The following is a 56178-nucleotide window of genomic DNA, read 5'->3' as shown; positions in this document are numbered from 1 at the left end:
CCGCTCGATGTTGATGGTCATCTGGTCCATCCGGTGCGGACGGGTGATCTCGAGCGTGAAGTGCGGGCTCAGCTCCGGCACCTGCAGGGCGAGCTCCTCGATCTGGGAGGGGAACAGGTTGACCCCGCGCAGGATGATCATGTCGTCGGAGCGGCCCGTGATCCGACCCATCCGCCGGTGCCCGGGCCGGTCCGTGCCGGGCAGCAGTCGGGTCAGGTCGTGGGTGCGGTAGCGGATGATCGGCAGGGCCTCCTTGGTGAGCGCCGTGAAGACGAGCTCGCCGGGCCGGCCCGTGTCCTGGACCTCGTCCGTGAACGGGTCGATGATCTCGGGGCGGAAGTGGTCCTCCCAGATGTGCGAGCCGTCCTTGGACGCGGCGGACTCGCCGGCCACGCCGGGGCCCATGACCTCGGAGAGGCCGTAGATGTCGCACGCGTCGACGTCGAAGGCCGTCTCGATCTCGCGGCGCATCTCCTCGGTCCAGGGCTCCGCCCCGAGCACCGCGGTGCGCAACGACGTCTCCCGCGGGTCCAGGCCGAGCTTCCTGAAGCCGTCGGCGATGGTCAGCAGGTAGGTGGGGGTCGAGAGGATGGCCTCGGGCTGGAAGTCCCGGATCATCTGGACCTGCTTCTCGGTCTGCCCGCCGGACATCGGGATGACGGCGCAGCCCAGGCGCTCGGCGCCGTAGTGGGCACCGAGCCCGCCCGTGAACAGACCGTAGCCGTAGGCGTTGTGCACCTTGTCCCCGGGGCGCACGCCCGAGAGCCGGAAGCAGCGGGCCACGAGGCCCGCCCAGGTGTCGATGTCGTTCTGCGTGTAGGCCACCACGGTGGGCTGCCCGGTGGTGCCGGAGGAGGCGTGGATCCGCCGGACCTCGGACATCGGCACCGCGAGGGACTTGAACGGATACGCCTTCCGCAGGAACTCCTTGTCCGTGTACGGGAAGAGCCGGAGGTCCTCGAGCTCCTTGAAGTCGCCGGGGTGCACGCCGTGCGCGTCGAAGAGCTCCGTGTAGGCGGCGACGTTCTCGTAGGCGTGGTGCAGGGTCCAGCGCAGCCGCTCGACCTGCAGGGACTCGATCTGGTCCCGGCTCATCGTCTCCTCGGGGTCCGGCTGCGACCGGTCCGCCGGGGCGGGGGCGGGGGTGTAGGGGTTCGGGACGGAGCACTCGGTCATGTCAGACTTCCTCGGGCTGCGGGGCGGACGGCTGGGCGGACTGCAGGACGGGCTGCGCGGCCGGGTCCCCGGCAGGGTCCTCGGCAGGGCGCTCCGCGGGCTTCGCCGCGCGGAGGGCGGGGTTGGGGATGGTGCGGCTGCGGCCCCGGAACTCGGCGATGAGCCGGCCGTCGGCCAGGACCTGGATGTCGTAGACGCCGCTGCGCCCCGCCTGGGCGCGCACGGTCCCCACGGCGGTGAGCTCCTGCCCGCGGTAGGCCGAGGCGAGGAAGTTGATGTCCACTCCCGCGGCCACCGTGATGGTGGTGCCGTCCCCGGCGGGGTCGTTGCAGGCGAGGGCGAAGCAGGTGTCCGCGAAGGCGAAGACCATGCCGCCGTGGGCGATGCCGAACCCGTTGAGCATCTCCTCCCGCAGGGTCATGCGGATCTGGGCGTGGCCGTACTCGGCACGGTCCACGGTGATGCCCATCCAGCGCGAGGTGCGGTCCCCCGCGAGGATCGGATGGCCCTGGGACATGTAACTCTCCTCACAGTTCACGACCGAATGTTCAGTAGACAATCCCACTCCGCCGCCCGTGTCAACCCGCACCGCCCCGGAGGAGCGCGGGAGCACACCATCGGCGTCACCTGTTGACGCCACCCCCGGGGGCTTATATTCTGAACGAACGGTCAGTTAGTCGCGTGCGGCCCTTCCGCCCCGCGGCGCCATCTCGTCGGAAGAGGGACACCATGACTACGCAGAACACGGGGCTCCACGCCGTGCCCGCCGCGGACGCGGCCGAGCAGGCGGAGCTGGACCGCGCGGGCGAGCAGCACTTCGACCGCATCATCGCCGAGGACTCCCGGATCGAGCCGCGCGACTGGATGCCCGCCGCCTACCGCAAGACCCTGGTCCGCCAGGTCTCGCAGCACGCCCACTCCGAGATCATCGGCATGCAGCCGGAGGGCAACTGGATCTCCCGGGCGCCGTCCCTCAAGCGCAAGGCCATCCTCATGGCCAAGGTGCAGGACGAGGCCGGCCACGGGCTGTACCTCTACTCCGCCGCCGAGACCCTGGGCACCCCCCGCTCCGAGCTCAACCAGCAGCTGCTGGACGGCCGGGCCAAGTACTCCTCGATCTTCAACTACCCCGCGCGCACCTGGGCCGACATGGGCGCCATCGGCTGGCTCGTGGACGGCGCGGCGATCGCCAACCAGGTCCCGCTGTGCCGGGCCTCCTACGGCCCCTACGGCCGGGCCATGGTCCGCATCTGCAAGGAGGAGTCCTTCCACCAGCGCCAGGGCTGGGAGATCCTCTACGAGCTCTCCCACGGCACGCCCGCCCAGAAGCAGATGGCCCAGGACGCCGTGAACCGCTTCTACGGCCCCTCGCTGCAGATGTTCGGCCCCCCGGACGACGACTCGCCCAACTCGAAGCAGTCCATGGCGTGGAACATCAAGCGCTTCTCCAACGACGAGCTGCGCCAGCGCTTCGTGGACATGATCGTGGAGCAGGCCGCGGCACTGGACCTGACCCTGCCGGACCCGGACCTCAAGTGGAACGAGGAGCGCGGCCACTACGACTACGGACCGCTGGACTGGGACGAGTTCAAGGCCGTCGTCGGCGGCCGGGGCCCGTGCAACCTCCAGCGCATGCAGCGCCGCCGCACGGCGCACGAGGACGGCGCCTGGGTCCGCGAGGCCGCCGCCGCCTACGCCCGCAAGACCGCCGCGGAGCGCGCCTCCGCCGAACTCATCGGAGCCTGAGCATGAGCGAGAACACCGTGAGCCCGATCGGCGCGCCCTCGGACGAGTGGCCCCTGTGGGAGGTGTTCGTGCGGTCCTCGCGCGGGCTCTCCCACGTCCACGCCGGATCCCTGCACGCCCCGGACGCCACGATGGCCGTGCGCAACGCCCGGGACCTCTACACCCGCCGCAACGAGGGGACCTCCGTGTGGGTGGTGCCCTCCGCGGCCATCACCGCCTCGGACCCCGACTCCAAGGGCGGGTTCTTCGAGTCCGCCCAGGGCAAGAGCTACCGCCACGCCACGTACTACACCAAGAGCGAAGGGGTGAAGCACCTGTGAGCTTCGCATCCCACGAGTCCGCGACCCGGCAGAGCGCGGGCGACGCCATCACCGCGGAGGACATCCGGGCCGGCGGCGCGAAGGCCCCCGAGGACGTGGCCCGCTACGCCCTGTACCTGGGCGACGACGCCCTGATGCTCGCCCAGCGCCTCGGCTGGTGGATCGCCCGGGCCCCGGAGCTCGAGGAGGACATCGCGCTGGCCAACATCGCCCTGGACCTGCTCGGGCACGCCCGCTTCCTGCTCACCTACGCGGGCACCGCGTGGGGGAAGACCGAGGACGACCTCGCCTACTTCCGCGACGAGGAGGAGTTCCGCTCCTGCCGCCTCGTGGAGCAGGAGAACGGCGACTTCGGGCAGACCATCGCCCGGCAGCTGATCTTCTCCTACTACCAGTACGAGCTCTACCGCCGCCTCGTCCGCTCCACCGACCCGACGCTCGCGGCCATCGCGGACAAGGCGCTCAAGGAGGTCGAGTACCACCAGGACCACGCGAGCCAGTGGATCCTGCGCCTGGGCCTCGGCACGGAGGAGTCCAAGCGCCGCGTCCAGGCCGGCCTCACCTACATGTGGCCCTACGTGGACGAGCTGTTCCACGACGACGAGCTCGTCAAGTCCCTCGGGGACGTCGCCGTGCTCCCGTCCTCCCTGCGCGCCGACTTCGACCGCCGGATCACCGCGATCCTCGACGAGGCGGGGCTGTCCGTCCCCGAGGTCCTGGGTGCCTGGGGCGGCGACCGCTCGGGGCAGTTCAGCGAGCAGCGCGGCCACATCCTCGCCGAGATGCAGGTGCTGGCCCGCCGGCATCCCGGCGCCACCTGGTGAGGAGGCGATGACGATGACCGGCTCCGAGCAGACGGGCGCCACGCAGGTGACCGGCCGCGAGCTGCGCCCCCGGGACGAGGCCGCCGGCCGCGTCTGGGACATCGCCGCCACGGTGAACGACCCCGAGGTCCCCGTGCTCTCCATCGCCGACCTCGGCATCCTGCGGGACGCCCGGCTGGAGGGCGCGCGCGCCGTCGTCGTCATCACCCCGACCTACTCCGGGTGCCCCGCGATGGAGACCATCACCACGGACGTCACCCGGGCGCTCAACGCCGAGGGCTACGACGACGTGCGGGTCGACCTCGTGCTGCAGCCGGCGTGGACCACGGACTGGATGAGCGACGAGGGCAGGCGCAAGCTCGACGAGTACGGCATCGCCCCGCCCAGCGGCCGGGCCGCCGCCGGCCCCGTCCGGCTGGGGCTCACCGTCAAGTGCCCGCGCTGCCACTCCCTGAACACCCGCGAGCTGACCCGCTTCGGGTCCACCGCCTGCAAGGCGCTCCACGTCTGCAACGAGTGCCTGGAACCCTTCGACTACTTCAAGGTGCACTGATGACCGAGATCACCGCCCCCGCCCGGCGCCGGGCCACGTTCAACACCCTCGAGGTCGCCCAGGTCCGCAAGCTCACCGCGGACTCCGTCGAGGTGGCCTTCACGGTGCCCCCGGAGCTCGTGGACGACTACGACTACCTGCCCGGGCAGTACGTGGCGCTGCGCGCCCACATCGACGGGCAGGAGGTCCGCCGGTCCTACTCGATCTGCGCGGAGCCGCGGCCGGGCGAGATCCGGGTGGCGATCAAGCAGGACATCGGCGGGGTCTTCTCCACCTGGGCCAACAGCTCCCTGAAGGCCGGCGACACGCTCGACGTCATGAACCCCCAGGGCGCGTTCATCTCCAAGCTCGGGCTCACCAGCATGAACGACCCCGAGCGGCTCGCCGCCGAGGAGGTCGCGAAGAACGCCTCGGTGCACCTCGTGGCCTTCGCCGCGGGCTCGGGGATCACCCCGATCATGGCGATCGCCAAGGCCGTGCTGCGCGCCTCGGAGTCCTCCACGTTCGACCTCGTCTACGCGAACCGCTCCGCGATGGAGGTCATGTTCGCCGAGGAGCTCGGGGACCTCAAGGACAAGTACCCGTCCCGCCTGGCGGTCCACCACGTGCTCTCCCGCGAGCAGCGGATCAGCCCGCTGATGTCCGGGCGGATCGACGCCGACAAGCTCCAGGACATCCTGGACGAGGTGCTCCAGGTGGACCGGACGGACGAGTGGTTCCTGTGCGGGCCGTTCGAGCTCGTCCAGCTGTGCCGGGACACCCTGGCCGAGCGCGGCGTGGCCGAGGACAAGATCCGCTTCGAGCTCTTCAGCACCGGCCGCCCCGAGAACCCCCAGGGCCAGCAGGGCCGCGTGGTCCAGGCCGACCCCTCGGGCGAGAGCTACGACATCACGTTCAACCTGGACGGCCTGTCCAGCTCGATCGAGTCCCCGAAGAACGCGCAGGAGACGGTCCTCAACGCCGCGCTCCGGGTCCGCCCCGACGTCCCGTTCGCGTGCGCCGGCGGGGTGTGCGGCACGTGCCGCGCGAAGGTCGTCTCCGGGGAGTTCGTGATGGAGGAGAACTACGCCCTCGAGAAGGACGAGATCGAGAAGGGCTACGTGCTCACCTGCCAGACCCGTCCCACCTCCAAGGAGCTCGTCGTCGACTTCGACGCCTGAGCCGCTCGCTCCGGGGGCCCGGCACCGTGCAGGTGCCGGGCCTCCGGGCCGTCCCGCCCCCAGTCCCGACCTCACCGAGGAGCAGCAGTGATCGACCTGACCATCGACGGATCCGTGGCCGAAGTGGTGCTGAACGCACCCGGCAGGATGAACGCCCTGGACGAGGCGGCACTCGCCGAGCTCGGCGACGCCTACGCCGAGGCGGCGAGGGCCGGCGTCCGGGCCCTCGTGCTGCGCGGCGAGGGCCGCGGCTTCTGCGCCGGCCGCGACATCTCCGCGGTGGACCCCGCGAGCGACGACGCCCACGGCTTCCTGGCCGGGAAGGTCACCCCGCTGCTGCGCGCCATGACCCGGTTCCCCGCCCCGACGTTCGCCGCCGTGCAGGGCGCGTGCCTGGGCGTGGGGCTCGGCCTGGCGATCGCCACGGACGTGGTCTACGTCGCGGACAGCGCCAAGATCGGCTCCCCCTTCGCGAACCTGGGCGCGACCCTCGACTCGGGCGGGCACGCCCTGTTCACCGAGCGGCTCGGCGCCCACCGGACCCTGGACCTCATCTACACGGCCGAGCTGATGAGCGGCCAGGAGGCCGTGCGCTCCGGGCTGTTCAGCCGTTCGGTACCCGCCGACGAGCTGCTCGAGCTCACCCGGGCCAAGGCGGCGGCCGTGGCCGAGGGCGCGACCGGCGCGTTCCTCGCCTCCCGCGAGCTCGTGGCCCAGATCCGCGACGAGCGCCTGGGGCTGTGGGAGTCCGTCGAGAACGAGAACCGGGTGCAGGGCGAGCTGTGCCGCAGCGCCGACTACGCCGAGGGCTTCGCCGCGTTCCAGCAGAAGCGCCCGCCGCGGTTCACCGGCGGCCGGTCCTGACCCGGGAGGACGGTCCCGCCGGGTCCGGGCCCCGGGGCGCACGCGGGCCGGACCCGGGACGAACCGGGTTAAGCGGTCGGGGAACAGCCCGCCCGCTCCGCCGGGAGCCGGTTAACGTGGTGGGCATGACATCCACGGTGACCTCTTCGGTGTTCGACCTCTCCGGCTTCGACCGCTCCGTCCGCCCCCAGGACGACCTCTACCGCCACGTCAACGGCACCTGGCAGCGCCGGACCGAGATCCCCGACGACAAGCCGTCCGTGGGCGCGTTCATCGAGCTGCGGGACCAGGCGGAGGCCGCCGTGCGCGAGCTCATCACCCGGGCCCGCGCCGGGGACCCGGAGGCCGTGGAGTCCAAGATCGCGAACCTCTACGCGTCCTTCATGGACGAGGAGCGGATCGAGGCGCTCGGCGCCTCCCCCCTCGCCCCGGACCTCGCGGAGGTCGACGCCGTGGCGGACGTCCCCGGCCTGGTGCGCCACCTGGGCCGGATGATCCGCCGCGGTGCGGGCGGCCTGGTCGGCGTGGACGTCGACGCCGACCCGGGCGACCCCGAGCGCCAGCTCGTGTTCGTGGGGCAGTCGGGGCTGGGCCTGCCCGACGAGGAGTACTACCGGGACGACCAGCACGCCGCGATCCGCGGGAAGTACCTGGAGCACGTGCGGACCATGCTGTCCCTGGCCGGGGTGGAGGACGCCGAGGAGCAGGCCCGCGCCGTGGTGGACCTCGAGACGCGGATCGCCGCCCACCACTGGGACAAGGTCACGGTCCGCGACCTCACCAAGATGTACAACCCCATGGGCTTCGAGGAGCTCGCGGCCTCCACCGCGGTCCTCGACTGGCGGCTCCTGGCCGAGGGCGCGGAGCTGCCCGGGACGGCGCTGCGCACCGTGGTCAACGCCCAGCCGAGCTTCTTCACCGGGGTCGAGGAGCTGCTCGTCGACGAGCTGCTGCCGGCCTGGCGGTCCTGGGCCCGCTGGCACCTGGTCTCCGCGCGCGCCTCCTACCTGTCGTCCGCGTTCGTCGAGGAGGACTTCGCCTTCTACGGCACCGTGCTCTCGGGGACCCCGCGGCTCAAGGACCGCTGGAAGCGCGGGGTCGAGCTCGTCAACGGGGTCCTCGGCGAGGCCGTGGGCGAGCTCTACGTCGCCGCGCACTTCTCCCCCACCGCCAAGGAGCGGATGGACGAGCTCGTGGCCAACCTCCTGGAGGCCTACCGCGTCTCGATCACGGGCCTGGACTGGATGACCGAGGAGACCCGCCAGGAGGCGCTGAAGAAGCTCTCCCAGTTCACCCCGAAGATCGGCTACCCCGAGAAGTGGAAGGACTACTCCTCCCTGCGGATCGACCCCGAGGACCTGGTGGGCAACCGGATCCGCACCACGGAGTTCCGGCTCGCCGAGCTCGTCCGCAAGGCGGGCCAGCCGGTGGAGAAGCACGAGTGGCTCATGACCCCGCAGACGGTCAACGCCTACTACCACCCGCTGCGCAACGAGATCGTCTTCCCGGCCGCGATCCTGCAGCCCCCGTTCTTCGACGAGGACGCCGACGACGCCGTGAACTACGGCGCGATCGGCTCCGTGATCGGCCACGAGATCGGCCACGGCTTCGACGACAAGGGCTCGACCTGCGACGGCGACGGCCGGCTGCGCAACTGGTGGACCGACGCCGACCGGCAGGCCTTCGAGGAGCGCACGGCGGAGCTGGTGCGCCAGTACGACCGCCTGGTCCCGGAGCAGCTCGCGGAGGAGGGCACGCACGTCAACGGCGAGCTCACCCTCGGGGAGAACATCGGGGACCTGGGCGGGCTCACGATCGCCCACCAGGCGTGGCGGATGTCCCGGGAGACCGGCAGCGCCTTCGGCCCCGGGGAGCTGATCGACGGCTACAGCCCCGAGCAGCGCCTCTTCCTGTCCTGGGCCTACGTGTGGCAGCAGAAGTCCCGCGACGAGGCGCTGCGCCACCGCATCGCCACCGACCCGCACTCCCCCAACGAGTTCCGGGCCAACCAGACGGTCCGCAACGTCCCCGCCTTCTACGAGGCGTTCGGGGTGCAGGAGACGGACGCGCTGTGGCTGCCCGAGGTGGAGCGCGTGCGCATCTGGTGACCGGGGGCCGGGATCCGTCCCGGCCTCCGGCTCAGCCGCCGGAGCTGACCAGGAACACGACGGCGACCAGCCACAGGACGAGGAACAGCACCAGGACGCCGAGCAGGACGGTGCCGACCCAGCCGAGCACCCGCCCGGGAACGGCGGGGGTGCCGAGCTTCTCGGCCTCCCGCGCCTGCCAGATCGCGAAGGGGCCCAGCAGGGGCAGCACCACCACGCTCAGGATGCCGAGGATCAGCGCGGTGTCGGCGTGGCTGCGGCCCACGGCGAAGCGCTCCGCCTGCCACGGCGGGGGTGGGCCCCACGGGGTCGTCGGGCCGCCCGGGATCGTCGGGCCGCCGCCGGCGTGCCCGGACCCGCCGGGGCCGTCCGGGCGCGGCGGGGCATCGGAGCGGTCGTCGTCCACGGGGTCCTCCAGGGGTCGTCGGTGCAGTCGGTCAGACCGGTCGGTCGGTTCAGTCGGTCGGTCGGTTCAATCGGTCGGTCGGCGGTCGCCTCAGCCCTCGTCGGAGGGCAGCAGCTCCGCCGGGCCGAACCGGCGGTTCGCGAGCACGGGCACGGTCTCGCGCACCTCGGCGATGCGCTCGCGCATGACGTCGGCGGTCAGCACGGTTTCGTCCTCCCCCGCCTCGGCGACCACCACGCCGAGCGGGTCGAGCACCGCGGAGCGGCCCACCGTGTGCTCGGAGCAGGTGTCCGCGGCCGCGACCCAGACGGTGTTCTCGATCGCGCGGGCCTTGAGCAACGCCTGCCAGTGGTCCACCTTGTGCTCGCCGGCGAACCAGGCCGCGGGCACGGTGAGCAGCTCCGCCCCGGCGTCGACCACGGCGCGGCAGATCTCGGGGAAGCGCAGGTCGTAGCAGGTGATCATGCCGACCGCGAGCTCCCCGATCCGCACCACCGTGACGCCCTTGTCGCCCGGGCGGATCCGGTCGGACTCCCGGTGGCTGAAGGCGTCGTAGAGGTGGAGCTTGCGGTACGTGCCGAGGATCGCGCCCTGCGCGTCCACGGCCACGAGCGTGTTGTAGGGGCGCCCGTCGGCGGAGCCCTCGTAGCCGCCCGCGATCACGGCGACGCCGGTCTGCGCGGCCAGGAAGGACAGCTGCTGGACGAACCCGGACCAGCCGCGCAGGACCAGCTCCTCGAAGTCCTCCCCGAGGAGCCGCTCGGAGAACATGGCCTCCTCCGGGAACACCACCAGCTGCGCCCCGCCGGCCGCGGCCTGCTCGGTGAGCCGGCGCATGGTCCCCAGGTTCTCGGCCGTGTCGGCGGTGGGTGCGAACTGTCCGACGGCGATCTTCACGGGTGTCCTCCTCGGCGGGTCGCGGCTGGAGCTCCCACTGTATCCGCGACCGGTGCATCCGCGACCGGCCCGTGCGCCTGCCTGTGCCCCCACCCGTGGCACAGCTCGCGGCACGGCCCGTGGCAGGATGGGGCCGACACGACCGTGCGAGCGAAGGGCAGGCGATGGGCGAGCAGTCCGAGACCCCGGGGCGACGCCGGCTGTCCGAGCGCGTGCTCGGCGGCGGGACCGCCCCCGACCCCCGGTTCACGCTGGCCAACGAGCGCACGTTCCTCGCCTGGATCCGGACCGCGCTCGCGTTCCTGGCCGGCGGGATCGCCATCGAGGCGTTCACCGCGGACCTGTTCGACGACGGCGTGCGGAAGTTCCTCGCGATCGTGCTGCTGGTGCTGAGCATGCTCCTCAGCGCGGGCGCCACGTTCCGCTGGATCGGGGTGGAGCGGAGCATGCGGCGCCAGGCCCCGCTGCCCCTGCCTTTGCTCGCACCGGTGCTCGCGGTGGGCGGGGCGATCGCGGCGGGAGTGCTCGTCGTCGTCGTCCTGCAGGGCTGAGATGCCCCGCCCGCAGCTCCGCCGCCCTCCGGGGCCCCCGGACCCCCCTCGGCCGCCGCACGGGGACCCCGGGCTGCAGCCGGAGCGCACCACGATGGCCTGGGGCCGGACCCTGATGTCCTTCGTGGTGGTCTCGGCGATCTTCCTGCGCTGGCTGCCGCACCACGGGCCGTTCGTGCTGGTGCTGTTCGGCCTGGCGGTCCTCACGGCGGCGGCGATCTACGTCACGCAGCGCCCCCGCTACGTCCGCAGCGCCCGCGGCATCGTCGAGGAGGGCACGGAGCCGGAGGTCGGCGCCGTGCTGGCGACCTCGGCCGCGATGCTCGCCCTCGGCGCCCTCGGCATCTGGGTGGTCCTGGTCCTCGTCTGAGCGTTTCCCTGCCTGCCCGCGAGGTCGCACGTGCCGGCGACCGGGGCGCTCGAGGTCGCCGACGCGTGCAACCGCGCGGAGGAGAGGAGGGATCAGTTGATGAGGTCGCGCACCACGATGGTGTCGTCGCGGTCCGGGCCCACGCCGATCGCGGACATCCGGGTGCCGCTCATCGACTCGAGCGCCTCGACGTAGGCCCGGGCGTTCGCCGGCAGGTCCTCCAGGGTGCGGCAGCCGGTGATGTTCTCCTCCCACCCGGCGAAGTGCTCGAAGATCGGCTTCGCGTGGTGGAACTCGGTCTGGGTCATCGGCATCTCGTCGTGCCGGACGCCGTCGACGTCGTAGGCCACGCACACCGGGATCTGCTCGATGCCGGTGAGGACGTCGAGCTTGGTGAGGAAGTAGTCGGTGAAGCCGTTGATCCGGGAGGCGTGGCGGGCCATCACGGCGTCGTACCAGCCGGTGCGGCGGGGACGGCCCGTGTTGACGCCGAACTCGCCGCCGGTGGTGCGCAGCTGCTCGCCCATCTCGTCGAAGAGCTCGGTGGGGAACGGCCCGGCGCCCACGCGGGTGGTGTAGGCCTTGATGATGCCGATCGCCCGGGTGATGCGGGTCGGCCCGATGCCCGAGCCCACGGACGCGCCGCCCGCGGTGGGGTTGGAGGACGTCACGAACGGGTAGGTGCCGTGGTCGACGTCGAGGAAGGTCGCCTGGCCGCCCTCCATGAGCACCACCTTGTCCTCGTCGAGGGCCTGGTTGAGCAGGTAGGTCGAGTCCACGATCATCGGGGCGAGCCGGTCGGCGTAGCCCAGGAAGTACTGCACGACCTCCTCGACGTCGATGTCCCGGCGGTTGTAGAGCTTCACGAGCAGCTCGTTCTTCTGCCGCAGCGCGCCCTCGATCTTCTGCCGCAGGATCGACTCGTCCAGGACGTCCTGGACGCGGATGCCGAGCCGGCCGACCTTGTCCATGTAGGCGGGTCCGATGCCGCGGCCCGTGGTGCCGATCGCCCGCTTGCCGAGGAAGCGCTCCGAGACCTGGTCCATCGTCTGGTGGTACGGGGCCACGAGGTGGGCGTTCGCGGAGACGCGCAGCCGGGAGGTGTCCGCCCCGCGCGCCTCGAGGCCGTCGATCTCCTCGAAGAGGGCCTGGGGATTGACGACGACGCCGTTGCCGATCACGGGGACGGCGTTGGGGCTCAGGATGCCCGCCGGCAGGAGCTTGAGCTCGAACTTGTCGCCGCCCACCACCACGGTGTGCCCCGCGTTGTTGCCGCCGTTGGGCTTGACCACGTAGTCCACGCGGCCTCCCAGCAGGTCGGTGGCCTTGCCCTTGCCCTCGTCGCCCCACTGGGCGCCGACGATCACGATTGCTGGCATTGAACGACTCTCCTGCCTGGATGGAACGGGACTTCTCCCGCGGGCCCCGGCGGAGGCGCGCACCGGCCGGGCACGACAACGCCCCTGCGTCGGCCCGCTCCCACCCGCGCGACCGGGACGGCGCGACGCCGGCAGGAGGAGACCCAGGGGCTCGTACCGTGCAAGTCTAGCGGGCCGTGACCCGGGACCGGCATCCGCCGCCCCGTCCGGCGGCCGCCGCGGTCCGATACCCTCGATGCTCATGAGTTCCCCTTCCACGTGGACCCCGGGCGGGTCCCCGTCCTCCGTGCCCGCGGCCGCCCCGGGCACCCACCTCAAGGCCCGGCACCTCGTGATGATGGCCCTGGGCAGCGCGATCGGCACCGGCCTGTTCATCGGCACGGGCGCCGCGATCCGCACCGCCGGGCCGGCGGTGCTGCTGTCCTTCCTGGTGGCGTGCGTGCTGCTCGTGCTCGTGATGCGGGCGCTGGGCGAGATGGCCGCCGCGGATCCGTCCCCCGGCGCGTTCTCCACCTACGCCGAGAAGGCCATGGGCCGCACCGTGGGACGCACCCTCGGCTGGCTGTGGTGGGCGCAGATCGTGGTGGTGGTCGCGGCGGAGGCCACGGCCGCGGCCCAGCTGCTCGCGGAGCTGTGGCCGGTGGCCGAGCAGTGGGTGCTGGCGCTGCTGTTCATGGTGGTGTTCACGGCGATCAACCTGGTGCGGGTGCGCACGCTCGGGGAGACCGAGTTCTGGTTCGCGCTGATGAAGGTGCTCGCGGTGCTGGCCTTCCTCGCGGTCGGGATCGCCGTGCTCCTGGGCCTGACCGAGGAGCCCTCCCCGGGGCTCGCGAACCTCACCGCTCACGGCGGCTTCCTGCCCCACGGCCCGACCGGGGTGGCCGCCGCGCTGCTCGTGGTGGTCTTCGCGTTCGGCGGCACGGAGCTCGTGACCATCGCCGCCGCGGAGACCGAGGACCCGCAGCGCAACGTGGCCCGCGCCGTGCGCACCATCCTGGTCCGGATCCTCGTCTTCTACGTGGGCGCCGTGACCGTCATGGTCCTGGTGCTGCCGTGGAACGACGAGCAGCTCTCGGTCAGCCCGTTCGTGGCCGTGCTGGAGACCGCCGGGGTGCCCGGCGCGGACGTGCTGATGGCCGTGGTCATCATCCTGGCGCTGCTCTCGGCCCTCAACGCGAACATCTACGGCGCGTCCCGGATGCTCTGGTCGCTGGCCCGCCGCGGCTCGGCGCCGCGGGCCTTCGCCGACGTCTCCGACCGCGGGGTCCCCCGGAGCGCGGTGGTCGTCTCCGTGCTCTTCGGCTTCGCCGCCGTGGTGCTGAACTACCTGTGGCCCGAGACCGTGCTGCTGTGGATGCTCAACACCGTGGGCGCGACCTGCCTGGTCGTCTGGGGGCTCGCGCTGGTCTCGCAGATCGTCCTGCGCCGCCGCGCGGACCGGGACGGCACCGAGCTGCCCCTGCGGATGTGGGCCTTCCCGTGGCTGTCGTACCTGGCGCTGGCGCTCCTCGCCGGGATCGTCCTGCTCGGGCTGCTCGACGGCGCCGTGCGGGGCCAGCTCCTGCTCACGGCCGGGCTGGTGGCGCTCATCGCCCTGGCCTCGAAGGTGCTCGGCCGCCGGGCCGAGCACGCCCCGCAGGACTGATCCGGCGGAGCCGCGGCTCCGCCGGGGCCACGGGCACAGGACATGCCGCGGTGCGCGGCCGTCGCCGGCGCCGGTGACGGTGTCAGAGGCGGTGCTCCGGCGGGATCAGCGGGCGCTCGGCGCGGACCCGCAGCTCCTGGACCGCCCACGAGTTGCCGTCGGGGTCGCTGAAGCCGAAGACGGTGCCGCCGTCCCGCTCGTCGAGCACCGTGATCCCGCTCACCTCCACGCCCCGGGACAGCAGCTCCTCGCGGGCCGCCCGGGCGTCCGCGACCACCAGCTGGAGCCCGCGCAGGGATCCGGGGGCCATCTCCCGGTGGGCGGGGAGGTTGCCCACCACGATCGAGCAGCCGGACCCGGGCGGGGTCAGCTGGGCGATGTCCATCTGCTCGGTGGTGGTGTGGTGGTCGAGGTGGAAGCCGACCTGGTCCCGGTAGAACTCCACGGCCCGGTCGACGTCGCGCACCGGCACCAGCACCACCTCGAGCGTCCAGTCCACGGTCAGGCCCCGCCCTGCGCGGTCCGCCCGCCCAGCAGCTCCTCGAGCCGCTCGTAGCCCTCGGCCATGCCCTTCTCCATGCCGGATCCGACCATCCCGTCGCGGGCCTCCTGGGACGCGTGGACGGTGTGCCCGCGCAGCCGGCACCGGCCGTCGCCCAGGTCCTCGAAATGCAGGTACTCCAGGTCCACGGCGTCGGGCCAGCCCTCGTACTCGAAGGTCTGGACCACGAGCTCGTTCTCGCGCACCGTGTGGAAGACGCCGCGGAAGGCGTACTCCTCGGTGCTGTCCTCGCCGCGCTGGACGAACCGGTAGGCGCCGCCGGGGCGGAACTCGAAGCCGTCGATCCGGGTCCGCAGCCCGCGCGGCCCGATCCACTGCCGGAACAGCTCGGGGTCGGCGTGGGCGCGGAAGACGTCGGCCACGGGGTGGTCGAACTCGCGCTCGAAGTCGATGAAGGGCAGGCCGTCGGGGACGGTCAGGTGCAGTGCGTGTCCCATGGTTCAGTCCTGGGTGTGCTCGCCGCGGTCCGCGGCTCGGGTGTCGAGCACGGCGTCGAGGCGGCGGAACTGCTCCTCCCGGACCAGCCGGTACCGGTCGATCCACGCGGTGAGCGCCTCGAGCCGTGCGGGGTCCAGGTGGACGGGCCGGCGCTGGGCGTCACGGGTGCGCGTGACGAGCTGCGCCTGCTCGAGGACCTGGATGTGCTTCGAGACCGCCTGGAGGGAGATCGCGAAGGGTTCCGCCAGTTCGGTGACCGTGGCCGGTCCGCGGCTGAGCCGGGCGACGATGCGGCGGCGGACCGGGTCGGCCAGGGCCAGGAAGGCCCTGTCGAGCTCGTCGTCGCCGGGGTCCACGGTGTTTGTCAACTGATTCCTTGATCAACCTGTTGGTTGTCAAAGACTAGGCCGCCCGCCCCGGCCCGGCAAGACCCGAGACCGGATCGTGACGGACCCGGACCTGCGCTCCGCATGGGCGTCGCCGCCGGTGCGTCGCCGCCGGTGCGTCGCCGCGCGTCCGTGTTGCGTCCTGTGACGCCGCGGTCGTCACAGTCGGCGCACCGGCGTCTTCTGGGCGCCCGCACTTGGCAGCGCGGCGGGGCAGCCGCTGGAATGGGTCCTGCATCTATCCAGAGCGGCCGAGAGACCTGGCTCGTCGACGCCGCAGCAACCATCCGCGCCCCCGCCACGGGGTGCGCGGAACGGTGCTCCCGCCAGGACCGATGGAGCTGTCGCAGCCTCCCGGGTCCACTCCGGGACGGCTGCTGCCCTCCCTCGGGGTGACCCTTGGAGGAAGAACGTGACACCACGCCCGACCGCCCGGCCGGCGCCGCCGTCCCTGTCCTACGAGCTCTATCCGCCGCGCAGCGCGGCGAGCGCCGACATGCTGCTGCGGACCATCGAGGAGCTCGAGCCCACCCGTCCCGACCACGTCTCGGTGACGTACAGCGGGGACGAGCAGCGCCGGGACAGCTCGCTCGCCCTGCTCGACCACCTCCTGGCGCGCACGAGCCTGCGGCCCCTGGCCCACCTGACGTGCGTCGGCAGCACCCGGGCCGAGCTGGAGCAGACCGTGGCCGCACTGGTCCGCCGCGGCGTCCGGGGCGTCCTGGCCCTGCGCGGCGACCTCGACCCGGGGGCCGAGCCGGGCGAGCTGCGGCACGCCGGCGAGCTCGTGGAGCTCGTGCGCGAGGTCGAGCAGCGCCACACCGCGGCCCTGGCGGCCGGCCGGCTCGCCGTGGGCGTGGCCGCCTACCCGACCCGGCACCCGGAGTCGCCGTCCTTCCGGCACGACGTCGAGGTGCTGCTGGCCAAGCAGCGCTCCGGGGCGGACTTCGCGATCACGCAGGTCTACTTCCGCCCGCAGCGCTACGAGCGCCTGGTCGCGGCGGCGCGGGCGGCCGGGGTGACGATCCCGATCGTCCCGGGGATCATGCCGGTCACCGACCCGCGGCGGCTCCGGACGCTGTGCCGGCTGGCGGGCCTGGCGCCCCACCCGGGCCTGGCCGCCGCGCTGGAGGACGCGCCCGGTCCTGCCGAGCGGCACCGCGCCGGCGTGGCCTTCGCGGCGCGGCTGGCCCGCGCCGCCCTGGACGCCGGCGCCCCCGGGCTGCACCTCTACACCTTCAACGAGCACCGGGCAGCGCTCGACCTGCTGGAGCACGTGGACCTCCCGCGCGTCCCGCACGTGCCCGTCGCGCTCGAGGACCTCCTGCTCCCCGCCTGAGCACGCGACCACCCACCGTTCCGCACAACCCCTCGACACCTCTTCAGGAGACCACCATGACCACTGTCCCGTTCCCCGCCGCCACCATCACCGGCTACCCCCGGATCGGCCGCCGCCGCGAGCTGAAGAAGGCCCTGGAGGCCTACTGGGCCGGGCGCTCGACCCGCGAGGAGCTCGAGTCGGCGGCCGCCGACCTGCAGCTGGCGACCCACCGCCGGCTCGTGGAGCTGGGCCTCGGCGCCCGGGACTCGTCCCTGCCCGCGGCGTTCCCCCTCTACGACCAGGTCCTGGACACCACCGTGGCCCTCGGGGCGGTGCCGGCCCGCTTCGCCGATCTCGCCGACGCCGAGGGCCGGCTCGGCCTCGACGCGAGCTTCGTGCTGGCCCGCGGCGACGCCGGGCGCGCTCCCCTCGAGCTGACCAAGTGGTTCGACACCAACTACCACTACCTCGTGCCCGAGATCGGCCCGGAGACCCCGCTCCGCGCCACCGCCGACCGGCTCGTGGCCGACGTCCGCCGCGCCGCCGCGCACGGCTTCACCGTCCGCCCGGTCCTCGTGGGCCCGGTGTCCTTCCTCCTCCTCGCCAAGGCCGACGACGACGCCCCCGCGGGCTTCGACCCGCTGCAGCGGCTCCCCGAGCTGCTGCCCGTGTACGCGCGGCTGCTCCAGGAGCTCGCCGCCGCCGGCGCGGACTGGGTGCAGCTGGAGGAGCCGGCCCTCGTGGCGGACCAGGACGTCACCGGCGAGCAGCTCGCCTCGTCCGTGTGGGACGCCTACACGGGCCTGACCGCCGTGACCGGGCGCCCGCAGCTGTTCGTCACCACGTCCTACGGCTCCCCCGGGCCGCTGCTGCACCCGCTGGCCTGCTCCGGGGTGGAGGCCCTGCACCTCGACCTCGTCAAGGGCGCCGCCCCCACCGCCGAGGAGCTGGAGCTCTTCCGGGGCGAGGACTCCGCCGTGCTCGTGGCCGGCGCCGTGGACGGGCACAACGTGTGGCGGGCCGACCTGGCCGGCCGGCTCGACCAGCTCGCGGAGCTGGCCCGCGGGGGCGCCCAGGTGTCCGTGGCCTCCTCCACGTCCCTGTTCCACGTCCCGCACGACGTGGCCGAGGAGACCCGGCTGGACCCGCAGCTGCGGAGCTGGCTCGCCTTCGCCGACCAGAAGGTCGGCGAGATCGTCACCCTGGCCCGCGGTCTCGCCGCCGGGACGGAGGCGGTCGCGCCGGAGCTGGCCGAGGCCGCCGAGGCCCGCCGCACCCGGCAGGACGCCGCAGGGGTCCGGGACGCGGCCGTGCGCGAGCGCGCCGGGTCGCTGACCGCCGCGGACATCGGACGGTCTGCCGCGGAGGTCCGCCGGAGCGCCCAGGACGGCCGGGCCTTCACGGCCTCCGGCCCCCTGCCCCCGCTGCCCACCACCACGATCGGATCCTTCCCCCAGACCGCCGAGGTCCGTGCCGCCCGCGCCCGGCACCGCGCCGGCGCCCTGACGGACGCGCAGTACGACGCCTTCCTGCGGGAGGAGATCGAGCGGGTCGTGCGGCTGCAGGAGGAGCTGGGCCTGGACGTGCTGGTGCACGGCGAGCCGGAGCGCAACGACATGGTCCAGTACTTCGCCGAGCACCTCGACGGCTTCGCGACCACCGTCCACGGCTGGGTCCAGTCCTACGGCTCCCGCTGCACCCGCCCGTCGATCCTGTGGGGCGACGTCAGCCGGGAGGGTCCGGGCCTGCGCGGCGAGGCGTTCACGGTGCCGTGGATCGGCCACGCCCAGTCCCTCACCGACAAGCCGGTCAAGGGCATGCTGACTGGCCCGGTGACGATCCTCGCGTGGTCCTTCGTGCGCGACGACCAGCCGCTCGGCGAGACGGCGAACCAGGTGGCGCTCGCGCTGCGGGACGAGGTCGCGGACCTCGAGGCCGCCGGGATCGGGATCATCCAGGTGGACGAGCCGGCGCTGCGGGAGCTGCTGCCGCTGCGCCGCGCGGACCAGCCCGCCTACCTCGGCTGGTCGGTGGACGCGTTCCGCCTGGCCACCTCGGGGGTGCGGGACGAGACCCAGATCCACACCCACCTGTGCTACTCGGAGTTCGGCGAGGTGGTGGGGGCGATCGACGGCCTGGACGCCGACGTCACGAGCATCGAGGCGGCCCGGTCCCGGATGGAGGTGCTGACCGACCTCGAGGCCGCCGGCTTCTCCCGGGGCATCGGGCCGGGCGTGTGGGACATCCACTCCCCGCGCGTGCCCTCCCAGGAGGAGATCGAGCAGCTGCTCGAGCGGGCCCTCGAGCACGTCCCGGCGCGGACCCTGTGGGTCAACCCGGACTGCGGCCTGAAGACCCGCGGCTACGAGGAGACGAGGGCGTCGCTGGAGCACCTCGTGGCGGCGGCCCGGACGGCGCGCGAGCGGGTGGCGCAGCCCGCCGGCCGGCCGCTGATCGTCCAGCACGGCACCCGCGGCTGACCCCGGGCGCACCGGCCGACCCGCGGGAGCCCGCGTGACCACGAACGTCCGTGGTCACGCGGGCTCCCGCGGGTCAGGAGGCGGCGCCGGGGCGCGGGCCGGCGCCGCCGGCCGGGCCGGTCCGGGCGGCCAGCCGGGCGAACGGGCCGCCGGCCGCGCGCAGCTCCCGCGGCGCGCCCCGCTCGACGATGCGTCCGCCCTCGAGCACCACGACCTGGTCGGCGTTCTCGACCGTGGAGAGCCGGTGCGCGATGGTCAGGGTCGTGCGGCCGGCGGCCAGCCGGTCGAGGGCCTCCTGGACCTGCGCCTCGGTGGTGTTGTCCAGCGCGCTGGTGGCCTCGTCGAGGACCAGCACGGGCGGGTTGCGCAGCACGGTCCGGGCGATGGCCAGGCGCTGCTGCTCCCCGCCGGAGAAGCGGTGGCCGCGCGCGCCGACCACGGTGTCCAGCCCATCCGGCAGCCCGGCGACGGTGTCGGCGACGCGCGCGGCGCCCAGGGCGGCCCACAGCTCGGCGTCGGAGGCGTCCGGATCGGCCAGCAGCAGGTTCGCGCGCACCGTGGCGTGCACCAGGTAGGTCTCCTGAGAGACGACGCCCACGATCCGGGCGAGGTCCGCCGGATCGATCTCCCGCACGTCGACGCCGTCGATCGTCACCCTGCCGCGGGCGACGTCGTTGAGCCGCGGCAGCAGGGAGCCGAGGGTGCTCTTGCCCGAGCCGGTGGGTCCGACCACCGCCGTGGTGGTGCCCGCCGGCAGCACCAGGTCGAGCTCGTGCAGGACGTCGGCCCCGTCGTCGTAGGCGTGGCGCACGCCCTCGAACCGGACCTCGCCGCGCACGGCGGCCGGGTCCAGCCGGACGGGCGCGGCGGGCGGGACGATCTGCGGCTCGAGGTCGAGGTACTCGAAGATCCTGCTGAAGAAGGCCAGCGCGGACACCCACTGCACGCCGATGTTCAGCAGACCCATGACGGGCCGGAAGATGGTCCCCTGCAGGGCGGTGAATGCCACGAGGGTGCCGATGGTCATGCCGCCGCTGGTGGCCGGGAAGCCGGCGGCCAGGTAGATCACGGCGGGGATGGCGGCGAAGACGATCTGCATGGTGGCCATCCGCCAGCGCCCGGCCAGCTGACTGCGCAGCTCCAGGCCCACGAGCCGGTCGGAGCGCTCGGTGAAGCGCTCCGCGTCCCGCGCGGTGGTGCCCAGGGTCTTGGCCAGGCGGACCCCCGAGACGGACAGCCCCTCCTCCACCTGGGTGTGGAGCGCGGCGAGCTCCCGCTGGCGCTCGTCGGTGACGTCCCGGCGGATCAGGGCCACGCGGCGGGAGAGCCAGATCGCCGGCGGCAGCACCACCAGGGAGACGAGGCTCATCGCCGGGGACAGCGCCACCATGGCCACGGCCGTCGCCACGGCGGTGGTGAGGTTGGACGCCACGCCCGTGGCGGAGCTGGTGACCACGGACTGCATCCCCGCGATGTCGTGCGTGAGCCGCGACTGCACCTCCCCGCCCCGGGTCCGGGTGAAGAACCCCAGCGACTGGGCCTGCAGGTGGGTGAAGAGCTGCACGCGCAGCGCGTGCATCACCTGCTGGCCCATGGCGGTGGCCATCCAGGTCTGGACCACGCCGATCACGGAGGTGAGCGCCGCGACCCCGACCATCGAGGCGGTGAGCAGCACCAGCAGGCGGGTGTCGCCGCCCGGCAGGGCGTCGTCGATCACGCCGCGGACCAGGAACGGCTGGGCGAGGTTGACGACCGAGGACGCGGTGATGAGCACGACGACGAGCGCGATCGTGCCCCGGTGCGGGGCGAACAGCGCCGCGATCCGGCGCGGGCTGACGGGGTGCCGGGCGAGCTGCGTCCGGTCCGCGGGGTTCCGGCGCGCAGGCCGACCTCCGCCCCCGCCGCCTCCGGGGCCGGCGCCGGGCAGGACGCCCGGGCTGTCGGCCGGGGTGCCTCCGCCGTCGTGCGCCGGGGTGCGGACGCGCGCGGGGTGCTGGGTCGTCGCCATGGGATCCTCCTCGGGAACTATCAAGGAGGTTACCTCTCTATGAGGTAACCCGCAATGGGGATAGGATGACGCCATGCCCAACGACGCTCCGGATCCGGCCCGCCTGGGGGACCTGCTGCACGCCGTCTTCCGCCGGCTGCGCCGCCGGTGGGCCGAGCAGCTGGCCCCCTTCGGACTGACCCCGCACCAGTTCCGGGCGCTCGACGCCCTCGCCGGATGTGCCGGTGAGCCGGGGCACCGGCAAGGCCCGGCCGGGACCTGCCGCCACGGCGGCGGGTCCGCCAGCCTGCGGGTGAAGGACCTCGCCGAGGCCCTGCGCATCGCCCCGCGGTCCGCCACGGAGGTGGTGGACCTGCTCGAGCAGAAGGGGCTCGTGGAACGGGTCCCGGACCCGTCCGACCGGCGGGCCACACTGGTGGCGCTGACGCCCCGGGGCACCGGTCTGCGCGAGCGGGTCCGGGAGGACCGGCGCCGGGAGTCCGAGGAGTACTTCTCGCGGCTGGCCCCGGAGGACCGGGTCGAGCTGGAGCGGCTGCTCCGCCTGCTCACGGCGGACGGCCCGGCGCCGGACTGAGCCCCGGCGGGACGTCCGCCGGGACTCAGTCCAGCTGCGCGGGCAGGTCCGCGAAGGCCTCCGCCACCCCGGCGTGCCGGATCCGCCCGGCGGCCGTGTTGAGCCCGGCCGCGAACTCCGGATCGGCGGCCAGGGCCTGCTCCGGGCCGCGGGCCAGGCGCCGCAGATAGGGCGTGGTGGCGTTGGCGAGGGCCCGGGTCGCGGTGCGCGGCACGGCGCCGGGCATGTTCGCCACGCAGTAGTGGGTGATGCCGTCCACCTCGAACGTCGGGTCGTCGTAGGTGGTCGGGTGGGAGGTCTCGAAGCACCCGCCCTGGTCGATGGCGACGTCCACGAGCAGGGCGTGGTCGTGCAGCACCGCGAGGTGCTCGCGGCGCACGAGCTTGGGCGCCGCCGCCCCCGGGACGAGCACCGCCCCGATCACCACGTCCGCCCCGGAGATCTCCTCCTCGAGCACGTGCTCGTCGCTCATCAGCACGCGGGCCCGGTGCCCGAGCAGGTCGGTGAGCTCGCGGATCCGCACGCCGTTGGCGTCGAGCACCGTGACGTCGGCCATCAGCCCCGAGGCCATCAGGGCGGCCTGCGTGCCCACGACCCCGCCGCCGACCACCACGACCTTGGCCGCGGCGACGCCGGGGACCCCGCCCATCAGGAGCCCGGGGCCGCCGGCGTTGGACTGCAGGTGGTGGGCGGCGGACTGCGCGGCGAGCCGGCCCGCGATCTCGGACATCGGCTGGAGCAGGGGCAGGGTCCGGCCGGCGCGGACGGTCTCGAAGGCCACGGCGGTGGTGCCCGCCTCCAGCAGCGCCTCGGTGAGCGGGCGGTCGGCGGCCAGGTGCAGGTACGCGAAGAGCGTGAGGTCGGGGCGCAGGAAGCCGTACTCCTCGGCCACCGGCTCCTTCACCTTGACCAGCAGCTCCGCCCGCTCCCACACGGCGGACCGGTCGACCACCTCGGCCCCCGCGGCGGTGTAGGCGTCGTCGTCGAACCCGGAGCCCTCCCCCGCGCCGGTCTCCACGAGCACCTCGTGGCCGTCCCGCACGAGCTGGGTCACCCCGGCGGGCACGAGGCCCACCCGCCGCTCGGCCGGCTTGATCTCTCTGGGAACTGCTACGCGCATGGTCCGTGCTCTCCTCTCGTCGTGGCCCGCCGGCACGGGACCCGCGGCGCCGTCGCCGGCGGTCCCGCCGCCCCCTCACCGGGAGCGGACGTAGCCGGCGTTCTTGTCCACCTGGTCGACCAGCCGCTCCCCGGCCGTCCAGCGCCGGAGGTTGTCCTCGAACTGGGCGGCGAGCTCGTCCCGCCACCCCTCCACGTCCCCGCACATGTGCGCGGACACGTGCACATTGTCCATCGCCCAGAAGGGGTGGTCCCGCGGAAGGGGCTCCGTGTCGAAGACGTCCAGGGTCGCGGCGGCCGGACGCCCCGCCCGGAGGGCCTCCAGCAGCGCGTCCTCGTCCACCAGCGCGCCCCGGCCCACGTTCACGAGGTGGGCGTGCGGGGACATCGCCGCGAGCACCCGGGGGCCCACGATCCCGTGCGTCCGCCCGGTCAGCGGGGCGGCCAGCACCACGTGGTCCGCCCACCCGGCGTGCTCGGCCAGCTCGGCGGCGGGGACGACGGTCCCGAAGTCCGGGTCCTCCGTCCGCGCCGTGCGCCCGGCGCCGCGGACCTCCACCCCCACCGCCCGCAGCAGCCTGGCGGTGGCGCGGCCGATCCCCCCGGTGCCCACGACGAGGGCCGTGGAGCCCTGGGTGCGCCGCAGCTCGCGGTGCACCCACCGGTGCTCGCGCTGCAGCCGCGCGCTCCGGTGCAGCTGCTTGTCCTGGGCCAGGACCGCGGCGAGGACGAACTCGGCGATGGGCCGGTCGAAGACGCCGTGCGCGTTGGTCACCAGCACCGCCGAGGAGCGCAGCGCCGGGAACAGCACGGCGTCCACCCCGGCGGCCGCGACGTGCACCCAGCGCAGCCCCGTCGCGGCGTCCCACGCGCCGGCGAGCGCGTCCGAGAAGAAGTCCCACAGCAGCAGCACCTCCGCCGGGCGCCGCCCGCCGGTCCCCGCGAGGGCGTCGGCGAGGCCCTCGCGCGTCACCACGGTGACGTCGGCGAGGGCCCGGAGGGCCTCCTCGTTGCCGGGCGGTGGCGTGCCCTCGGCGGTCAGCACGACGACACGGGGCGGCTCGCGCACGGTGCTCATGGGGCCACCCTACGGGGGCGGTCCGATTGTTGACAATCTGCACGGGCTGTTCCCATGATGGGCCATGACCTCACTGAGTCCGCTCCTGAAGCAGGCGACCCCGGTCGTCGTCGACTCCGCCCGGGGCTGCTGGATCTCCGGCACGGACGGGCGCGAGTACCTGGACTTCACCACCGGGATCGGGGTGACCAGCACGGGCCACTGCCACCCCCGGGTGGTCGAGGCGGCCCGCGAGCAGGTCGGCCGGGTCATCCACGCCCAGTACACGACCGTGCTGCACCCCCCGCTGCTCGAGCTCACCGAGAAGCTGGGCGAGGTCCTGCCGCCGGGCCTGGACTCCGTGTTCTACGCCAACTCCGGCTCCGAGGCGGTCGAGGCCGCGGTGCGGCTGGCCCGGATGGCCACGGGCCGGCCCAACGTGGTGGTCTTCCAGGGCGGCTTCCACGGCCGCACGGTGGCCGCGGCGACCCTCACCACAGCGGGCACCCGGTTCTCCGCCGGCTTCTCCCCGCTCATGGGCGGGGTGCACATGGCCCCGTTCCCCTACGCCCACCGCTACGGGTGGGACGAGCGGACGGCGGTCGACTTCGCCCTGCGGGAGCTGGACTACCTCCTGGTGACCCGGACGGCGCCCGAGGACACCGCGGCCCTCCTGATCGAGCCCGTGCTCGGCGACGGCGGCTACCTGCCCACCCCGCCGGCCTTCCTCGAGGGGCTGCGGGAGCGGGCGGACCGGCACGGGATCCTGCTGGTGCTGGACGAGGTGCAGGCCGGGGTGGGGCGGACCGGGCGGTTCTGGGGCCACCAGTTCGCGGACGTGGTACCGGACGTGCTGATCACCGCGAAGGGCCTCGCCTCGGGCTTCCCGATCTCCGCGATCGCGGCGCCGACCGCGCTGATGGAGCGGGGCTGGCCCGGCTCGCAGGGCGGGACCTACGGCGGCAACGCCGTGGCCGCCGCGGCGGCCTGCGCCACCCTGGACGTGGTCCGCGACGAGCACCTGGTGGAGAACGCGCGGGTCCGCGGGGACCAGCTGCAGGCGGGGCTGCGGCCCCTGCAGCAGCGCTACCCCGGGATCAGCGACGTCCGCGGCCGCGGGCTGATGCAGGGCGTCGAGTTCGCGCAGGAGGACGGCTCCCCGGACGCCGCCGCCGCGCTCGCCGTGCAGCAGGCCACCACCGGCCACGGGCTGCTCACCCTGACCTGCGGGCCGGCCGGCAACGTGGTCCGGCTGATCCCCGCACTGGTGGTCTCCGAGCAGGAGATCCGCACGGGCCTCGAGCGCTTCGAGGCCGCCCTGGCCGAGGTCCTCGCCGGGGCGGCGGCGACCGCATGAGCCCCGTCCCGTCCCGCACCGCGCCCGGACGCACCGGATCCCGCCTCGGACCCCGCGCCGCACCCCGCGCCGATCCCGACCGGAAGGACACCCCGTGACCGACTCCGCCGCCCCCACCACCGCCCCCATCACCGCCTCCGAGGACGTCCTGCGCCGGTCCCGGGAGGCCGTCGCCGGGGTCAGCACCGGGGTCTTCGTCGACGGCGAGTGGACCGAGGCCGCCTCCGGGCGCCGCTTCGACGTGGTGGACCCGGCCACCGAGGAGGTCGTCGCCACGGTGGCGGACGGCGGCCCGGAGGACGCCGTCCGGGCGATCGAGGCCGCGGGGCGGGCCCAGAAGGACTGGGCCCGGACCGCGCCCCGCGAGCGCGGCGAGATCCTGCGCCGCTCCCACGACCTCATCATGGCCCGCCGGGACGAGCTCGCGCTGGTGATGTCCACGGAGATGGGCAAGCCCCTCGCCGAGGCCCGCGGGGAGGTCGCCTACGCCGCCGAGTTCTTCCGCTGGTTCTCCGAGGAGGCCGTGCGGATCGGCGGGGACATGACCCTCTCGGGGGACGGGAGGACCCGGATCCTGGTCTCCAAGGAGCCGGTGGGACCCTGCGTGCTGGTCACCCCGTGGAACTTCCCGTTGGCCATGGGCACCCGCAAGATCGGCCCGGCCGTCGCGGCCGGCTGCACGATGGTCTTCAAGCCCGCGAACCTCACGCCGCTGTCCTCCCTGGCCCTCGTGGACGTCCTGGTGGAGGCCGGACTGCCGGCGGGGGTGCTCAACGTCGTGTGCACCTCGAGGGCCTCCTCGGTGGTCGGGCCCTGGATGTCCTCGGGGATCGCCCGCAAGATCTCCTTCACCGGCTCCACCGAGGTGGGGGTGCGGCTGCTCGAGCAGGCGGCCCAGCACGTCATGCGCTCGTCCATGGAGCTGGGCGGCAACGCCCCCTTCATCGTGTTCGAGGACGCCGACCTCGACGTGGCGGTCGAGGCCGCGATGACCGCGAAGATGCGCAACATGGGCGAGGCCTGCACGGCGGCCAACCGCCTGTTCGTCCACCGCTCCGTGGCCGGGGAGTTCTCCGCACGCCTCGCGGAGCGCATGGGCTCCCTCACCGTGGGCCACGGCGTGGCCGAGGGCACCCAGGTGGGCCCCCTCGTCGAGGAGAAGGCCCTGGCCAAGGTGGAGGAGCTCGTGGACGACGCCCTGGCCCGGGGGGCGTCCGTGCTGTGCGGGGGACGCCGGGCCGGGGGCCGGGGCTGGTTCTACGCCCCCACCGTGCTGTCCGGGGTCAGCTCCGAGGCCGCGCTCATGTCCCAGGAGATCTTCGGGCCGGTGGCGCCCGTGGTGGCGTTCGACTCCGAGGAGCAGGTGCTCGGGTGGGCCAACGACACCCCGTGGGGGCTCGTGGGCTACCTCTTCACCCGCGACGTGGACCGCAGCTTCCGCGTCAGCGAGGCCCTCGAGGTCGGCATGGTCGGGATCAACACGGGGCTGGTCTCCAACCCGGCGGCGCCCTTCGGCGGGGTCAAGGCCTCGGGCCTCGGGCGCGAGGGCGGCCGCACGGGGATCGAGGAGTTCCTCGAGACGAAGTACACGGCGGTGCCCCGTGGCCGATGACACCGCGGCCGGTCCGGACGTCCGCCCCGCGCTGTTCCCCGACGCGGAGTACGCCGCCCGGCTGCGCGCGGTGCGGGGGCGGATGGCGGAGCAGGGCCTGGATGCGCTGCTGGTGACCGACCCCGCGAACCTGTTCTACCTGACGGGCTACGACGCCTGGTCCTTCTACACCCCGCAGCTGCTGTTCGTGCCGGCGGAGGGCGAGCTGCTGCTGTTCCTGCGGGAGATGGACGCCAACGGCGCGTTCCGCACGGCCCGGCTGGACCCCGGGCAGATCGTCGGCTACCCCGAGCGCTACGTGCACCGCCCGCACCTGCACCCCTTCGACTGGGTGGCCTTCGCCCTGCGCCGCCGCGGCCGGGTCGCCCCCGCCGCCCGGGGGTGCGTGGGTCTGGAGATGGACTCCCACTTCTTCTCCCCCAAGGGCTACCGCTCGCTCGTCAACGCCCTCCCGGAGTGGACCCTCGTGGACGCCTTCGACCTCGTGAACTGGGTGCGCGCCGTGAAGTCCCCGGCGGAGATCCAGTACCTGCGCACGGCCGCCCGCGTCACGACGGCCGCGATGCAGGCCGCGATCGACACGATCGAGCCCGGGGTCCCGCAGCACCTCGTCGCGGCGCAGGTGGCCCGGGCCCAGGTCGAGGGGGTCGACGACGCGTGGGGGGACTTCCCGGCCATGGTCCCGATGCTCCCCACCGGGGCCTCCGCCGACACCCCGCACCTCACGTGGTCGGACCGGGTGCTGCGGGAGGGCGACGCCGTGGTGGTGGAGCTCGCCGGGGTGCACCGGCGCTACCACGTGCCGCTGGCCCGCACGGTGATGCTCGGCCCGCCCACGGCCGAGCTGGGCCTGCTCGAGGAGGCCGTGGCCTCGGGGCTCGAGGCCGTGCTCGACGTCACCGCCGCGGGCGTCCCGGTGCGCGAGCTCGCGAGCACCTGGAACTGGGCGCTCGCGGAGTTCGGGCTCGAGAAGCCCAGCCGGCTCGGCTACTCCGTGGGCATCGGCTATCCCCCCGACTGGGGCGAGCGCACCATCAGCATCCGCTCGGAGGACGAGAGCGTGCTCGCCGAGAACATGACGTTCCACCTCATCTGCGGCATGTGGATGACCGGGTACGGCTACGAGGTCTCCGAGTCGATCCGCATCACCGCCACCGGGACGGAGGCCCTGACCTCCTTCCCCCGAGCCCTCATCAGGAAGTGATCCCATGACCACCACCGCCGCATCCCTCACCACCGTGGCCGGCCTGCGCACCGCCCCCACCGCGGGGGTGGGCGGCGACCCCGCCCGGGGCCTGCTGCCCCTGGCCCGCCGGGCGGACGGGCTCGTGGGGTCGGTCATCGACTCCTCGACGTCCCTGCTCGCCGCCCAGACCCACGACATCGTCCGCTTCGCGATGGGCGCCCCGGCCGCCGAGGTGATCCCCACGGAGCAGTTCCGGCGGATCGCCGCCGAGGTCCTCGGCGCCGGCTCGTTCACGTACGGGGCCACGGAGGGCGAGCCCGGTCTGCTCGAGACCGTCGTGGCCCACCACTCCACGACCCCGGAGCCGACCCGGCCCGAACGGCTCGTCATCACCTCCGGCGGCATGCAGGGCCTGGACCTCGCGTTCAAGCTCTTCGTGGACCCGGGCGACCTCGTGGTGGTCGAGTCCCCCACCTACACGAACGGCTCCGGCACCGCCCTCAGCTACGGCGCGGACCTGCTCGAGGTCCCGGTCGACGAGGACGGCATGGACGTGGACGCGCTCGAGACGCTGGTCGCCGAGACGGGGCGCACCCCGCGGGCGGTCTACACGATCCCGAACTTCCAGAACCCCTCCGGCACCACGCTGAGCGAGCCGCGCCGGCGGCGCCTCCTGGACCTCGCGCACCGGTGGGGGGCCGTGATCATCGACGACGACCCGTACGGGGGCCTGCGCTTCGCCGGCGAGGACGTCCCCGGCTTCCGCGAGATCAGCCCGGACGACCCGCTCGTGTTCTCGGTGCGGACCTTCTCCAAGGTCCTCGCCCCGGGGCTGCGCGTGGGGTGGGTGGACGCCGACCCGCGGCTGCGGAGGCTGCTGATCGCCGGCAAGCAGGCCATGGACACCTGCACGAACGTCCCCGGTCAGCACATCGTGGAGCGGTTCGTGCGCCAGGGCGGCTACGACGACCACCTGGCCGGCCTGCGCACGGAGTACCGGCGGCGCAAACAGGCCATGGACGCCTCGATCGCCCGTCACCTGGGCTCCCGGGTGGTCACGACCGACCCCGAGGGCGGCTTCTTCCTGTGGGTGACCCTGCAGGGCGACGACGCGGCCGTGGCCACGCCCCGGCTGTTCGAGATCGCCCTCGCCGAGGGGGTCGCCTTCATCCCCGGTCCCGCGCTGTCCCCCTCGGGCCGGTTCCAGGACGCCTTCCGGCTGTGCTTCGCCTCCACGAGCCCGGAGCGCACGGAGGTGGGCGTGCAGCGCCTGGCCCGGGCCCTGGACCTCGCCCGGGCGGAGCTGACGGGGCGGTAGCACCGGGCCGGCCCGGGACCCGGCGGCCGGGACGACCGCGCCCCGCCCGGCCGCCGGCCTCAGTCCGCCCCGGCGTCCTCGTAGGGGTAGGCGGCGATGACCTCCCGGACGCGGTCCAGGGCCGGCCCGTCCAGGCCGTGGTCCGGCAGGACGGCGGCCCACGCGTCCACGGCGACGTCCCCGTAGTTGTGCCCGTGGCCGGCCGGGACGGCCTCGCCCAGGACCATGTCCACGGCCAGCTGGAGGTAGGTCAGGAGCGGGATCCACACCATGGCGTCGCTCACGTCCGCGGCGCGCCCGCCCTCGGCCTGCGATCCCGCCAGCCACTCCGGCCGCTGCCAGATCACGGCGGGGTCCAGCCAGGTGATGGGGTCCGTGGCGTGCTGGAGGTAGGCGATCCGCGGGCGCTCCCACGGCCCGGGCACGGCGTCGAAGTCCCCCGGGACGGAGAGCCAGCGCACGGTCCGGCCCTGGTCCAGGACCGGCTGCCACACGGGGCTGCCGGGGTCGCGGCCCTCCTGCAGGCTCCGCCAGGGCTGCGCGTTGTTCGGCGGACCGGTGAACACGGCGCCGTCCGTGCGGCGGGTCATCTCCGGGACGTCGGCGAACACGGACTGCATCCCGGAGGCGCCGAGGCTCAGCCCGTACACCACCAGCCGGGGACGGTCCCCCGCCGGCATCCGCGCCCACTCGGCGTGCACGGCGTCGAACAGCGCCCGGCTCGAGGCGCGGGGCAGCTCCGGGGCGAAGAGGAAGGAGACCCAGCTGGGCTGGTAGGAGTACTGCGTGGCCACGATCGCCGTGCGCCCCGCGTTGAGGTACTCCACGGTGTCCACGGACTGGCGCTCGAGCCAGCCCGACCCGGTGGGCGCGGCGACCACCAGCACCTCCCGCTCGAAGCCGCCGGTGCGGCGCAGCTCGTCCACGGCCAGGGCGGCGCGCTCCTCGGCCGTCGCGGCCTGGTCCAGCCCCACGTAGACCCGCACCGGCTCCGCCGCGGGACGGCCCGTCACCTCCTCGATCTGCGCCGGGGTGGGCCCGCCGCCGACGAAGGCGCGGCCCTGCATGCCGAGCGCCTCCCAGCGCACCGGCGAGCCCCCGCCCGCCGAGCGCCACCGGGAGCCGGGCTCGGCCACGCCCTCGGGGGTCGTCGCGTCCAGTGCCGCGTAGACCCGGTCCGCCGCGGCCAGCACGCCGAGCACCACGAGCAGGACGGCCAGGAGGACGGCCGTGCCCGCGGCGGCCAGGGAGACGGCCGAGGCCGCGCCCGCGCCGGCGCCGCGACGGCGGGCGAGGTCGCGGGCGCGCCGCCGCACGGCGCCCAGCGCGCCCAGGAGCCCCAGTCCCGCCGCAGAGGTCAGCGCCCAGGACAGCAGGAACGGGCCCAGCCCGGCGGCGGCCCGAGGGGGCATGTCCACGTTCGCGCGGACGTCGTTCTGCCACTCGACCACCAGGGCGGACAGGGCCAGCGAGCCCAGGACCACGAGGACGGCGGCCGCCGCCCACTCCCGCACGGCGGTCCGGCGGGAGTCGCGCCCGGAGCCCCGGGCCGGTGGGAGTCCGCCGGTGCGGCGGGCGGCAGCGGCCCGGAGCACGAGCCCCACGAGCAGGACCCCCAGGCCGTGGCCGAGCGTGAAACCGACCCCGGCGAGAAAGCCCTGGAAGACGGGTGGCCGCGGCAGCAGGGAGGGCGTCACCGCCGCCACGGAGAGGCCGAGCCCGAGCACGAGGCCGATCGAGCGCGCCACGGCGGGGGCGCTGGAACCGGGGTCCATGGCACGAGCGTAGTCGCCGCCCCTCCCGGCGCCTGCGGGGCGCCTCACCCGCGAGTGGCGGGGGCCGGACCGGTGCGCTGGGCGCGCGCGGCCAGGAGCCGATCGGCCACCAGGGACAGCACAGCGGCGAAGACCGAGATGAGCAGCGCCGCCAGCGCGGCGACGAGCAGCCCGGAGACGGCCAGCAGGCCCGTCAGGGCGGAGAAGACCCAGATGAGCACCGCGTTCACCGCCAGGGTGAGCAGCGCCAGCAGCACCACCGACCCCGGCTGGGGCAGCCGGGCGGTGACGAGCGGCACGAGCACGTTGCAGAGGCCGATGAACAGCGCCACCACCAGGTGGGAGAGCAGACCGCCCTCGATGGAGAACCCCGGGAGCAACCACGCGGTGAGCTCGACCGCCCCCGCCAGCACCGCCCACCGCACGAGAAGCGACACGACCATGGCTGTCTCCTGTCCTGCTGCGCCCCGCTGCCTGCCGGACGGTGCTCCCACTGTCGCGCCCACGGCCGGGCCCCGCATCACCCGCGACGGGTGATGCGGCGGGCCGGCCGGACACAATTCCGGCATCCGGGCTCCTGGAGTAGCCTCCAAGGATGACGGGCGAACGGAGCGGGGCTCGTCCACCGCCGCCGGAACCGCTGTCCGCCACGCGCTCCTCGATCCCCCGGGTGCCCGCCAGGACGGTGCGCCGCCCGCGTCTCGAGCGGATGCTCGACGCCGGGGTGGCCGCCGGCACCGTGGTCGTCTCCGCCCCGGCGGGGGCGGGCAAGACGCTGCTCCTGTCGGGGTGGGCCGCACCGCGCCGCCCGCCCGTGGCCTGGCTGTCGGTGGAGCCCGAGGACCGGGACCCCCAGCAGCTCTGGGCCCGCGTCCTGGCGTCCCTGCAGGCCGCGTCCGACGTCGGCCCCGGGAGCGCCCTGGCCGGTCTGCGCGCCCCGCCGACCCACGACCCCCGCTTCGTCGACCTCCTGGTGGAGGCCTGCGGGCTGCTCCCGGCGCCGCGGGTGCTCGTGCTCGACGACCTGCACCGCATCGCGGGCTCGCCCGCCGAGGAGACCCTGGCCGCGGCGGCCCGGAAGGACCTCGGCGCCCTCCGCCCGGTGATCGCCACCCGCAGCGACCCGGACCTGCCGCTGCAGCGGCTGCGGCTGAGCGGCCGGCTGACGGAGCTCCGCGCCGACGACCTCCGCTTCGACCCCGCGGAGGCCCTGGAGCTCCTCGCCGCCCAAGAGGTCGCCCCCACACCGCCGCAGCTGGCCGTGCTGCTGACGAGGACGGAGGGCTGGGCGGCAGGGCTCCGTCTCGCCGCGCTGGCCCTCGAGGGCGCCGAGGACGTGGGCGCGGCCGTCCGCGGACTGGCCGGGGACCAGCGCGGTCCCGCCGACTACTTCACCGAGGAGGTCCTCGCGCAGCAGGAGCCCGCGCTGACCCGGTTCCTGCTCGACACCTGCGTGGTCCGGCGCGTCTCGGGCGAGCTCGCCGACACCCTGACGGGCCGCAGCGACGGCCAGCGGCTGCTGGCCAGGCTCGAGCACGAGAACCTCTTCGTGGTCGCCCTCGACGACCGGCGGAAGTGGTACCGCTACCACCACCTCTTCGCCGACCTGCTGCGCCACCGGCTCAGGGCGGAGGACCCCGCGCGGCAGGCCGTCCTGCACCGGCGCGCCGCGGGCTGGTTCGCGGCCCACAGGGAGCTGCTCGAAGCGGCCCGGCACCTGCGCGCGGCGCAGGACTGGCCGGCGCTGGCCCGGTTCGTCCTGCGCAGCGCCGGCGCGGAGGTCCTGGGCACGGACCGCGCGGCCGTCGTCGCGCTGCTCAGCGGCGTGCCGGACGAGCTGGTCGCCCGGGACTGCGAGGTGGCCGCCGCGATCGCCGCCGTGCGCTACGCCGCCTACGACCCGGTGGGGGTCGCCTCCCACGCCGCGCGCGCCCGCGAGCTGCTGCCCCGGCTGTCCGCGCAGGACGCCCGGCTGACCACGGTGGTGCTCGCCACGCTCGACGCCGTTCTGGCGTGGATGCATGCGGACGCCACCGAGCAGGTCCGCCGTTCCAGGACCGCGATCCGGCAGCTGGACGAGGTGCTCCCCGAGGAGCTCCCGGCCGCCCCCGTGTACCGCATCGCCACCGCCACGGTGCTGGCCATGGGCCTCCTGTGGACCGGTGAGCTCGGCGCCGCCGAGACCACCCTCACCCGGACGGTCGCGGCCCTCGCGGACCGCTCCGCCATGACCCCGGTGCTCGCGCTGCACCTGCACGGGAACCTCGCCGCCCTGAAGGCGATGCGCGGCCGGCTGCGGGAGGCTCGCCGCGAGGTGGACGTCGCACTGGCCGTCGCGGAGGAGTCCGGCTGGACCTTCCTCCCGCTGACGGCCACGGCGTTCCTGGCGGAGGCGGTGATCCGGCTCCTGGAGCACGACGTCGGGGCCTGCGCCGCCGCCCTCGACCGCGGGAGGGCGTGCGTGGGCCGGGTGCCGGACCGCTACGCGGAGACCGGCCTGGCCCTGGTGGGCGTGCGGCTCGAGCTCTCGAAGGGGGACGTGACCGCGGCCCGGCACCTCCTGGGGCGGCTGCGCGGGAGCACGCAGGACTGGGCGATGCCGGACTTCCTCGCCCAGTGGTGCGAGCTGGTCCGGGCCGAGATCCTCCTGGCGGAGGGACGGCCCGCCGCCGTCCCGGCGCTGCTCGGCGACCCGCCCGTCACCGCCCCGTCCCGGGGGCGGCCCCACGGGCACCGGATCGTCCTGCGGGCCCGGGCCCTGCTGGAGACCAACGACCCCGCGCAGTGCCTGCGGCAGCTGCAGCACCTGTTCCGGGAGACCGAGGTGGACGGAGGACCCGCCGTCGAGGCCTGGCTGCTGGCGGCCCTCGCCCACGACCGGCTCCGCGACGAGGTGCAGGCCCATGCCTGCCTCGGGCGTTGTCTGGCCGTGGCGGCCCCCGAGCACATCGTGCGCCCCTTCCTGCTCGTGGACGGGCAGCGGGTCAGGAGACTGCTGGAGCTGCACCGGCGGGCCGTGGGCACGCACCGGGAGTTCGTCGGGACCGTCCTGGACCTCCTCGGCGGCAGCACCCCCGCCCGCGCACCGGCCGTGCTGGAGTCGCTGACCAGCCGCGAGCGCAGCGTGCTCCTGCTGCTGCCGACGATGATGAGCAACACGGAGGTCGGCGCCGAGCTGTACCTGTCGGTGAACACCGTCAAGGCGCACCTGAAGTCCCTGTACCGCAAGCTCGGCGTCAGCACCCGGCGGGAGGCCGTGCTCCGCGCCCGGACGCTCGGCCTCCTGGAGCACACGACCCTCGACGGGTCCCCCGGATCACCCGCGCCGGGTGAGGCCCGGCCCGCGGCGGAGCGGGACCCTGGAGGTGAACCCGGGGACGCCGAGAGCCCCGCCGGACCGGGGAGGACCTCATGAACTTCTGGGAGTTTCTGTGGCTGCTGGTGATCTGGACGCCGCTGGCCCTGCTCTGGGGCGTGGCGCTGGTCGACATCACCCGCCGTGAGGACATCAGGGGCGGGACGAAGGTGCTGTGGGCGCTCGTGATCGTCCTGCTGCCGTTCGTGGGACCGCTGGTCTATCTCCTCACCCGGTCCGTCGGCGCCGCCGAGGAGCAGCGCCTCGCGGCGGCCCGGTCGCGTCCGGGGCCGGGTGACGGGGGCCGTGCCCACCAGCTGACGCTCCTGGCGGACCTCCGGGACCGCGGCGCGCTGACCGCCGGGGAGTTCGAGGCCGAGAAGGCCCGGCTCCTGGGCGACGGCTCCCCGGGCGCGGACGGGCCGACCGCCGGCGGCACGACCGCAGCACCGTCGTCGTCGACGGGTGGCGGCGCGGAGGACGGTGCGGAGGACGACGCCGCGGGCCGGGCGGCGGCGCGGACGGTCTGAGGCCGCCCCGCACCGCCGGCGGCGCCCGGGTAGGCTTCGCGGATGAGAATTCCTCGTTCCTCCGGGCCCCGCCTGCTCCGTTCGTTCGCCGTCCGCTCCGCCCTGGGCATGGTGGCCGTGCAGGCGGCGGTGGTGGCCACCCTGGTGGCCACCGACGCGATCAAGCGCCGGAGCCGCTCGAGGCGCTCCGGGTTCCCCCGCCCGGGCACGTTCGAGCACACGGTCGCGGAGACCGGCACCACGATCTACACCTACGGCGAGGACCTCTACCGGGACATGCTCGCCGCGATCCGCGGCGCCCGGCACCGGGTGCTGCTGGAGACCTTCATCTGGAAGGACGACGAGGTCGGGCGCGAGTTCCTGGACGCCGTCAACGACGCCGCCGCCCGCGGTGTCGAGGTGCACGTCATGTACGACGGCTTCGGCAACCTCGTGGTGCCCCGCGGCTTCTACCGCTTCCACCCGGACGTGCACGTCTTCCGGTTCCCCGTCCTGCGCCCGCGCCTGCTGCTGAGCCCCCTGCAGGCGACCGGGCTGACCCACCGCAAGCTGCTGGTGGTCGACGACGAGGTCGGGTTCGTGGGCGGCTACAACCTCGGCTCGCTCTACGCCACGCAGTGGCGGGACACCCACGTGCGGCTCACCGGCCCCGCCGCCTTCGAGCTGGGCCACTCCTTCGCCGCGGTGTGGAACCACCCCTCGGCGCGGCGGCCGAAGCTCCCGCACGTGAACCCCGGCTCCTGGGACTCGCGGGTGCGCGCGATCAACAACATCCCGGCCAGCCTCGTGTACCCGATCCGCAGCGTCTACCTCGACGCGATCCACCGGGCCACGGACCACATCTACCTGACCACCGCCTACTTCATCCCCGACCAGCAGATCCTCTCCGCCCTGATCGAGGCGTCCCGGCGGGGCGTGGACGTGCGCGTCATCCTGCCCGAGGACTCCAACCACGTGCTCGCCGACTGGCTCTCCCGCGGCTTCTACTCGACCCTGCTGGCCGCGGACATCACCGTGCTGCTCTACCGCCACGCCATGATCCACGCCAAGACCGCGACGATCGACGGGCAGTGGTCGATCGTCGGCACCGCCAACATCGACCGGCTGAGCCTGGGCTTCAACTACGAGACGAACCTCGAGATCCACGACCGGGACGTGGCCGCGGACATGGAGGCGGTCTTCGCCGCCGACAGCGAGAACTGCCGGGAGCTGACCGCGGGCCGGTGGGACGAGCGGTCCCCCGCGGCCTGGTTCGCCGAGACCGTCCTGGTGCCGCTGCGCCCCTTCCTGTGACGCCGTGGCCCTCCGGGGCCGCTCAGGCCTGCGCTTCCGGCTCGTCCCCGGCCGGGGCGGGCCGTCGTGCGGCCGCCCGCGGGCGTCGTGCTCCGTGGCCCCGAGCCGGCCGCCGGGGCGGTGCTGGTAGCGCATCCGCTGGTACTTCCACCGCTCGGCCATGCTCGCCTTGGACCGGGCGGTGTCCTGGGGGTCGAGCGGGTCCGGTCCCAGCACCGGGTCCTCCCCCGCCTGGTACCGGCCGCTCCACACCTGGATCACGGCCCAGGCCACCGCGGTGATCGGCACGGCGAGGATGGCCCCGAAGATCCCGCCGACGATGGTGCCCACCGTGAGGGCCAGCAGCACGACGATCGCGTGCAGGCTCAGGGTCCGGCCCATCACCACGGGCTGGAGGAGGTCGCCCTCGATCTGGTTGACGACGACGACGACGCCGGCCACGATCAGGGCGGTCCACGGGCCGTTGGTCACGAGCGTGACCAGGGCGGCCAGGATCCCCGCGGCCGTGGCGCCGACGATCGGGACGAACCCGCCGATGAACACGATGACGGCCAGCGGCAGCGCCAAGGGCACCCCGAGCAGGGCCAGGGGCACCCCGATGAACACCGCGTCGACGGCGGCGACGACCGCGGTGCCGCGCACGTAGCCGCCGAGCACCTGGACCGCCCGGTCCCCGGACTCGGCGAGCCGCGCCCGGGTCCCGCCGTGGAACCAGCGCAGCGTGAAGTTCCACATCTTCGCGCCGTCCTTCAGGAAGAAGAACAGGACGACGGTCATGAGCACCACGCCGGCGAGGAACTCGGTGGCGGCCGTGAGCCCGCTGATGGCTCCCCCGGCGAACGCGCTGGACGTGAGGAAGTCGGTGGCCCGCTGGAGCAGCGCGTCCAGGGAGGCGGTGTCCACGGGCAGGGGCCCGGACATGATCACGCGCTGCAGCTCCTCCCACCCCTCCACGGCCGAGGCCGAGAGGTTGTCCCACTCGCTGCGGACCGCGAGGACGATGCCCGTCACCACCCCGCCCACCAGAGCGAGGATGCCCAGGAACGCCGCCGCGGTGGCCAGCAGGGGCGCGGGAGACGGTGCTACCCTCGGGCGTCGGCGTGACGCGGGAGAGGCGGTGGTGGTCGTGGTGGCCGTGGAGGATCTCGACCCGAGCGCGGCCTTCGACGCCGTCGACCTGCTCGGCGTGCTGACCAACGGCGTCCTGGGCGGGGTGGTGGCGCGCCAGCTGAAGATGGACCCCGTCGGCTTCGCGTTCCTGGCCGTCGTCTCCGCGCTCGGCGGGGGACTGCTGCGCGACACCCTCCTGCAGGTCGGCTTCCCCGTGGCCCTGACGAACCCCGCGTACCTGATCACGGCGATCGCCGGCGCCACCATCGCGTTCTTCCTGCAGTTCCGGGGGAAGTGGACCAACCGCGTCCTGGTGGTGGCCGACGCCCTGGCCCTGGGCTGCTGGGCGGCGACGGGCACGGGCAAGGCCCTCGACGTGGGACTGACCTGGCTGCCGGCCGTCATGATCGGGGTGATCACCGCCGTGGGCGGCGGGATGATCCGCGACATCGCGGTGGGGCGGGTGCCGATGATCTTCGGCGGCAACACCCTCTACGCGACCGGGGCGGTGATCGGCAGCGCCGAGATGGCGGTGCTGCACGGTCTGGGCTACCCCAACTGGGGCATGGCCGCGGCGATCCTCACCGCCGCCACGGTCACCGTGGTGGCCCGGCGCCGGGGGTGGCGGCTGCCCGGGGCGGGCGAGTGGAACGTGCGCCTGCCCCGCAGGGACTGGCCCCGCCCGATGTGGCGTCCGCGCCGGCCCGGCGGTCCCGGCCGCGGCGAGGAGCCCGGCGCGTCCTGACGCCCCGCCGGCCCGCGCGCGGGCAGGGGCGCAGCCCGGTCAGGCGCCCAGGACCCGCTCGAGTCCGTCCTGCATGTGGGCCCGCAGCAGCGTGTCCGCACGGTCCGCGTCCTGCGCGTCGAGCGCCTCGGCGATCTCGGTGTGCTCCCGGAGGCGGGCGTCGGCGGACCCGTAGGTCCCCTGCATGCCGGTCAGGGACATCCGGATCTGGGTGAGCAGCGTCCGGTGCATGCCGAGCAGCCGGGGGCTGCCGGCGAGCTCCACGAGCAGCTCGTGGAAGTGCAGGTCCGCCTCCGACATCGCGCGCCCGTTCGGCTCCGGGGCGGCGGCCCGCATCTCGGCCAGCGGCACGGCCAGCGCCTCGGCGGCCCGGGGCCCGGTGCCCGTGGCCACGATCCGGCGCACGGCCGCGCACTCCACGGCCTCCCGGGCGAGGTACATGTCCCGGACCGCGTCCTCGGTCAGCTCCATCACGAACAGCCCGCGGTTGCGGTGGCCCACGAGCAGGCCCTCCTGCGTGAGCCGCTGCATGGCCTCGCGCAGGGGTCCCCGGCTCACGTTGAGCTCCCTGGCCAGCTCCTGCTCCACGAGCTGGCTCCCGGGCGGGAAGCGGCCGTCGGCGATGGCCTCCCGCAGGATCCTGGCGATGAGCGCAGGGGTCGACTCCTGGACCACGGGGGGAAGGGCCGACCGGGCTGCCATGCTGCTCTCCATCTCTCGTCCGGCCCGGGGCGGGGCGCCCGGGCCGAGGATCCATCCTAGTTCGCGCCGTGCCGGCCGGCTCAGGGCTCCTCCGCGCGGGCGAACCGCAGGGTCTCGCCCCGGGCCCCGCCCATCCACACGTCCTGGCACGCGGCGGCCAGCTCGTCGAGGCCGTCCTCGATCGTGGCGAAGACGTTGCCCGGCACCCACCCAACGTCTCCATTGAGCAGCAGGTTGTTCCGGCCGTAGAAGACGGCGAGGTCGATGAGCAGGCGGTGCTCGGAGGTCCCGGAGGAGGCGTCGTAGCCGTAGGCGGGGTTCTCGAGCACCCCGTCGAAGCTGAAGTAGCAGAGGTCCCCCGGGATGGGCGTCACGGTCTGGTTCTCGGGCCCCGGCTCCTCGGGCGCGAACGCCGGGACCAGGGCGTAGATCTCGTTGCGGGCGAACTTCCCGTGGAAGACCTGGCCGGCGAGGGGCAGCGCCCGCCAGACGGCCTCGGCGGTCCGGGGCGCCTCGCGGTCCAGGAGCCGGGCGCGGGCGGTGACGGCGCGCCGCTCCAGGCCGACGGTGAGGTAGCGGGTCACGGGGTGCTCCGCACCGGCACCGCGGCGGAGGACCGGGCCGCGGCCGGTGGGCGGAGGGCGCCGTGGCCGGCCGCGGCCTCGTAGGCGGCCGCGGCGTCGAGCACCCGCTGGTCGCCGTGGCGCGGGCCCACGATCTGCAGGCCGACGGGCAGCCCCTCCGCGGAGAGCCCGCACGGGACGGTGACCGCGGGCTGCTGGGTGAGGTTGAAGGGGTAGGAGTAGGGCGTCCAGCTGGTCCAGTCCTGGCTCGGGGACCCGGCCGGGACGTCCGTGCCGGCCTCGAAGGCCGTCCGGGGCAGGGTGGGCGTCACGAGGACGTCGTAGCGCTCGTGCAGCAGGCCCATCCGGCGGCCCCAGGCCATGCGGCAGGCCGTGGCGTCGAGGTAGTCCTGGGCGGTGAAGCCGTGGTGCCGCTCGAGCGCGGCGCGCAGGGAGGGGTCGATCCGTTCGAGCGCGCCCGCCCCGCAGCCGGCCACCACGGCCGCCGCGCCGCTGAACCAGAGCACGTGGTAGGCCCACACGGGGTCCTCCTGGCCCAGCTCCACCTCCTCGACCACCGCGCCGAGCTCGGCCAGCACCCCGACGGCCGCCCGCACGGAGCGCTCCACCCCGGGGTCGTTGGCGCCGTAGCCGAGGTCCGGGCTGAAGGCCACCCGCAGGCCGGCCGCCCGCTCCGGGCCGGCCAGCCGGCCGAGGAAGCTCCCGGTGGGGGTGGGCAGCGCGGACCAGTCCCGGGGGTCGTACCCGGACAGGGCGTCGAGCATCGCGGCGGCGTCGGCCACGGTGCGGGTCAGCGGCCCGGCGTGGGCCAGCGTGCCGAAGGGGCTCGCCGGGTACAGGGGCACCAGCCCGTAGGTGGGCTTGAGCCCCACGATCCCGCAGAAGGAGGCCGGGATGCGGACGGACCCCCCGCCGTCGGTGCCCACCGACAGGGCGCCGAGCCGGGCCGCCACGGCGGCGGCCGAGCCGCCCGAGGAGCCGCCGGGGGTCCGGGCGGTGTCCCAGGGGTTGACCGTGACACCGGTGCGGGGGCTGTCCGTGACGCCCTTCCAGCCGAACTCCGGGGTGGTCGTCCTGCCGACGAGCACCGCGCCGGCCTCCTTGAGCCGGGCCACCGACGGGGCGTCCTCGTCCCACGGCCCGGCGTCGTCGACGAGCAGGGAGCCCCGCAGGGTGGGCCGGCCGCGGGCCAGGAGCAGGTCCTTGACCGTGGTGGGCACCCCGTCCAGCGGTCCGCGCCCCTCCCCGCGGGCCCAGCGCTCCTGCGAGTCCCGGGCGCCGCGCAGCGCCTCGTCGCCCTCCACGAGGCAGAAGGCGTTGAGGACCGGGTCCACGGTCTCGATCGCGCGCAGCGTCGCCTCGACGACCTCGACCGGCGACAGCTCGCCCGCGGCGTAGGCCGCCGACAGCTGCAGCGCGGACAGCTCCAGCACGTCCTGCACGGGACCCCCTCCGGCGGCTACGATTGTCGACAATCAAACTGTAAGCTCTTCGCCGATCTCGTCCAACCCTCCCGGGAGGGGGCGCCCCGACGTGCACACCGTGGTCATGCTCTATCCCGGGCACAGCGCGGAGGACGACTACGCGGTGCTGGAGCGCCTCGTGCCGGACGCCGCCTTCCCCGTGGTGCACACCTGGGAGGGCGGCACCGCGCACGACGTCGGGGCGCTGCTCGACCTCGGCGCCCGCCGGCACCTGGAGCCCGCCGCCCGCCGGGCGCGCGCCCACGCCCCGGACGCCGTGCTGTGGGCCTGCACGTCGGGCAGCTTCGTGCACGGCCGGGAGGGCGCGCTCGTCCAGGCCCGCTGGGTGGCCGAGGCCGGCGGCGCTCCCGCCTCCTCGACGTCCTGGGCGTTCTCGGCGGCGGTCCGGCACCTGGGGGCCCGCCGGGTCGCGGTGGCGGCGACCTACCCGGCGGACGTCGCGGTCCGCTTCACGGCCTTCCTGGCCGGGGACGGCATCACGGTCACGGCGCTGTCCGCCCACGGCGTCCCCAGCGGCGAGGACGCCGGGCGCCTCGACGCCGAGTGGCTGCTCGGGGCCGCGCGCGCCGCGGACGTCCGGGGCGCCGAGTGCCTGCTCGTCCCGGACACGGCCCTGCACACGGTGGCCGCCCTGCCGGAGCTCGAGCGGGCGCTCGGGCTGCCCGTGCTGACCGCGAACCAGGTGACGGCGTGGCACGGGCTGCGGCTGGCCGGGCACCCCGCCCGCGCCGACCGGCTCGGCGCCCTCTTCCGGGCGTGACCCTGGCCGGCTCAGCGCAGCTCGGCCTCGCGGGACGGCAGGGCGCACAGGCGCTGCCCCGGGCCCTCCGGGGTCAGGCCCAGCCGGCGCAGGCCCGCCCACAGCGTGACCTGGTTGGCGGTCAGCACCGGCTTGCCCAGCTCCTGCTCGAGGGGCGCGATGAGGTCGTAGGTGGGCAGGTTGGTGCAGGCCACGAAGACGGCCCGGGCCTCCTGCCGGTCCGCCCGGCGGACGAGGTCCGCCGTCACGGCGTAGGGGACGTGCCAGATGAGCCGGTCCAGCCCCAGGCCCGCGCAGGCGACGACGTCCCTGCCGTCCTCCGCGAGGAAGTCCTCCAGCCGCTGCGTGAGCCGCTCGACGTAGGGGGTGGCGATCGCGAGGGCGGTCGTGCCCAGGGCGTCGAGCGCCTCGAGCAGCGCCTCGGAGGTGGTGAGGGCCGGGACACCGGTCTCCTCGGCGATCGTCCGGGAGATCCGCCGGGCCCCCCGCCGGCCGTGCACGAAGCTGCCGGACGTGCAGGCGTAGACCACGGCCTCCGGGCCCACGGCCGCCAGGGAGCGGGCCGCCGCCCTGATCTCGGCGTCGTCGCCGATCCGCGCGGCCATGAGCTCGTCCACGACCAGGGGGTGGTACGGCGTGCGCGCCACCGCCAGGGACGTCGTCGCGGGCATCCACCGCCACATCTCGCGGTCGAGGGCCATGTCGTAGGGGTTCACCACGCCGAGCACGCGCTGGACGCCGGGGCCCTCCGGGAGGGGCGTCTGCGGGGCGGCCATGCCTCCATGCTGGCACCGCTCCGGCCGGTCGACAACGGTCGTGACCGGACACGACGAGGGCCCGGGAGCCGTCCTCCGGCGTCCCCCGGGCCCTGGCGACCGCCGGGTCAGCGCTGCAGCTGCTCCGCGGCGGTGGGGTCCGAGTCGTTGAGGAACTTCTGGATCCGCTCGGCCTCGTCGAACTCGCCGATGGCCGCGGCGGCCCGGCCCAGGGCCGCGAGCGCCCGCAGGAAGCCGCGGTTGGGCTCGTGGGAGAACGGGACGGGCCCGTGGCCCTTCCACCCGTGGCCGCGCAGGGCGTCGAGGCCGCGGTGGTAGCCCACGCGGGCGAAGGCGTAGCCCTCGAGGACGCGGCCCTCGGTGAGGGCGTCCTCGGCGCACATGGCCCACGCGAGGGAGGCCTTCGGGAAGCGCGCGGCGAGGTCCTCCGCCTCGTCGCCCGCCTCGATGCGCTCGACCAGGCCCGGGTCCTCGGTGAGGTAGGTGGGCTCGGGGCCGCCGAGCAGGTTCTTGCCGGTGAGGCTCATGAGGGACGGGGTCCTTTCGATGCGCGGGACTGCGGGGCGTGCAGGACGGGCGCGGGAACGACGGCGGCGCCCCGCTCGGGCAGGACGCCGCCGTCGTGCTCCGCGGCCGCGGAGGGGCGGCTACTTGACGGAGGTCCCGGCGGAGCCGAGGTTCTGGCAGGCCTCGACCACGCGGGCGGCCATGGACTCCTCGGCCAGGGCCCCCCACACGCGCGGGTCGTACTTCTTCTTGTTGCCGACCTCGCCGTCGATCTTCAGGACGCCGTCGTAGTTGGCGAACATGAACCCGGCGATGGGGCGGGTGAAGGCGTACTGGGTGTCGGTGTCCACGTTCATCTTGACCACGCCGTAGGAGACGGCGTCGGCGATCTCCTGCGCGGAGGAGCCGGAGCCGCCGTGGAAGACGAGGTCGAACGGGCGGTCCTGGCCGAGCTTCTTGCCGACCTCCGCCTGGATCTGCTGCAGCAGCTCGGGGCGCAGCTTGACCCCGCCGGGCTTGTACACGCCGTGCACGTTGCCGAAGGTCAGGGCGGTGAGGTAGCGGCCGTTCTCGCCGGCGCCGAGGGCCTCGACCGTGGCGAGACCGTCCTCGACGGTGGAGTACAGCTTCTCGTTGATCTCGTTCTCGACGCCGTCCTCCTCGCCGCCGACCGCGCCGATCTCGACCTCGAGGATGATCTTGGCCTTGTTCGTGCGGGCCAGCAGGTCCTGGGCGATCCTGAGGTTCTCGTCGAGCTCGATGGCGGAGCCGTCCCACATGTGGGACTGGAAGATCGGGTCCTCGCCGCGGGCCACGGCCTTCTCCGACTCCTCCAGCAGCGGCAGCACGAAGCCCTCGAGCTTGTCCTGCGGGCAGTGGTCGGTGTGCAGGGCGATGTTGACGTCGTAGTTCTTGGCGACCTCGCGGGCGAAGGCGGCCATCGCGAGCGAGCCGTTGACCATGTCCTTGACGGAGGCCCCGGACCAGTAGGCGGCGCCGCCGGTGGAGGCCTGGATGATGCCGTCCGAGCCGGCCTCGGCGAAGCCGCGGATGGCGGCGTTGAGGGTCTGGGAGGAGGTGACGTTGATCGCCGGGTAGGCGAAACCCTTCTCCTTGGCCCGGTCGATCATCTCGGCGTAGACATCAGGGGTTGCGATGGGCATGCTGGCTCCTTCGGTTCGGGTGTGGCCTGGCTCCCACTCTAGCCAAAGCCGCGCCGCGGGACGACGGGGGGACGGCGGGTGGACGCGGCGGGTCGCCCGTCAGGCGACCGGCTGGCCGAAGACGTGGCGCCGGATCCAGGCGTGCATCGCCACCGCGGCCGCCGCGGAGGCGTTGATGGAGCGGGTCGAGCCGAACTGGGCGATCGACAGGGTGGCCCCGGCCGCGGCGTGCATCTCGGGGCTCAGCCCCGGCCCCTCCTGGCCGAGCACCAGCACGCAGCGCTCGGGCAGGTCGTAGGTCTCGAGCCGCTGCGAGTCGGGGAAGTTGTCGATCCCGATCACGGGCAGGCCCTCGGCGTCCGCCCAGGCGGCGAACTCCTCGACGCTCGCGTGGTGGCGCAGGTGCTGGTACCGGTCGGTGACCATCGCTCCCCTGCGGTTCCAGCGCCGTCTGCCGACGATGTGCACCTCCCGGGCGAGAAACGCGTTGGCGGTGCGCACCACCGAGCCGATGTTCAGGTCGTGCTGCCAGTTCTCGACCGCCACGTGGAACCCGTGCCGGCGGGTGTCCAGATCGGCCACGATCGCGTCCATCGTCCAGTACCTATAGGCGTCCACGACGTTGCGCCGGTCCCCGTGCTCGAGCAGCTCCGGATCCCACTGCTCCCCCTCGGGCCACGGGCCCGCCCAGGGGCCGACGCCCACCGCGGGGCCCGGTCCCGCGGCGCCGGTCCCGTCGACGGGGTCAGTCAAGCCCGAGCTCGTCCTTCGTGAAGGCGTAGAGGCACGGCACGCCCGCCGTCTCCTCGATGCGCTCCTTGGCGCCGGTCCGCCGGTCCACGATGATCGCCACGGCCACCACGTTGGCGCCGGCCCGCTGCAGGGCCTCCACCGCGGTGAGCGCGGACCCGCCGGTCGTGGAGGTGTCCTCCACGACGACGACGTCGCGGCCCTGCACCGGGGGGCCCTCGACCTGGCGGCCCATCCCGTAGCTCTTCTGGGCCTTGCGGACCACGAACGTGTCGACGGCCCGGCCCTGGTCCCCCGCCGTGCGCATGATCGCGTGGCCCACGGGGTCCGCCCCCATGGTCAGCCCGCCCACGGCGGCGCAGGAGATCCCGGCCTCGTCGAGCAGCGCCAGCATCACCTGACCCACGTAGCGCGACGCCTCGTGGTGGAGGGTCACGCGGCGCAGGTCCACGTAGTAGTCGGCCTCGATGCCGCTGGCGAGCGTGACCCGGCCCCGCACCACGGCGAGGTCGATGATCAGCTGGCGGAGGCGGTCGCGGGCCGTCGCGAGGTCGACGGGCGAGAAGTCGGTGGTCATGGGCCCCAGTCTATGGGGCGGTCTCTCAGCGGGGCGCCATGCGCAGCGCCCCGTCCATCCGGACGGTGGTGCCGTTGAGGTAGTCGTTGTCGAGGAACGCCGCCACGAGCTGGGCGAACTCCCCGGGCCGGCCGAGCCGGCGCGGGAACGGCACACCCGCCGCGAGCGCGGCCCGGAACTCCTCGCCCACCGCCGCGAGCATGGGCGTCTCGATCACGCCGGGGGCGATGGTGTTCACCCGGATGCCGGCGCTCGCGAGGTCCCGGGCCGCGGTGATGCCGAGGCTGTGCACCCCGCCCTTCGACGCCGCGTAGGCGGCCTGCCCCACCTGCCCCTCGAACGCGGCGACGGAGGCCGTGTTGACGACCAGCCCGCGCTGGCCGTCGTCGTCGACGGGGTCGGTGGCGGCGATCCGCTCCGCGGCCAGGGCGAGGACCGTGAAGGTGCCGAGGAGGTTCACGCGCAGCACGGTCTCGAACAGGTCGAGGTCGTGCACCCCCTTCTTCCCCAGCACCCGGGCCGAGGGGCCGATGCCGGCGCAGTTGACCACGGTGCGCAGGGGCCCGGCCCCGGCCGCGGCCGCGACGGCCCCGCGCACCTGCTCCCGGTCGGTGACGTCGGCGGGCACGCGGGTGACGCCGGGGACGTCGGGGGCGTTCTCGAGCGCGGCCGGGAGGTCCACGCCGAAGACCCGCACGCCGCGCCCGGCGAGCAGCGCGGCGGTGGCCGCGCCGAGGCCCGAGGCGGCGCCGGTGACGAGGGCGGAGGTGTCGGTGACGTCCATGCGGGGTCCTTTCGGAAGGAGCTGCTCGGGGCGGTGGGGGCCGGACGGTGGTGCGGGGACCCGGCTCAGACGAACGCGGAGACGCCGGTGACGGCGCGGCCCACGATCAGGGCGTTGATCTCGTAGGTGCCCTCGTAGGTGTAGAGGATCTCGACGTCGTTGAAGAGCTTGGCCATCTCGTGGTCGGTGACCACGCCGTTGCCGCCGAGCAGGTTCCGGCCCAGGGCCGCGGACTCGCGGGCCAGGGACGTGGTGGTGGCCTTGGCCAGCGCGGCGTGGGGCATGTCGAAGCCCCCGTCCTCCTGGAGCCGGGCGATCTGGGCCATGAGGCCCAGGGCGGCCGTGGCGTTGCCGAGGATCCGGGCGAGGGGCTCCTGGACGAGCTGGAACTTCGCGAGCGGGCGGCCGAACTGCCGCCGGGTCAGGGCGTAGTCGCGGGCGACGTCGAAGATCGCGAGCTGGACCCCGGCGCTCTGCCAGCCCACCCAGGCGCGGGAGTTGCGCAGCATCACGTTGGCCGCGGCGAAGTCCTGCGCCCCGGGCAGGGCGTTGTCCGCCGGGATGCGGACCTCGTCCAGGACGATGTCGGCGTTCTGCATGATCCGCAGCCCGATCTTGTGCTCGATCTTCGTGGCGGACCAGCCCGGCCGGTCGGTCTCCACGAGGAAGCCCTTGACCTTCCCGTCGGCGGTGTCGCGGGCCCAGACGATCGCGACGTCGGCGATCGTGCCGGCGCCGATCCAGCGCTTGGTCCCGGTGAGCACCCACTCGTCCCCGTCCCGGGTCGCGGTGGTGGCCAGGCCGCCGGCGATGTCGGAGCCGTGCTCGGGCTCGGTGAGGGCGAAGGCGCCGAGGGCCCGGAAGCGGCGCAGGTCGGGCAGCCAGCGGTTCTTCTGCTCCTCCGAGCCCAGGGCGGCGATCAGGTCGACGATGAGCTCGTTGTGGATCCCGACGAGGGCGCTCAGCGACACGTCGGCCCGGGCGACCTCGGCGTAGGCCAGGCCCCGGTAGAGCCGGCTCGCCCCGGAGAGCTCGAGCTCGCCGAGCCCGTGGGCGGCCAGCGCCGGGAGCAGGTGGGACGGGAACTCCTCGCGGTTCCAGTAGGGCGTGACCACGGGGCGGACCTGCTCCTGGAGGAAGGTGTGCAGGTCGGCCAGCCGGGCGCGCTCCTCCGGGGGGAGCAGGGCGGCGAAGCAGAAGAGGTCGGCGTCCGGGAAGGGGATGCCGGGGTGCTGCTCCACGGACGGGGATTCGCCGCGCAGGACGGGAGTCATGGGTGGTCCTCTCGTCGGCCCGTCACGACGGGGTGGGTCGTGTGAGCCGGGTCATACGAAAACGGTGGTGGTCCCGATCGTACTGCGCGGGCCGGGGAGGCGCCGGAGCGTTCCGGCGCGGTGCTCAGCCCGCCGCGACCCGGCCGTGCTCGAGCACCACGACGTGCTCGGCGAGGGCGGCGGCGTCCCCGGGGTCGTGGCTGATGACCAGGGCCGTGCGCCCCGCCAGCACCCGGACCAGCAGCTCGCGGACGAGGGGCCGGGCGGCCGCGTCCAGGGCGGAGAACGGCTCGTCCAGCAGCAGCAGCCGCGGCTCGGCCGCCAGGGCCCGGGCGATCGCCACGCGCTGCGCCTGGCCGCCGGAGAGCTGGGCCGGGCGGCGGTCGGCGAACTGCTCGGCGCCCACCTCGGCGAGCCAGTGCCGGGCGGCGGTCCGCGACCGGGCCCGGCCCGCCCCGCGGCTGCGCGGGCCGAAGGCCACGTTCTCGAGCACGCTCAGGTGCGGGAACAGCAGCGGCTCCTGCGCCATGAGCGCGATGCCGCGCTCGTGCGGGGGCACCCAGCGCCCGCGCCCCGTGGCGTCGAGGTCGAAGAGCACGGTCCCGTCGAGGGTGCACCGGCCGGTGTCCGGCACGAGCAGCCCGGCGAGGACGGCGAAGAGGGTGGACTTCCCCGCGCCGTTGTGGCCGGTCACCGCCACGGTGGCCCCCGGCGGGACGCTCAGCGAGAGGTCCACGTCCCGGGCGGCCAGCCGGGCGGTCACGGACAGCCCCTCCGTCGCCGCCGGCCCGGTCACCACCGGCCCGCCGTCCGGCGCACGGGGGCGGAGAGCCCCACGACGAGGACCGCCACGACCACGAGCACGAGCGAGAGGGCGACGGCGGCGTCCGGGTCCGTCTCCCGCAGCAGGTAGATCTCCAGGGGCAGGGTCCGGGTGGTCCCCTGCAGGCTGCCGGCGAAGGTCAGAGTGGCGCCGAACTCGCCCAGGCAGCGGGCGAAGGAGAGCACCGCGCCGGAGGCCAGCCCCGGCAGCACCAGCGGGAGGGTGACCCGGCGCAGCACGGTGGTGGGCCGGGCGCCGAGCGTGGCCGCGACCTCCTCGTAGCCCGCCGCCGCGCTGCGCAGCGCCCCCTCGAGGCTGACCACGAGGAACGGCAGCGCCACGAACGTCTGGGCGAGCACCACGGCCACGGTGGTGAAGGCGATGCTGATCCCCGCCAGCTCGAGGTGGCGCCCCACGAGCCCGTGGCGCCCGAAGGTGTGGAGCAGGGCGATCCCGCCGACCACGGGCGGCAGCACGAGCGGCAGCAGCACCAGTGCCCGCAGCAGCCGCGCCCCGGGCAGCCGGGCGCGGGCCAGCACCAGGGCCAGCGGGGTGCCCAGGAGCACGCACAGCGCGGTGGAGACGGTCGCGGTGCGCAGGCTCAGCCACAGCGCGGTGCGGGAGGACTCGGAGGTGATCAGGCCGAGGAAGCCGCCCCCGTCCACCCGGGCGAGCATCCCGAGGACCGGCAGGACCACCACCAGGGCGCCCAGGGCCGCCGGGATCCACACCCAGCCGGGGACGGTGCTGAACCCGCGGGGACGGCGCCGGGTCACGGCGCCCCGAACCCCGCCCCGGCCAGGACCTCCCGGCCGCGGTCGCCGGCGACGAGCTCGGTGAACTGCCGGGCGAGCTCCGGCTCGTCGGAGTCCGCGAGCGCGGCGACGGGGGAACGGGTGACGGCCTGCGCCGCCTGCGGGACCTCGACGACCTCGACCGCGTCCCCGGCCGAGCGTGCGTCCGTGGCGTAGACCAGGCCGGCGTCCGCCTGGCCCGAGACGACCTTGCCGAGCACGTCCGTCACGGAGCCCTCCTCGCTCACCGGGCTCAGCCGCACGCCCGAGGCATCCTGGGCCCGCTCGCCGGCGGCGCCGCACGGCACCTGCGGGGCGCACACCACGACCTGCACGCCCGGCTCCGCCAGGTCCCGGAAGGACGCGACGCCGGCGGGGTTGCCGGCGGGCACGACCACGGTCAGGACGTTGGTCGCGAAGACCTCGGGCTCGCCGTCGACGAGGCCGGCCGCCACGGCCCCGGCCATGCTCCGCTCGTCCGCGGTGGCGAGGACGTCGGCGGGCGCCCCCTCCGTGAGCTGCTGGACCAGGGTGGAGGACCCGGCGAAGCTCAGGGACACCTCGATCCCCGGGTGCTGCGCCTCGAACTGCTCGGCGAGCTCGGTGAAGGTGCCGGTGAGGGAGGCGGCGGCGTGGACGTCGAGAACGGTCGCGGGGTCCCCGCCGGCCCCGCACCCGGTGGCGCCGAGGCCGAGGGCGGCGAGGAGGACGGCCGCGGCGGGGGCCCTGGTGCGCACCGCCGCCTCACGCCCCGGGGGTCTCGACGACGACACTGGTCGACTTGACGACGGCCGTGGCCACGCGGCCGGGCTCCAGGCCCAGGTCCCGGACGGCCTCGGTGCTCATGAGCGAGACCACCCGGTGCGGGCCGCACTGCAGCTCCACCTGGGACATCACGGTGTCCGAGACGACCTCGGTGACCAGTCCCACGAACCGGTTGCGCGCCGAGCTGGCGACGTGCGCGGGGTCCTCGGGCCGGACGGCGCGCTCCTTGAGCAGGCGGGCCAGCTCCAGTCCGTCCACCACGGTCTGGCCGGTCGCGCTCCGGGTGCTGTGCAGCGCGCCCTGGTCGATCCAGCGCCGGACGGTGTCGTCGCTGACGCCGAGGAAGCGGGCGGCCTCGGCGATCCTGAGCTCGGTCATGGCGCCATGCTATCCGCATCTACGGTCATTCGTCCGGCACGGCATCCGCAGGTGCGGATCATCAGGCGTCGGCGACGACCTGGCGGACGGCCTCGCCGTAGCGCTCGAGCTTGGCGTCGCCGACACCGGAGATGCCGCGCAGCTCCCCCAGCGAGCTCGGCCGGGCCTGGGCGATCGCGGCGAGGGTCGCGTCGTTGAAGACGACGTACGCGGGCACGCCCTGCTCCTTGGCCACGGCGGAGCGCCAGGCCCGCAGCTGCTGGAAGAGCTCCTGCTGGGGCTGGTCGAGGACCGGCGGCGCGGCGGCGGTCCTCGGCGTGCGGACGGTCCTGGCCCGCTCCGGCTCGCGCCGCAGGCGCACCTCCCGCTGCCCGCGCAGCACCTCCCCGGCGGCCTCGGTGAGCGCCAGGACGCCGTACTCGCCCTGCACCTGGAGCAGGCCCTGGGCGAGCAGCTGGCGCACCACCCCGCGCCACTCCTGGTCGCTCAGCTCGGTGCCGATGCCGAACGTGGTGAGCTCGGTGTGGCGCATCCGCACCACCCGCTCGGTCTCCCGGCCGAGCAGGATGTCCACCAGGTGCCCGGCGCCGAACTGCTGGCCCCGCTCCCGCTGCAGCCGCACGATCGTGGACATGAGCTTCTGCGCCGGGACCGTGCCGTCGAAGGCCTCGGGCGGGTCCAGGCACGTGTCGCAGTTGCCGCACGGCTCGCTCGCCTCGCCGAAGTAGCGCAGCAGCTGCCGGCGGCGGCACTGCACCGTCTCGCACAGCGCGAGCATCGCGTCCAGGTGCAGCGTCTGGGCGCGCTTGCGCTGCCGGTCCCCCTCGCCGTCCTCGATCATCCGGCGCTGCTGGACGACGTCCTGCAGCCCGTAGGCCAGCCACGCCGTCGACGGCAGCCCGTCGCGCCCGGCGCGCCCGGTCTCCTGGTAGTAGCCCTCGACGCTCTTGGGCAGGTCGAGGTGGGCGACGAAGCGCACGTCGGGCTTGTCGATCCCCATGCCGAAGGCGATGGTCGCGACCATGACGACGCCGTCCTCGCGCAGGAAGCGGGTCTGGTGCTGCGACCGCACCTCGGCGGGCAGGCCGGCGTGGTACGGCAGCGCGGTGACGCCCTGGCCGGCCAACCACTCCGCGGTGCGCTCGACCGAGGCGCGGCTGAGGCAGTAGACGATGCCGGCCTCGCCGTCGTGCTCGGTCCGGATGAGCTGGAGCAGCTGCCGGCGGGCGTCCTTCTTGGGCCCGACCCGGTACTGGATGTTGGGCCGGTCGAAGCTGGAGACGAAGACCCGGGCGTCGTCCAGGCGGAGGTTGCGGACGATCTCCTCGCGCGTCTCCGCGGTCGCGGTGGCGGTGAGGGCGATGCGCGGGACCCCGGGCCAGCGGTCGTGGAGGATCGTCAGCCCGAGGTAGTCGGGGCGGAAGTCGTGGCCCCACTGGGCCACGCAGTGCGCCTCGTCGACGGCGAAGAGCGCGATGCGGGCGCGGTCGAGCAGATCGGCCGCGACCGGGAGGCGCTCGGGAGCGAGGTAGAGCAGGTCGAGCTCGCCGGCCAGGAGTCGACGCTCCACGTCGCGGCGCTCCTCGAGGGTCTGGGTGGAGTTGAGGTACGCGGCGCGCACGCCGACCTGCTCGAGGGCGTCGACCTGGTCGTGCATGAGCGCGATGAGCGGGCTGATGACCACCCCGGTGCCCTCCCGGACGAGCGCCGGGATCTGGTAGCACAGGCTCTTGCCGCCGCCGGTGGGCATGAGCACGAGGGCGTCCTCGCCGCCGGTGACCGCGTCGATGATCTCGGCCTGCTGCCCGCGGAAGGCGTCGTAGCCCCAGACGCGGGTGAGCACCTCGAGGGGCGCGGGGCGCGTCACGGCGTGCGGGGGGCGCGCGGGGCGCGTCCCGGGGGCTGGTGCGGGGCGGGGGTGGGCGGGTGCGGCGTGTGCAGCGGCGCGGTCGCGGGGCGCGCGGCCGTGACGGCCAGGGCCTCGCCGTCGATCTGCAGCGCCACCTCGCCGGCGTCCCCGTCCAGGACCCGCACGGTCGTGCCCGAGCGGGTGATCTCCACGCCGAGCCGGCGGCCGTGCCACCGGAGGCGGAAGGCGATCCGGTGCAGCCGCTCCGGGAGCCGGGGGGCCAGGCGCAGCTCGCCCCCGTCCGTGTCCAGTCCCCCGAACCCGCAGACCACGGCCAGCCACGACCCGGCGGCGGAGGCCAGGTGCAGGCCCTGCTCGGCGTCCTGCTGGATGTCCCGCAGGTCCACGAGGGCGGACTCGCGCAGGTGCTCGAGGGCGAGGTCCAGGTGGCCCACGCGGGCGCAGACCACGGCCTGCACGCAGGCCGAGAGGGACGAGTCGCGGACGGTGCGCTGCTCGTAGTAGTCCAGGTCCCGGGCGGTCTGCTCCGGGGTGAACGCCTCGGCGCACCACCACAGGGCGAGGACCAGGTCCGCCTGCTTGACGATCTGGCGGCGGTAGATCTTGGCGTAGTGGAAGTGCTCCTCCACGGGGTAGCCGTCGCGCTTGGCCTCGAAGTCCCACTCGCGGTAGGTCGTGAACCCCTCGTTGGAGGGGTGCACGCCGCGCACGGCGTCGTAGGGGATGTGGATCGCGTCCGCCAGGACCCGCCACCGCTGGAGCTCGTCCGCCGTCACGGAGAGCCGCCCCACGTGCTCGGGGTGCTCCTCGCACGCGTCGGCGGCCGCCCGGAGGTTGCGCCGGGCCATGAGGTTGGTGAAGACGTTGTCGTCCACCACGCCGGTGTACTCGTCCGGCCCGGTCATGCCGAGGAGGTGGATGCCGCCCTCGTGGTCCTCGTGCACCATGGCCGCCCACACGCGCGCCGTCTCCACCAGGACGTCGACCCCGCCGACCTCGGTGAGGTCCTCGCCGGTGGCGTCGGCCCACCAGCGGAAGGCCCGCGCGATGTCGGCGTTGACGTGCATGGCCGCGGTGCTGGCCGGCCAGTACGCCGACGTCTCGTGCCCGTCGATGGTGCGCCACGGGAAGGAGGCGCCGCCCAGGTCCAGGACCTGCGCCCGCTCCCGGGCCCGGTCCAGGGTCGAGGAGCGCCACTGCAGGAGCCGGGCGGCGTCCCGGGGGCGCAGCAGCGCCAGGGCCGGCAGCACGAAGCCCTCGATGTCCCAGAAGGTGTGCCCGCTGTACCCGCCGCCGGTCAGCCCCTTCGCCCCGACCGGGGCGCGGCTGACGCAGGCCGCCGCCTGCAGGAGCTGGAACAGGTCGAAGCGGATCGCCAGCTGCAGCTCGGGGTCTCTGTCGATCTCCACCTCGGCGCTGTCCCAGTACTCGTCCAGCTCCGCCCGCTGGTCGGCGAGCAGCCCGTCCCAGCCGCGCCGCCGCGCCCCGGTCATCGCGGCGAGCACCTGCTCCCGCAGGTCGGCCGAGGGGTCCGCGTCCGAGGACGCGTGGCAGAGGTACTTGACGAACCCCACCCGCTGCCCGGGCCGGAGGTCGGTCACGAGGGTGGTGACCACCTGGTCGTCGTCGCACTGCGTGCTCACGGCGCCGCCGGCCGGCATGTCGACCTCGTGCTCGACCGCCGCGGCCACCCCGATCTCGCTCCCGTGGGTGCGGTGGACCAGGACGCCGCCGGTCTCGTGGCAGCGGCTGAGGCGGGCACGGAACGGCTGCTCCAGGACCGCGGCCACGCGCGGGTCCTCGTTCTCCACCTTGGGCGGGGTGCCGTTGACGACCAGGTCGGAGCGCAGCACCGCCTGGACCGTGCGGTCCAGCGCCTCGACCTCGTAGCGGATCGCCGTGACGGAGCGCTGGGTCAGCGAGACCAGGCGGGTGGACGTCAGGCGCATCCGGGCGCCGCGCGGGGTGACCCACTCCGTCTCGCGGCGCAGCGTGCCCGCGCGCAGGTCGAGCACGCGGTCGTGCTGCTCCGGCGGGGACTCCCGGACATCCAGCGGCACCCCGTCCACCTGCAGGCGCACGGTGCTCCCGTCGGCCACGCCGATGATGGCCTGCCCGTGCTCCGGGTGCCCGTAGCCGCCCTCGGGGTAGGACAGCGGGTGGTACTCGTAGACCCCGGCCAGGAAGGTCCCGCGGGAGGCGCTGGGCTGCGCCTCGTCCAGCGTGCCCCGGATCCCGACGTACCCGTTGGACAGGGCGAAGACGGACTCCAGGGCGCCGTGCGCGCCGGGGTCGAGGGCGGACTCGCGGACCTGCCAGGCGGAGGCATCGTTCGACGGTTGAGGCATGGCACCACGTTAGCTCCCGCGGCCGGGCGGCACCCGGCCGCGGCGGGGGTTCAGCGGTGCGTGAACCGCGGCTCGCGCTTCTCCGCGAACGCGGCCATGCCCTCCTTCTGGTCCTCGGTGGCGAACAGCGCGTGGAAGAGCCGCCGCTCGAGGTGCACGCCCTGCGCGAGGGTGGTCTCGAACGCGGTGTCCACGGCTTCCTTGGCCGCGAGGACCGAGGGCAGGGACTTCGCCGCGATGGTCCCGGCGACGTCCAGGGCCTCCGCCAGCAGGTCCGCCGCGGGCACCACGCGGGAGACGAGACCCGCCCGCTCCGCCTCCGCGGCGTCGAGGTGCCGGCCGGTGAGGACCATGTCCATGGCCTTGGCCTTGCCCACCGCACGGGCCAGGCGCTGGGAGCCGCCCATCCCGGGGATCACCCCGAGGTTGATCTCGGGCTGCCCGAAGCGGGCCGTGTCCGCGGCGATCAGCAGGTCGCACATCATCGCGAGCTCGCACCCCCCGCCCAGGGCGTAGCCCGAGACCGCGGCGACCACGGGGGTGCGCACCCGGGTGAAGGCGTCCCAGCCCGCGAACCAGTCCGCGAGGTACATCTCCGGGGCGCTGCGCCCCGCCATCTCCTTGATGTCGGCGCCGGCGGCGAAGGCCTTCTCCGAGCCGGTGAGGACGATCGCCCCGATCCCCGGGTCGGTGTCCAGGGCGGTGGACGCGGCGACGACCTCCCGCAGGGTCGCGGCGTCGAGGGCGTTGAGCGCCCGCGGCCGGTTCAGGGTGATGATCCCGACCCTCCCTCGGGTCTCGACCAGGATGTTCTCGTACGTGCTCCCCGAGACGTTCCGTGAGGTGTTCCCGGAGGTGTTCCCAGGGGTGTCCTCGGCGGTGTTCCGGCGGTCGGTCCCGTGCTGCTCGCTCATGCTGCGCTCCTGGTTCGCTCGGTCGGTCGGATCCGGTGCTCCCGGGGGCGGCTCCGGTGCGGGGGCATGGCCCGCATCCTACGCAAGGGCCCCGCCGTTCCGGGACCGTGTTCCCCTTGCCCGCCCGGGCGCGGCCCGCACTAGCATGGGCCCATGCGGACACTGCAGGCAGCAATCATCGAAGAGATGGGCGTGAAGCCCGAGATCGACCCCGAGCAGGAGATCGAGGCGCGCGTCGGCTTCCTCTGCGACTACCTGCGGGCCAGCGGCACGAAGGGCTTCGTGCTCGGCATCAGCGGGGGCCTCGACTCCACGCTGGCCGGCCGGCTCGCCCAGCTGGCGGTCGAGCGGGTGCGCGCCGAGGGCGGCGAGGCGGAGTTCGTGGGCGTGCGCCTGCCCCACCGGAAGCAGCACGACGAGGAGGACGCCCAGGCGGCCCTGCGCTTCGTCGCCGCCGACCGCACCATCACCTACGACATCGCCCCGGCGGTGGACGGCTTCGAGCACGGCTTCGAGGGCGCCACGGACCGGGAGATCTCCGACTTCAACAAGGGCAACATCAAGGCCCGGATGCGGATGATCGCGCAGTACGCGATCGCCGGGGAGCACAACTACCTGGTGATCGGCACCGACCACGGCGCCGAGTCCGTGACCGGGTTCTTCACCAAGTACGGCGACGGCGGGGCGGACGTGCTGCCGC

General features: G+C 74.3%; 53 protein-coding genes, 1 pseudogene and 1 riboswitch (2 of these 55 only partly in view). Of the genes and pseudogenes, 23 read left to right on the top strand and 31 right to left on the bottom strand.

Going from position 1 to position 56178, the window contains the following annotated elements; genetic code table 11:
- Both EQG70_RS03385 and EQG70_RS03380 read right to left on the bottom strand, forming a co-directional pair.
- On the bottom strand, positions 1–1176 hold the 5' portion of the coding sequence (locus EQG70_RS03385; RefSeq protein WP_109268534.1) for a phenylacetate--CoA ligase family protein. The gene continues 168 nt to the left of window position 1, outside the view; 1176 of the gene's 1344 nt are visible here — the first part of the coding sequence; it begins with the start codon at positions 1174–1176; its stop codon lies off the left edge, out of view.
- Between the two features lies 1 nt (position 1177).
- A complete protein-coding gene (locus EQG70_RS03380; RefSeq protein WP_109268535.1) occupies positions 1178–1693 on the bottom strand; it encodes a hotdog fold thioesterase in 516 nt (171 codons plus the stop codon).
- 212 nt (positions 1694–1905) lie between these two features.
- Here EQG70_RS03380 and paaA point away from each other — a divergent pair, with 212 nt between their 5' ends.
- From paaA to EQG70_RS03345, 7 genes are all read left to right on the top strand, one after another.
- The gene (paaA, locus tag EQG70_RS03375; RefSeq protein ID WP_109268536.1) at positions 1906–2922 is read left to right on the top strand and encodes a 1,2-phenylacetyl-CoA epoxidase subunit PaaA; all 1017 of its coding nucleotides are present in this window, start codon (positions 1906–1908) and stop codon (positions 2920–2922) included.
- A gap of 2 nt (positions 2923–2924) precedes the next feature.
- Positions 2925–3242 (top strand): 1,2-phenylacetyl-CoA epoxidase subunit PaaB, encoded by a 318-nt coding sequence (gene paaB / locus EQG70_RS03370; protein WP_017833090.1) that lies wholly within the window; start codon positions 2925–2927, stop codon positions 3240–3242.
- Positions 3239–4066 (top strand): 1,2-phenylacetyl-CoA epoxidase subunit PaaC, encoded by an 828-nt coding sequence (gene paaC, locus EQG70_RS03365; protein WP_109268537.1) that lies wholly within the window; start codon positions 3239–3241, stop codon positions 4064–4066. Before paaB ends, paaC begins: the two co-directional genes overlap by 4 nt.
- Positions 4067–4073: 7 nt before the next feature.
- Positions 4074–4619, top strand: a complete 546-nt coding sequence (paaD, locus tag EQG70_RS03360; RefSeq protein ID WP_017833088.1) for a 1,2-phenylacetyl-CoA epoxidase subunit PaaD — start codon at positions 4074–4076, stop codon at positions 4617–4619.
- On the top strand, positions 4619–5779 hold the full coding sequence (paaE, locus tag EQG70_RS03355; protein WP_109242979.1) for a 1,2-phenylacetyl-CoA epoxidase subunit PaaE: 1161 nt from the start codon (positions 4619–4621) through the stop codon (positions 5777–5779). The genes paaD and paaE overlap by 1 nt, the downstream gene beginning before the upstream one ends.
- A gap of 87 nt (positions 5780–5866) precedes the next feature.
- Positions 5867–6643 (top strand): enoyl-CoA hydratase/isomerase family protein, encoded by a 777-nt coding sequence (locus EQG70_RS03350; protein ID WP_017833086.1) that lies wholly within the window; start codon positions 5867–5869, stop codon positions 6641–6643.
- Between the two features lie 125 nt (positions 6644–6768).
- Positions 6769–8751: a M13 family metallopeptidase gene (locus tag EQG70_RS03345; protein WP_109243047.1), complete on the top strand. Its 1983-nt coding sequence runs from the start codon at positions 6769–6771 to the stop codon at positions 8749–8751.
- A gap of 31 nt (positions 8752–8782) precedes the next feature.
- Here EQG70_RS03345 and EQG70_RS03340 read toward each other — a convergent pair whose 3' ends face one another.
- Together EQG70_RS03340 and EQG70_RS03335 are read right to left on the bottom strand one after the other, a co-directional pair.
- Positions 8783–9157 carry a hypothetical protein gene (locus tag EQG70_RS03340; protein WP_109221767.1) on the bottom strand — a complete coding sequence of 125 codons (375 nt, stop codon included), beginning with the start codon at positions 9155–9157 and terminating at the stop codon, positions 8783–8785.
- Positions 9158–9247: 90 nt separating this feature from the next.
- On the bottom strand, positions 9248–10054 hold the full coding sequence (locus EQG70_RS03335; protein WP_109268538.1) for a carbon-nitrogen hydrolase family protein: 807 nt from the start codon (positions 10052–10054) through the stop codon (positions 9248–9250).
- Between the two features lie 164 nt (positions 10055–10218).
- On the opposite strand from EQG70_RS03335, the gene EQG70_RS03330 reads away from it, so the two are divergent.
- Both EQG70_RS03330 and EQG70_RS03325 read left to right on the top strand, forming a co-directional pair.
- Entirely contained in the window at positions 10219–10605 is a 387-nt protein-coding gene (locus EQG70_RS03330; RefSeq protein ID WP_109268539.1) for a YidH family protein, read from the top strand.
- A gap of 94 nt (positions 10606–10699) precedes the next feature.
- Entirely contained in the window at positions 10700–10975 is a 276-nt protein-coding gene (locus tag EQG70_RS03325; protein ID WP_341873715.1) for a DUF202 domain-containing protein, read from the top strand.
- Positions 10976–11067: 92 nt separating this feature from the next.
- Here EQG70_RS03325 and EQG70_RS03320 read toward each other — a convergent pair whose 3' ends face one another.
- Positions 11068–12354 carry an adenylosuccinate synthase gene (locus EQG70_RS03320; protein ID WP_031282833.1) on the bottom strand — a complete coding sequence of 429 codons (1287 nt, stop codon included), beginning with the start codon at positions 12352–12354 and terminating at the stop codon, positions 11068–11070.
- A gap of 235 nt (positions 12355–12589) precedes the next feature.
- Between EQG70_RS03320 and EQG70_RS03315 the strand changes: the two genes are divergently transcribed.
- Entirely contained in the window at positions 12590–13999 is a 1410-nt protein-coding gene (locus EQG70_RS03315) for an amino acid permease (RefSeq protein ID WP_052132993.1), read from the top strand.
- 82 nt (positions 14000–14081) lie between these two features.
- On the opposite strand, the gene EQG70_RS03310 is transcribed toward EQG70_RS03315, so the two are convergent.
- From EQG70_RS03310 to EQG70_RS03300, 3 genes are read right to left on the bottom strand one after another with little or no spacing between them, the layout of a single operon-like run.
- Entirely contained in the window at positions 14082–14498 is a 417-nt protein-coding gene (locus tag EQG70_RS03310; protein ID WP_017833078.1) for a VOC family protein, read from the bottom strand.
- A 2-nt stretch (positions 14499–14500) separates the two neighbouring features.
- Complete coding sequence (locus EQG70_RS03305) at positions 14501–14998, bottom strand: SRPBCC family protein (RefSeq protein WP_109268540.1); 498 nt, start codon at positions 14996–14998, stop codon at positions 14501–14503.
- Between the two features lie 3 nt (positions 14999–15001).
- Entirely contained in the window at positions 15002–15355 is a 354-nt protein-coding gene (locus EQG70_RS03300) for an ArsR/SmtB family transcription factor (protein ID WP_017833076.1), read from the bottom strand.
- Positions 15356–15620: 265 nt separating this feature from the next.
- Positions 15621–15727, top strand: a riboswitch (SAM riboswitch).
- 70 nt (positions 15728–15797) lie between these two features.
- Between EQG70_RS03300 and EQG70_RS03295 the strand changes: the two genes are divergently transcribed.
- Together EQG70_RS03295 and metE are read left to right on the top strand one after the other, a co-directional pair.
- Positions 15798–16724 (top strand): methylenetetrahydrofolate reductase, encoded by a 927-nt coding sequence (locus tag EQG70_RS03295; protein WP_109268541.1) that lies wholly within the window; start codon positions 15798–15800, stop codon positions 16722–16724.
- Between the two features lie 56 nt (positions 16725–16780).
- The gene (gene metE, locus EQG70_RS03290) at positions 16781–19186 is read left to right on the top strand and encodes a 5-methyltetrahydropteroyltriglutamate--homocysteine S-methyltransferase (RefSeq protein ID WP_095649821.1); all 2406 of its coding nucleotides are present in this window, start codon (positions 16781–16783) and stop codon (positions 19184–19186) included.
- Positions 19187–19259: 73 nt separating this feature from the next.
- On the opposite strand, the gene EQG70_RS03285 is transcribed toward metE, so the two are convergent.
- Complete coding sequence (locus tag EQG70_RS03285) at positions 19260–21194, bottom strand: ABC transporter ATP-binding protein (protein ID WP_109268542.1); 1935 nt, start codon at positions 21192–21194, stop codon at positions 19260–19262.
- A 73-nt stretch (positions 21195–21267) separates the two neighbouring features.
- Here EQG70_RS03285 and EQG70_RS18705 point away from each other — a divergent pair, with 73 nt between their 5' ends.
- Positions 21268–21768 carry a MarR family winged helix-turn-helix transcriptional regulator gene (locus EQG70_RS18705; RefSeq protein ID WP_109268543.1) on the top strand — a complete coding sequence of 167 codons (501 nt, stop codon included), beginning with the start codon at positions 21268–21270 and terminating at the stop codon, positions 21766–21768.
- A gap of 25 nt (positions 21769–21793) precedes the next feature.
- On the opposite strand, the gene ald is transcribed toward EQG70_RS18705, so the two are convergent.
- Together ald and EQG70_RS03270 are read right to left on the bottom strand one after the other, a co-directional pair.
- Positions 21794–22888, bottom strand: a complete 1095-nt coding sequence (gene ald, locus EQG70_RS03275; RefSeq protein ID WP_095649823.1) for an alanine dehydrogenase — start codon at positions 22886–22888, stop codon at positions 21794–21796.
- Between the two features lie 75 nt (positions 22889–22963).
- On the bottom strand, positions 22964–23965 hold the full coding sequence (locus EQG70_RS03270; protein ID WP_035925582.1) for a D-2-hydroxyacid dehydrogenase: 1002 nt from the start codon (positions 23963–23965) through the stop codon (positions 22964–22966).
- Between the two features lie 64 nt (positions 23966–24029).
- Between EQG70_RS03270 and EQG70_RS03265 the strand changes: the two genes are divergently transcribed.
- The 4 genes from EQG70_RS03265 (at position 24030) to EQG70_RS03250 (ending at position 29417) form a co-directional block, all read left to right on the top strand.
- Positions 24030–25301: an aspartate aminotransferase family protein gene (locus tag EQG70_RS03265; RefSeq protein WP_035925578.1), complete on the top strand. Its 1272-nt coding sequence runs from the start codon at positions 24030–24032 to the stop codon at positions 25299–25301.
- A gap of 148 nt (positions 25302–25449) precedes the next feature.
- The gene (locus EQG70_RS03260; RefSeq protein ID WP_255662969.1) at positions 25450–26913 is read left to right on the top strand and encodes an NAD-dependent succinate-semialdehyde dehydrogenase; all 1464 of its coding nucleotides are present in this window, start codon (positions 25450–25452) and stop codon (positions 26911–26913) included.
- Complete coding sequence (locus EQG70_RS03255) at positions 26903–28117, top strand: M24 family metallopeptidase (RefSeq protein WP_109242983.1); 1215 nt, start codon at positions 26903–26905, stop codon at positions 28115–28117. The genes EQG70_RS03260 and EQG70_RS03255 overlap by 11 nt, the downstream gene beginning before the upstream one ends.
- Positions 28118–28121: 4 nt before the next feature.
- Entirely contained in the window at positions 28122–29417 is a 1296-nt protein-coding gene (locus tag EQG70_RS03250) for an aminotransferase-like domain-containing protein (protein ID WP_229588424.1), read from the top strand.
- 59 nt (positions 29418–29476) lie between these two features.
- On the opposite strand, the gene EQG70_RS03245 is transcribed toward EQG70_RS03250, so the two are convergent.
- Both EQG70_RS03245 and EQG70_RS03240 read right to left on the bottom strand, forming a co-directional pair.
- Positions 29477–31192: an alpha/beta-hydrolase family protein gene (locus tag EQG70_RS03245; protein WP_109268544.1), complete on the bottom strand. Its 1716-nt coding sequence runs from the start codon at positions 31190–31192 to the stop codon at positions 29477–29479.
- 44 nt (positions 31193–31236) lie between these two features.
- The gene (locus EQG70_RS03240) at positions 31237–31635 is read right to left on the bottom strand and encodes a phage holin family protein (RefSeq protein ID WP_035925575.1); all 399 of its coding nucleotides are present in this window, start codon (positions 31633–31635) and stop codon (positions 31237–31239) included.
- Positions 31636–31787: 152 nt separating this feature from the next.
- On the opposite strand from EQG70_RS03240, the gene EQG70_RS03235 reads away from it, so the two are divergent.
- From EQG70_RS03235 to EQG70_RS03225, 3 genes are read left to right on the top strand one after another with little or no spacing between them, the layout of a single operon-like run.
- Positions 31788–34607 carry a winged helix-turn-helix domain-containing protein gene (locus EQG70_RS03235; RefSeq protein ID WP_244296650.1) on the top strand — a complete coding sequence of 940 codons (2820 nt, stop codon included), beginning with the start codon at positions 31788–31790 and terminating at the stop codon, positions 34605–34607.
- Positions 34604–35077: an SHOCT domain-containing protein gene (locus EQG70_RS03230; protein ID WP_017833062.1), complete on the top strand. Its 474-nt coding sequence runs from the start codon at positions 34604–34606 to the stop codon at positions 35075–35077. Before EQG70_RS03235 ends, EQG70_RS03230 begins: the two co-directional genes overlap by 4 nt.
- Positions 35078–35119: 42 nt before the next feature.
- Positions 35120–36370, top strand: a complete 1251-nt coding sequence (locus tag EQG70_RS03225) for a phospholipase D-like domain-containing protein (RefSeq protein ID WP_051063743.1) — start codon at positions 35120–35122, stop codon at positions 36368–36370.
- Positions 36371–36676: 306 nt separating this feature from the next.
- Here the strand turns inward: EQG70_RS03225 and EQG70_RS18815 are convergent.
- Positions 36677–37249, bottom strand: a pseudogene (locus EQG70_RS18815) (AI-2E family transporter); the annotation flags it as partial.
- Between EQG70_RS18815 and EQG70_RS18275 the strand changes: the two are divergent.
- The gene (locus EQG70_RS18275) at positions 37146–38225 is read left to right on the top strand and encodes a trimeric intracellular cation channel family protein (protein ID WP_138976447.1); all 1080 of its coding nucleotides are present in this window, start codon (positions 37146–37148) and stop codon (positions 38223–38225) included. The pseudogene EQG70_RS18815 and the gene EQG70_RS18275 sit on opposite strands and share 104 nt — an antisense overlap.
- A gap of 39 nt (positions 38226–38264) precedes the next feature.
- Here EQG70_RS18275 and EQG70_RS03210 read toward each other — a convergent pair whose 3' ends face one another.
- From EQG70_RS03210 to EQG70_RS03200, 3 genes are all read right to left on the bottom strand, one after another.
- On the bottom strand, positions 38265–38927 hold the full coding sequence (locus EQG70_RS03210; RefSeq protein ID WP_035925743.1) for a GntR family transcriptional regulator: 663 nt from the start codon (positions 38925–38927) through the stop codon (positions 38265–38267).
- An 80-nt stretch (positions 38928–39007) separates the two neighbouring features.
- Complete coding sequence (locus EQG70_RS03205; protein WP_017833058.1) at positions 39008–39511, bottom strand: DUF3830 family protein; 504 nt, start codon at positions 39509–39511, stop codon at positions 39008–39010.
- Positions 39508–40953: an amidase gene (locus EQG70_RS03200; protein ID WP_109268546.1), complete on the bottom strand. Its 1446-nt coding sequence runs from the start codon at positions 40951–40953 to the stop codon at positions 39508–39510. The genes EQG70_RS03205 and EQG70_RS03200 overlap by 4 nt, the downstream gene beginning before the upstream one ends.
- Positions 40954–41044: 91 nt before the next feature.
- Between EQG70_RS03200 and EQG70_RS03195 the strand changes: the two genes are divergently transcribed.
- Entirely contained in the window at positions 41045–41755 is a 711-nt protein-coding gene (locus EQG70_RS03195; protein WP_109268547.1) for a maleate cis-trans isomerase family protein, read from the top strand.
- 11 nt (positions 41756–41766) lie between these two features.
- On the opposite strand, the gene EQG70_RS03190 is transcribed toward EQG70_RS03195, so the two are convergent.
- The 14 genes from EQG70_RS03190 to EQG70_RS03125 form a co-directional block, all read right to left on the bottom strand.
- On the bottom strand, positions 41767–42531 hold the full coding sequence (locus tag EQG70_RS03190) for a maleate cis-trans isomerase family protein (protein WP_109221778.1): 765 nt from the start codon (positions 42529–42531) through the stop codon (positions 41767–41769).
- Positions 42532–42638: 107 nt separating this feature from the next.
- Positions 42639–43058 (bottom strand): DUF3151 domain-containing protein, encoded by a 420-nt coding sequence (locus EQG70_RS03185; protein ID WP_109242989.1) that lies wholly within the window; start codon positions 43056–43058, stop codon positions 42639–42641.
- 120 nt (positions 43059–43178) lie between these two features.
- On the bottom strand, positions 43179–44201 hold the full coding sequence (gene fbaA, locus EQG70_RS03180) for a class II fructose-bisphosphate aldolase (protein ID WP_109221779.1): 1023 nt from the start codon (positions 44199–44201) through the stop codon (positions 43179–43181).
- Between the two features lie 99 nt (positions 44202–44300).
- Positions 44301–44954 carry a TrmH family RNA methyltransferase gene (locus tag EQG70_RS03175; protein ID WP_109242990.1) on the bottom strand — a complete coding sequence of 218 codons (654 nt, stop codon included), beginning with the start codon at positions 44952–44954 and terminating at the stop codon, positions 44301–44303.
- Complete coding sequence (gene pyrE / locus EQG70_RS03170; protein WP_017833050.1) at positions 44947–45528, bottom strand: orotate phosphoribosyltransferase; 582 nt, start codon at positions 45526–45528, stop codon at positions 44947–44949. Before pyrE ends, EQG70_RS03175 begins: the two co-directional genes overlap by 8 nt.
- A gap of 25 nt (positions 45529–45553) precedes the next feature.
- Positions 45554–46312 carry an SDR family NAD(P)-dependent oxidoreductase gene (locus EQG70_RS03165; RefSeq protein WP_109268548.1) on the bottom strand — a complete coding sequence of 253 codons (759 nt, stop codon included), beginning with the start codon at positions 46310–46312 and terminating at the stop codon, positions 45554–45556.
- Between the two features lie 65 nt (positions 46313–46377).
- On the bottom strand, positions 46378–47586 hold the full coding sequence (locus EQG70_RS03160) for an acyl-CoA dehydrogenase family protein (protein ID WP_109242991.1): 1209 nt from the start codon (positions 47584–47586) through the stop codon (positions 46378–46380).
- A gap of 124 nt (positions 47587–47710) precedes the next feature.
- On the bottom strand, positions 47711–48349 hold the full coding sequence (locus EQG70_RS03155; protein ID WP_229587645.1) for a sulfate/molybdate ABC transporter ATP-binding protein: 639 nt from the start codon (positions 48347–48349) through the stop codon (positions 47711–47713).
- Between the two features lie 29 nt (positions 48350–48378).
- Positions 48379–49185 (bottom strand): ABC transporter permease, encoded by an 807-nt coding sequence (locus EQG70_RS03150; protein ID WP_109268549.1) that lies wholly within the window; start codon positions 49183–49185, stop codon positions 48379–48381.
- Positions 49182–49940, bottom strand: coding sequence for a molybdate ABC transporter substrate-binding protein (gene modA / locus EQG70_RS03145; RefSeq protein WP_017833045.1), 759 nt, complete (start codon positions 49938–49940; stop codon positions 49182–49184). Before modA ends, EQG70_RS03150 begins: the two co-directional genes overlap by 4 nt.
- Positions 49941–49947: 7 nt before the next feature.
- Complete coding sequence (locus EQG70_RS03140) at positions 49948–50346, bottom strand: TOBE domain-containing protein (RefSeq protein WP_017833044.1); 399 nt, start codon at positions 50344–50346, stop codon at positions 49948–49950.
- A gap of 61 nt (positions 50347–50407) precedes the next feature.
- The gene (gene recQ / locus EQG70_RS03135) at positions 50408–52213 is read right to left on the bottom strand and encodes a DNA helicase RecQ (protein WP_017833043.1); all 1806 of its coding nucleotides are present in this window, start codon (positions 52211–52213) and stop codon (positions 50408–50410) included.
- Positions 52210–54564, bottom strand: a complete 2355-nt coding sequence (locus EQG70_RS03130; RefSeq protein ID WP_109268550.1) for a glycoside hydrolase family 65 protein — start codon at positions 54562–54564, stop codon at positions 52210–52212. Before EQG70_RS03130 ends, recQ begins: the two co-directional genes overlap by 4 nt.
- A 50-nt stretch (positions 54565–54614) precedes the next feature.
- Positions 54615–55478 carry an enoyl-CoA hydratase gene (locus EQG70_RS03125; RefSeq protein ID WP_229587642.1) on the bottom strand — a complete coding sequence of 288 codons (864 nt, stop codon included), beginning with the start codon at positions 55476–55478 and terminating at the stop codon, positions 54615–54617.
- A gap of 153 nt (positions 55479–55631) precedes the next feature.
- Here EQG70_RS03125 and nadE point away from each other — a divergent pair, with 153 nt between their 5' ends.
- A protein-coding gene (gene nadE, locus EQG70_RS03120) for an ammonia-dependent NAD(+) synthetase (protein WP_035925543.1) crosses the window boundary here: on the top strand, positions 55632–56178 show its 5' portion. Its footprint extends 278 nt past the window's final position; 547 of the gene's 825 nt are visible here — the first part of the coding sequence; it begins with the start codon at positions 55632–55634; the stop codon falls past the right edge of the window.

The organism is Kocuria rosea (assembly GCF_006094695.1).
Taxonomy (GTDB): Bacteria; Actinomycetota; Actinomycetes; order Actinomycetales; family Micrococcaceae; genus Kocuria; species Kocuria rosea.
Note: the sequence above shows the minus strand (reverse complement) of the source record. Positions and strands in the feature narration are given on the sequence as shown.

Coding starts and splice junctions, on each gene's coding strand:
- pyrE (WP_017833050.1), bottom strand. CDS start 45,528: ATGACCACCGACTTCTCGCCCGTCGACCTCGCGACGGCCCGCGACCGC.
- EQG70_RS03160 (WP_109242991.1), bottom strand. CDS start 47,586: ATGACTCCCGTCCTGCGCGGCGAATCCCCGTCCGTGGAGCAGCACCCC.
- EQG70_RS03265 (WP_035925578.1), top strand. CDS start 24,030: ATGACCTCACTGAGTCCGCTCCTGAAGCAGGCGACCCCGGTCGTCGTC.
- paaE (WP_109242979.1), top strand. CDS start 4,619: ATGACCGAGATCACCGCCCCCGCCCGGCGCCGGGCCACGTTCAACACC.
- paaD (WP_017833088.1), top strand. CDS start 4,074: ATGACGATGACCGGCTCCGAGCAGACGGGCGCCACGCAGGTGACCGGC.
- EQG70_RS03345 (WP_109243047.1), top strand. CDS start 6,769: ATGACATCCACGGTGACCTCTTCGGTGTTCGACCTCTCCGGCTTCGAC.
- EQG70_RS03320 (WP_031282833.1), bottom strand. CDS start 12,354: ATGCCAGCAATCGTGATCGTCGGCGCCCAGTGGGGCGACGAGGGCAAG.
- ald (WP_095649823.1), bottom strand. CDS start 22,888: ATGCGCGTAGCAGTTCCCAGAGAGATCAAGCCGGCCGAGCGGCGGGTG.
- EQG70_RS18705 (WP_109268543.1), top strand. CDS start 21,268: ATGCCCAACGACGCTCCGGATCCGGCCCGCCTGGGGGACCTGCTGCAC.
- EQG70_RS03330 (WP_109268539.1), top strand. CDS start 10,219: ATGGGCGAGCAGTCCGAGACCCCGGGGCGACGCCGGCTGTCCGAGCGC.
- EQG70_RS03210 (WP_035925743.1), bottom strand. CDS start 38,927: ATGGCAGCCCGGTCGGCCCTTCCCCCCGTGGTCCAGGAGTCGACCCCT.
- paaA (WP_109268536.1), top strand. CDS start 1,906: ATGACTACGCAGAACACGGGGCTCCACGCCGTGCCCGCCGCGGACGCG.
- EQG70_RS03190 (WP_109221778.1), bottom strand. CDS start 42,531: ATGGCCGCCCCGCAGACGCCCCTCCCGGAGGGCCCCGGCGTCCAGCGC.
- EQG70_RS03325 (WP_341873715.1), top strand. CDS start 10,700: ATGGCCTGGGGCCGGACCCTGATGTCCTTCGTGGTGGTCTCGGCGATC.
- EQG70_RS03285 (WP_109268542.1), bottom strand. CDS start 21,194: ATGGCGACGACCCAGCACCCCGCGCGCGTCCGCACCCCGGCGCACGAC.
- EQG70_RS18275 (WP_138976447.1), top strand. CDS start 37,146: ATGAGCACCACGCCGGCGAGGAACTCGGTGGCGGCCGTGAGCCCGCTG.
- EQG70_RS03230 (WP_017833062.1), top strand. CDS start 34,604: ATGAACTTCTGGGAGTTTCTGTGGCTGCTGGTGATCTGGACGCCGCTG.
- EQG70_RS03270 (WP_035925582.1), bottom strand. CDS start 23,965: ATGAGCACCGTGCGCGAGCCGCCCCGTGTCGTCGTGCTGACCGCCGAG.
- EQG70_RS03245 (WP_109268544.1), bottom strand. CDS start 31,192: ATGGACCCCGGTTCCAGCGCCCCCGCCGTGGCGCGCTCGATCGGCCTC.
- metE (WP_095649821.1), top strand. CDS start 16,781: ATGACCACTGTCCCGTTCCCCGCCGCCACCATCACCGGCTACCCCCGG.
- EQG70_RS03165 (WP_109268548.1), bottom strand. CDS start 46,312: ATGGACGTCACCGACACCTCCGCCCTCGTCACCGGCGCCGCCTCGGGC.
- EQG70_RS03130 (WP_109268550.1), bottom strand. CDS start 54,564: ATGCCTCAACCGTCGAACGATGCCTCCGCCTGGCAGGTCCGCGAGTCC.
- EQG70_RS03185 (WP_109242989.1), bottom strand. CDS start 43,058: ATGAGCCTCACCGGCAAGAACCTGCTCGGCGGCCCCGAGCCCACCTAC.
- fbaA (WP_109221779.1), bottom strand. CDS start 44,201: ATGCCCATCGCAACCCCTGATGTCTACGCCGAGATGATCGACCGGGCC.
- EQG70_RS03240 (WP_035925575.1), bottom strand. CDS start 31,635: ATGGTCGTGTCGCTTCTCGTGCGGTGGGCGGTGCTGGCGGGGGCGGTC.
- EQG70_RS03380 (WP_109268535.1), bottom strand. CDS start 1,693: ATGTCCCAGGGCCATCCGATCCTCGCGGGGGACCGCACCTCGCGCTGG.
- EQG70_RS03125 (WP_229587642.1), bottom strand. CDS start 55,478: ATGAGCGAGCAGCACGGGACCGACCGCCGGAACACCGCCGAGGACACC.
- EQG70_RS03225 (WP_051063743.1), top strand. CDS start 35,120: ATGAGAATTCCTCGTTCCTCCGGGCCCCGCCTGCTCCGTTCGTTCGCC.
- EQG70_RS03140 (WP_017833044.1), bottom strand. CDS start 50,346: ATGACCGAGCTCAGGATCGCCGAGGCCGCCCGCTTCCTCGGCGTCAGC.
- paaB (WP_017833090.1), top strand. CDS start 2,925: ATGAGCGAGAACACCGTGAGCCCGATCGGCGCGCCCTCGGACGAGTGG.
- EQG70_RS03235 (WP_244296650.1), top strand. CDS start 31,788: ATGACGGGCGAACGGAGCGGGGCTCGTCCACCGCCGCCGGAACCGCTG.
- EQG70_RS03250 (WP_229588424.1), top strand. CDS start 28,122: ATGACCACCACCGCCGCATCCCTCACCACCGTGGCCGGCCTGCGCACC.
- EQG70_RS03305 (WP_109268540.1), bottom strand. CDS start 14,998: ATGGGACACGCACTGCACCTGACCGTCCCCGACGGCCTGCCCTTCATC.
- EQG70_RS03315 (WP_052132993.1), top strand. CDS start 12,590: ATGCTCATGAGTTCCCCTTCCACGTGGACCCCGGGCGGGTCCCCGTCC.